We start from the raw sequence: 53601 nt of genomic DNA on the forward strand, positions 1-53601 counted from the left end.
TCAGCCAACCGGCGGGCGGTTACTTCTTGTGGCTGGAATTACCGCCGCAGATGGATTCGTTGAAGTTGTTTCAGATGGCGCTGGCACAAGGCATCAGCATTGCGCCGGGGCCGATTTTCTCGCCGACGCAGCGGTTCAGGAATTGTATTCGTCTGAACTATGGCAGCCCTTGGACTGAGGATTCGGAGAAGGCCATGGAGACGTTGGGGCGGATTGTGCGGTCGTTCTGACAATCCTGTGTTGTCTGGGCTATTGCCTTCGCGAGCAGACCTGGCAGCGAAACTCTCTGGACTTAACGCCCACCCCCCAAATCAACAAACGTCCCGGTCGCATACGACGCCTTGTCCGACAACAACCAGACAATCGCCTCCGCCACTTCATCCGGCCGACCGCCACGGGCCATCGGAATCGCCGACTCGAGCTTGCTGACCCGGTCCGGATCGCCGCTCAAGGCATGGAAATCGGTATAGATGTAACCCGGACGCACCGCGTTGACCCGAATCCCTTCGCCCGCCACTTCCTTGGACAGACCGATGGTGAAGGTGTCGAGCGCGCCTTTGGAGGCGGCGTAATCGACGTATTCGTTCGGCGAGCCGAGGCGCGCAGCCACTGACGACACGTTGACGATACTGCCGCCCTGCCCGCCGTGCTTGGGCGACATGCGCAGGATCGCGTGCTTGGCGCAGAGGATCGGCGCCAGGACATTGGTTTTCATGATTTTCAGAATGCGGAATTCGGACATTTCGTCGACTCGCGACTTTTGTCCGACGGTGCCAGCATTGTTCACCAGAGCGGTGACACGGCCCAGTTCGCTGTCGACGCGCTGGAACAGCGCAATCACTTCGTCTTCGATGCTGACGTCGGCACGTACGGCGATGGCTTGTGCGCCCAATGCGCGGACTTGCTCCAGCACGCTTTGCGCAGCCTGTTCATCCGACTGATAGTTGATGCAGATCCGATAGCCTTGCGCGGCAGCCAACAAAGCCGTAGCGGCGCCAATTCCGCGCCCGCCACCGGTGATCACAATGACTTTATCCATGCTGGCCTTTCCCCCAAATGCACACGTAACAGTCGGGGGGAAGAATAACCGCCATTGGCGGCTTTTGCATGGAGTCTGTGGTGTCTGGGCAGACGCCTTCGCGAGCAGGCTCGCTGCCACACTGTATTTGTGCTCCACGCCGCCCCTGTGGGAGGGAGCCTGCTCGCGAAGAACGGTAACGCGGTCGATCAGACCACCGCTAACTGCTCGCCCCGCGCAATATCCTGCATGAATTTTTCCGCCGGCATCGGATGCCCGAGCAGATAACCCTGCAGCGAATCACAACCCAATTGAGTCAAGAACTCCTGCTGCACGCCGGTTTCCACGCCTTCAGCGACAATGCGCAAACCAAGCGCCTGCCCCAACGCGACAATCGCCGAGACAATCGCCGCATCGTCACTGTCATGCTCCAGATCGCGGACAAACCCACGGTCGATCTTCAGTTCATTGGCCGGCAACCGCTTGAGGTACATCAGGCTGGAATAACCGGTGCCGAAGTCATCGATCGACAGGTCGACGCCCATGTCCGACAACTCCTGCAACACCGTCATGCTCGCATCGGCATCGCTCATGGCCGTAGTCTCGGTGATTTCCAGGGTCAGGCTGTTGGCCGGCAAATGGTGAGTGGCCAGCGCCCTGGCCACGCTGCGCACCAGTCCCGTGTGGCAGAACTGCAACGCCGACAGATTCACCGCGATACGCCAGTCGGTATAACCGAGCACGTACCACTCGCGCATCTGCCGGCAGGCTTCGTTGAGCACCCATTCACCAATCGGAATGATCAGTCCGGATTTCTCCGCCAGTTCGATGAACTTGTCCGGCATCAGCATGCCGTGGACCGGATGCTGCCAGCGCAGCAACGCTTCAGCGCCGACGGGACGGCCATTGGCGGCGTCGAACTTCGGCTGGTAATGCAAGCTGAACTGACTGTGCTCCAGCGCCGCACGCAGGTCCTGCAACAACTGCAACTGCTTGCGGGCGTTGTTGTTCATCGACGCGTCGAAGAAGCTGTAACCGTTTTTGCCGCCGCCCTTGGCGTGGTACATCGCGGCGTCGGCGTTCATCAGCAGTTCCTGCGCGTTCTGGCCGTTCCCCGGGTACAGGGCGATGCCGACACTGGCGGAGATCTGCAAGTCATGCTCGGCGACACGGAACGATTGCGCGATCAGGCCGACCTGGCGTGCCGCCAGACCTAACGCGTCGTTGGGTTCGGCCAGACGCACCAGCAGCACGAATTCATCGCCACCGATCCGCGCCAGGGTATCCGGGCCGCGCAAATCTTCGCGCAGACGCAACCCCACTTCGCGCAACAACTGGTCGCCCATGTGGTGACCGAACGCATCGTTGACCGGTTTGAAGCCGTCCAGATCGATGAACATCAAGGCAAAACAGCCACCCTGCTCATGAACCTTTTTCATTGCCTGATTAATGCGGTCGTCCAGCAGCATGCGGTTCGGCAGCCCGGTCAAGGTGTCGTGCAGGGCCAGTTGCGTGAGTTCGCGGTTGGCCACGGTCAGCGAGTGCGCCAGATCCGCCGTGCGCGCTTCGAGACGCGCGTCGAGAATCGAGGTCAGCAAGGCAATCGACAGCACCGCCAACGTGGTGATCAACACCAGGCTGTCGAGGCCGTTGCCCTTCAAGCCGTTGACCGTGGCACCACAGAAACTGCCATCAGGAAATTGCGCGGCAGCCATGCCGGTGTAATGCATGCCGACAATGGCGATGCCCATGATGATCGCTGCGCCGCCGCGAATCAGCCGCACATAGGGAGAATGCTGACGCAAGCGGAAGGCGATCCACAACGCCGCCGCCGACGCACCGACGGCAATCAGCAACGAAGCGCCAAACAGCGTCGGGTCGTAGTCGATGCCCGGCGTCATGCGCATCGCCGCCATGCCGGTGTAATGCATGGCACTGATTCCGCTGCCCATGATCAGCGCACCGAATGCCAGTTGCAGCATTGGCAGTTTCGGCTGGCTGACCAACCACAAGGCGAACCCGCAGGACAGTACCGCGATCAGCAGCGACAGCGCGGTCAGGCTGATGTCATAGCCCAGATCGATCGGCAGTTTGAAGGCGAGCATGCCAATGAAATGCATCGACCAGACGCCGATGCCCATGGCGAACGCACCACCGGCGGTCCAGAAATGCACCGCGCGGCCTTTGGCCGTGGCGATGCGACCGGTAAGGTCGAGCGCGGTGTACGAAGCGAGAATCGCCACGCACAACGAAATGAAAACCAGGGTGGAGGAATAACTACCGATGAGCATGGGATTTCTCGTGGCCACCCAACGCGGACTGCGTCCATTCTCGGTCAGGCAAAGGCGGCGATTGTACTGATTGCACAGAAGAACGCACTGACAAAGTAATCAAATGGCCATCAAGCCGATGAAACGCTCGTTTGATCGGCCGACGAGGCTCTGGCGCGGCGTTCACGGCTTTACCCGATCGTTCCCACGCTCTGCGTGGGAATGCCTCAGCGGACGCTCTGCGTTTTGATCGTTCCCACGCTCCGCGTGGGAATGTAGCCAGGGACGCTCCGCGTCCCCTCCAGAGCCGAACGCGGAGCGTCCGTTGAGGCATTCCCACGCGGAGCGTGGGAACGATCAGTGAAGCCAACCTTCAGCGGGTGTTATCGCTGACATCCAATTGTCCGTCCCAACCGCCGCCCAGCGCAGCAATCAATTGCACGCTGGCGATCAAGCGGCTTTGCAGAATGTTCAGCACATTGCGCTCGTTGCTCAACGCTGTCGCTTGCACCACCACCACATCGATGTAGGCAATCAATCCGGCCTTGTACTGGTTTTCCGTCAGGCGCAGGGAATCGCGGGCAGCATCCAGCGCTTCCTGGCGCACTGCTGCTTCGTCCTCGTAAACCTTGAGCTGCACCAGATAGTTTTCCACCTCACGGAAACCATCGAGCACAGTCTGGCGATACTTGGCCACGGTCTGATCGTAGACCGCTTCAGTGCGGTCGACTTCGGCCGAACGGATGCCGCCATCGAAAATTGGCAACGACAGTTTCGGCCCGACCGACCAGAAACGGTTCGGCAGGCTGATCAGGTTCTGCGACGTACTGCTGCTGTAGCCGCCACTCAAGCTCAACGACAGGTCCGGGTAATACGCCGCTTTCGCCACGCCGATGTTGGCGTTGGCCGCAATCACCGAACGCTCCGCCGAGGCGATATCCGGGCGCCGCTCCAGCAACTGCGACGGCAGGCTCAATGGCACCTGCGGCAGCTTCGGAATGGTCTGCACTTCGGCAATGTTGAAATCCGCCGGCGCTTGCCCGGTCAGCACGGCAATCGCATTTTCGAACTGCGCACGTTGCCAGATCAGATCGACCAGATCGGCCTGGGTACTTTTCAGCTGCGTCTGTGCCTGCGCGACCGCATCCCGCCCGGAAACACCCGCGCGGTATTGGTTTTGGGTCATTTTCAGCGACCGCTCATACGCCGCCACCGTCGCTTCGAGCAGGCGCTTCTGCTGATCGATCACGCGCAGTTGCAGGTAGTTTTGTACCAGCTCCGATTGCTGGCTCAGGCGCATGGCCGCCAAGTCGGCAAAACTGGCCTGGGCGCTGGCCTCATCGGCTTCCAGTCCACGGCGCAGCTTGCCCCACACGTCCGCTTCCCAACTGACACCCAGCTCGGCGTTGTAGGTGTCACGTATCCCACTGGAGGAACTGCTCAGACTCGAACTGCTGCTGCCGGTGCCTTGGCTTGAGCGGGTTTTACCCAAGCTCAGATCGACACTCGGATAAAACGCCCCGCGCGCACTGCGTACCAAAGCCTGGGCCTGACGGTACTGGGCTTCCGACTGCGCGACTGTCTGGTTGGAACTGTTGAGTTTCTCGATCAGCCCGTTGAGCTGCTGATCGCCGTACAACTCCCACCAGGCACCCCGGGCCAGCGAATCGCTCGGGTTGGCCTGGGTCCAGCCCTCGGCTTCCTTGTACTGGGCAATTTCAGCGGTCTGCGGACGCTGGTAGTCCGGGCCGACGGCGCAGGCACTGAGCATCGCCACGCACAGCGACAGGCTCAGCAGACGCGAGCCGCGAACAGTGGCCAGATTGAAAAGCGAACGGTCAGTCATAGCGGAGTTTCCAGAGCGGCATCAGTACGCACGCCACGCCATTTGTTGAAACGATGGCGCAGCTTGTCGAGATAGAGGTAAACCACAGGGGTGGTGTAAAGCGTCAGCACCTGGCTGAAAATCAGCCCGCCGATGATGGTCAAGCCCAACGGCTGGCGCATTTCCGCGCCTTCGGCTCGGCTGAGCAGCAACGGCAAGGCACCGAGAATCGCCGCCAACGTCGTCATCAGAATCGGCCGCAGACGCTGTAGACAGGCACTGCGAATTGACTCCAGCGGCGACAGGCCCTGATGACGTTCCAGTTGCAATGCGAGGTCGATCATCAGAATGGCGTTTTTCTTCACCACGCCAATCAGCAGGAACAATCCGAGCAACGAGATCAGACTGAATTCGCCGCCCAGCACATAGATCGACAGCAGCGCACCGACCCCGGCCGAAGGCAGGGTCGACAGGATCGTCAGCGGATGGATGTAGCTTTCATACAGCACGCCCAATACCAGATACACCGCCAGCAGCGCGCCGAGAATCATGAACGGTTGGCTCTTCTGCGTCGCGGCAAAAGCGTCGGCGGTGCCGGCCATTTTCGCGATGACATCTTCCGGCAGGCCGAGCTTGGCAATCGCCCGCTCGATGGCCGCACTGCCCTGCTCCACCGTCACGCCTTCAGCCATGTCGAAGGAAATGTCCTCGGAGGCAAACTGGCCTTCGTGGCTGACGCGGTCGTCTTCCAGGCTGTTTTCGTAATGGGCAAAGGTCGACAACGGCACCCGCGCGCCATCGGCGGTAATCACCTGCACTTGCTTGAGCGTCACCGGATCCTGGGCGTATTTCGGATTGACCTCCATCACCACCTGATACTGGTTGAGGCTGTCGTAGATCGTCGAAATCTGCCGCTGGCTGTAGGCGTTGTTCAGCACGGCGGTGACCATGTTCATGTCGACACCGAGGCGTTTGGCCTGATCGCGGTCGACAATCAGTGTCACTTGCTGCGCACCGCGCCCTTCGCGGGCATCAATCGCGGTCAGTTCAGGCAACGCCCGCAGCGCGGCGACCACTTTCGGATACCACTGACGCAGGGAACCGAGGTCCGCACTTTGCAGGATGTAACTGTACTGCGACGTGGTTTGCTCGCGTCCGCCGCCAAACTGCAGATCCTGATCCGCCATCAGCATCAGTTGCGCACCGGGGACCTTGGGCATTTCCTTGCGCAGGCGTTCGATGACTTTCTGCGCATTGAGCTGACGCTCCTTGATCGGTTTCAGACGTACCAGCATGAAAGCGTTGTTGGTGCCGTTGGTGCCACCGATGAAACCGGCGACGCTTTCCACCGCTTCGTCCTTGAGCACGGCACGGCGGAAGATTTCCATTTTCGGCTGCATCACGCTGAACGACAGGCCGTCGTCACCGCGCACAAAACCGATCAACTGGCCGGTGTCCTGCTGCGGCATGAAGGTTTTCGGCACCACCACGTACAGCGCGACGTTGACGCCGACGGTGATCAGCAGACTGAGCAATGTCAGCCGACGGTGGCGCAGCACCCAGTCGAGGCTGGTCGCGTATTTGCCGACCATCCAGTCGTTGGTGCGGCGGCTCCAGCGTTGCAGGCGGTTTTCCTGCCCCGGCGTGTGCGGCTTTAGCCAACGGGCGCAGAGCATCGGCGTCAGCGTCAGCGAAACCACCAGCGAGACAACAATGGCCGCCGCCAGGGTGATGGAAAACTCGCGAAACAGGCTTTCGACAATCCCTCCCATAAACAGGATCGACAAGAATACCGCCACCAGCGAAACGTTCATCGACAGCAAGGTAAAACCGACTTCCTTGGCCCCGAGGTACGCGGCCTGCATCGGTTTGACGCCTTCGTCGATGTGCCGGGAAATGTTCTCCAGCACCACGATGGCATCGTCCACGACCAGCCCGGTGGCGAGGATCAACGCCATCAGCGACAGGTTGTTCAGCGAGAAGCCGTAGAGGTACATCACCGCAAAGGTGCCGACCAGCGACACCGGCACGGCCAGTGTCGGAATCAGCGAGGCGCGGAAATTGCCGAGGAACAGGAACACCACCAGGATCACCAGTGCCACGGCAATCAGCAGGGTCATCTCGGCTTCGTGCAACGTTGCCTTGATCACCGGCGAACGGTCCATGGCCAGATTCAGCTTCACGCTGGCCGGCAACACCGCTTGCAGTGCCGGCAGTTGCGCCTTGATCTCGTTGACCGTCTCGATGATGTTGGCGCCGGCCTGGCGGTTGATCACCAACAGCACCGCCGCGTCATCGTTGAAGAAGCCGCTGTTGTAGCGGTCCTCGACGCCGTCGCTGACCTTGGCCACGTCCTTGAGGCGCAGTGCGGCGCCGTCGGCATAGTGGATGATCAGTGACTCGTAATCCTTGGCTTTCTCCAGCTGGTCATTGGCCTGGATCTGCCACAACCGTTGACCGTCCTCAACCGAGCCTTTCGGCCGGCGAACGTTGGCATCGGCGATGGTCTTGCGCACATCGTCGAGCGCCACGCCGTACTGGTTGAGCGCCTGCGGTTCGAGCTCGATGCGCACCGCCGGCAGGGAACTGCCGCCGATCTGCACTTCACCGACGCCCTGCACCTGGGAGAGGCTCTGGGACAGAATGGTCGAAGCCAAATCGTAGAGCTGGCCTTTTTCCAGCACATCGGAGGTCAGCGACAGCACCATGATCGGCGCCTGCGACGGGTTGACCTTCTTGTAGGTCGGCATGCTGCGCATTCCGCTCGGCAACAGGTTGCGCGAGGCGTTGATCGCGGCCTGCACTTCCCGCGCGGCACCGTTGATGTCGCGGTCGAGGTCAAATTGCAGAATGACCCGGGTCGAACCCTGACTGGAACGACTGCTCATGGTATTGACGCCAGCGATAGCGCCGAATGAGCGCTCCAGCGGTGTGGCCACAGTGGACGCCATAACTTCCGGGCTGGCACCGGGCAGACTCGCCTGCACGACGATCACCGGGAAGTCCATTTGCGGCAGCGGTGCCACCGGCAACAGGCCGAAGCTGACACCGCCAAGAAGCATGATCGCCAGGCTCAGCAGCATCGTTGCGACCGGGCGCTTGATGAAAGGACCGGAGAGGTTCATTGACCGCGATCTCCGCCTTCACCGCAGATCCCTGTGGGAGCGAGCCTGCTCGCGAATGCGATCTTACATTCAACAAGGATGTTGCCTGATAGGCCGCTTTCGCGAGCAGGCTCGCTCCCACCTTGAATGTGCGATGCTCGCAAAGTCATACCGACACCTCTTCAGTGTCAGCATTGGTCTTGCCAAAGCGCCGACCGAGGCGGTCGAAATACAGGTAGATCACCGGCGTGGTGAACAGCGTCAGCACCTGACTCACCAACAGACCGCCAACCATCACCAGACCCAGCGGCTGACGCAGTTCAGCCCCGGAACCGGTGGCGAGCATCAACGGCACCGCACCAAACAGCGCCGCCAGGGTGGTCATCAGAATCGGCCGGAAGCGCAGCAGCGCGGCCTGATAGATCGCCTCCTGCGGCGCCATCCCCTGATTGCGCTCAGCATCGAGGGCGAAGTCGATCATCATGATCGCGTTCTTCTTGACGATACCGATCAGCAGGATGATGCCGATGATGGCGATCATGCCCAGGTCATTACCACTGAGCAGCAACGCCAGCAACGCACCGACCGCCGCCGACGGCAAGGTCGAGAGAATGGTGATCGGGTGAATGTAGCTCTCGTACAGCACGCCGAGCACGATGTACATGGTCACCACGGCCGCCAGAATTAGCAGCAAGGTACTCGACAGTGACGCCTGGAACGCTTCGGCCGCACCCTGGAACTGGGTTTGTACGCCGACCGGCATGCCGATATCTTTCTGTACCTGCTCGATGACGTCGACCGCATGCCCCAGCGCCACGCCGGGCGCGAGGTTGAACGACATCATCACTGCCGGAAACTGGCCGATATGGGTAATCGCCAGTTGCGCCTGACGTTCTTCCACATGGGCCAGACTCGACAGGCGTACCTGTGCGCCGTCGGTGGTCTTGACATGAATCTGGTCCAGCGCCTGCGGGCCGATCTTTTCCCCGGCCTGAGCTTGCAGCACCACGCGGTACTGGCTGGCCTGGGTGTAGATCGTCGAGATCTGCCGCTGGCCGAAAGCGTCGTACAGTGCATCGGTGATGTTCGCCACCGAAACGCCAAGGCGGGAAGCGGCATCGCGGTCGATCACCAGATAGACCTGCAAACCCTTGTCCTGCAAATCACTGGCGACGTCGGTCAGTTCCGGACGCTGCGCCAGCGCTTCGACCAGACGGCTGCTCCACTGGCTGAGCAGTTCGGAGTCCGGCGAGGACATGCTGAACTGGTATTGCGTGCGGCTGACGCGGTCCTCGATGGTCAGATCCTGCACCGGCTGCATGAACAGGCGGATGCCGACCAGTTTGTCCAGTTGTGGTTGCAGGCGCGCAATCACTTCAGTAGCGGTCAGATCACGATCGCCATGGGGTTTGAGGTTGATCAGCAAGCGCCCGCTATTGAGCGTGGCGTTGTCGCCGTCGACACCGATGTAGGAAGACAGGCTCTGCACCGCCGGATCTTCGAGAATGATTTTCGCCAGTTCCTGTTGACGCTCACCCATCGCAGCGAAGGAAATCGACTGCGGCGCCTCGGAAATGCCCTGAATCACCCCGGTATCCTGCACCGGGAAGAAGCCTTTCGGCACGACCATATAGAGGAATACGGTCAACGCCAGTGTGCCGATCGCCACCAGCAAGGTCAGTGGCTGGTGCTTGAGTACCCAGCGCAGCATCCGACCGTATTCGGCAATCATCCAGTCAATCACCGCACCACTGGCGCGGTAGAAACGGCCCTGCTCATGTTCCTCGGGTTCACGTTTGAGCAAACGTGCGCACATCATCGGCGTCAGGGTCAGTGAGACCACCAGCGAAATCAGGATCGCCACGGCCAGGGTGATGGCGAATTCGCGGAACAATCGCCCGACCACGTCGGCCATGAACAGCAACGGAATCAGTACCGCGATCAGCGACAGGGTCAGGGAAATCAGGGTGAAACCGATCTGCTTGGCGCCCTTGAGCGCGGCCTGCATCGGGCTGTCGCCCTCTTCGATGAAGCGCGCGATGTTCTCGAGCATGACGATGGCATCGTCAACCACGAAACCGGTGGCAATGGTCAGCGCCATCAGGGTCAGGTTATTGACCGAGAAACCGGCCAGGTACATCACGCCGAAGGTGCCGATCAGCGACAGCGGCACGGCCACCGACGGAATGATCGTCGCACTGGCGCGGCGCAGGAACAGGAACGTCACCATCACCACCAGGGCGATGGCGATGAGCAATTCGTGTTGCACGTCGGTGACCGAGGCGCGGATGGTTTGCGTGCGGTCGGTCAGCACGGTGACATCGAGGCCGGCCGGCAGGTTGTCGGTGATGCTCGGCAGCAGCGCCTTGATGCGGTCAACCACCTCGATCACGTTGGCACCCGGCTGACGCTGGATGTTGAGCAATACCGCCTGATTCTGGTTGGCCCACGCGGCGAGGCGTTCGTTCTCGGCGCCATCGACGATTTCCGCAACGTCCTTGAGCCGCAGGGGCGCGCCGTTTTTGTAGGCGAGAATGAGGTTGGCGTAATCCTTGGGCGATGTCAGTTGGTCGTTGGCGTCGAGCATCGACACCCGGGTCGGGCCGTCGAAGTTACCTTTCGGCTGGTTGACGTTGGAGGCGCTGATCAAGGTGCGCACGTCCGACAGGTTCAGGCTGTTGGCGGCCAGCGCTTCCGGGTTGACCTTGATGCGCACGGCCTGACGCTGACCGCCGGCAATGCTGACCATGCCGACGCCGCTGATCTGGGCGATTTTCTGCGCCATGCGCGTATCGACCAGGTCATTGAGTTTGGGCAGCAGCATGGTTTTCGAGGTGATCGCCAGGGTCAGCACCGGGGTGTCTGCCGGGTTGACCTTGTTGTACACCGGCGGCGCCGGCAAATCGGTCGGCAGCAGATTGGTCGCAGCGTTGATCGCGGCTTGCACCTGTTGCTCGGCAACGTCCATGTTGATGTCGAGGCTGAAACGCAGGGTCAGCACCGACGCGCCGCCGGAACTGGTCGAGGCCATTTGCGTCAGGCCGGGCATCTGCCCGAACTGGCGTTCAAGCGGCGCGGTCACGGCACTGGTCATCACATCCGGGCTGGCGCCGGGATACAGGGTCATGACGCGGATGGTCGGGTAATCGACTTGTGGCAACGCCGATACCGGCAACAAGCGATAAGCGATCAGGCCGGCCAGAACAATGGCCAGCATGCTCAGGGTAGTGGCTACCGGTCGGAGGATGAACAGCCGCGAAATGTTCATGCGCCCTTCTTGGCCTTGTCAGTCACGGCTGCGTCCGAAGGGTTGGCAGCGGATTTGCCTTGCAAGTGTTCGGTCGGCGTGGTCGGCACTTGATTGCTGTCATTGACCACCTCCACTTCACTGCCTTCTTTCAGGCGGTCTGTGCCTTCCAGTACCACGCGGTCGCCAGCGGCGAGGCCTTCGGTAATGACGGTGTTTTCGCCATCGCTGGCGCCGATCTTCAACTGGCGAATGGTGACTTTCTTGTCGCCGTCCAGTGCGTAGACGAAGGTGCCGTTGGTGCCGAACTGGATGGCCGCCGACGGTGCCAGCACCACGCCTTTCAGCGTATCAGCCAACAGGTGAACGTTGACGAACTGGTTGGGGAACAGCGCCTGATCGCGGTTTTCGTAGCGGGCCTTGAACTTCAGGGTGCCGGTGGCGACGTCGATCTGGTTGTCGAGGCTTTGCAAAACACCGGTGGCTTGCAGTTTGGTGTCGCCGCGATCCCAGGCTTCGGCCGGCAGCTTGGCGCCGCTGCGATAGCGGGTGAGCACGGTTTCCAGACTGTTTTCCGGCAGGGTGAAAGCCACGCTGATTGGTTGGGTCTGGGTGATTACGGCAAGGAACGTGGTGTCGTTGGCGGTGACGAGGTTACCGACGTCAACCTGACGCAGACCGACACGGCCGGCAATCGGCGCGCGGATCCTGGTGAATTCGAGATTGAGCTTGGCATCGTTGACCGCCGCCTGATTGGTCTTGACCGTGCCCAGATACTGACCGACCAGCGCTTCGGCGGTGTCCAGCGTCTGTTTGGCGATGCTGTCTTCTTTGAACAGACCGCGATAACGCTCGACATCGACCTGAGCGTTTTTCAGTTGTGCCTGATTCTGCAGCAAGGTGCCTTCGGCCTGCAGCAAGGCGTTCTGGTACGGGCGCGGATCGATCTCGGCCAGCAGGTCACCAGCCTTGACCATCTGCCCTTCTTCGAAATTGATCTTGACCAGTTCGCCGCCCACCCGGCTGCGCACATTGATGGTGTTGAGCGCGGTCACCGTACCCAGCGCCTTGTAATACAGCGGGAAGTCGCCGGTGACTGCTGGCGCTACGCGTACCGGAATCGGCCCGGTGCCGCCACCGAAGCCCGGCCGCATCATCCCCGAACGCCCGGTGTGCCCGGCCGCCGCCTTGTCAGCGCCCTCTTTGTGGGCTGAACCGGCGGGCCAGAACTTCCAGCACAGGACGGCGATAACCAACAGGACCAGCAGGCTGATCAGCCAGCGACGGGAGTTACGAGGGGACGATTGCATGGAGTCATTAACCATTGGGCGCGTGGGCTTCTTTTACGGGAGGCTGAACGATAAGCACTGGTGGGGAAATAGCAAAGCAGCTTTACCGGCAATTTACCTTCAACTTACGTTTCAAGGTGTGAGGCAAAACACTGATACACAAATGAAAACGGCCTGGACAGGGCCAGGCCGTTAACAATTGTAAAAGCGCTTACTTGAGAACGGACAGTGCCGCTTCGTAGTCAGGCTCTTCAGCGATTTCCTTGACCAGTTCGCTGTGCAGGACGTTGTCGTTTTCGTCCAGAACCACGACGGCGCGAGCGGTCAGGCCTTTAAGTGGGCCGTCAGCAATGGCCACGCCGTAGTTCTCGATGAACTCGGCACCGCGCAGGGTCGACAGGTTCTGCACGTTTTCCAGACCTTCAGCGCCGCAGAAACGCGCTTGGGCGAATGGCAGGTCAGCCGAGATGCACAGCACCACGGTGTTAGCGGTGTCGTTGGCCTGCGCGTTGAACTTGCGCACGGAAGTCGCGCAGGTCGGGGTGTCGACGCTTGGGAAGATGTTGAGGATTTTGCGTTTGCCGGCAAAGTCTTTCAGGGTGACGTCGGACAGATTGCCGGCAACCAGAGAAAAGGCTGGCGCCTTGGAACCGGCTTGTGGCAACTGGCCGTTGACTTGAACCGGATTGCCTTTAAGGGTGACTTGAGCCATGACTTGAGTCCTTCTGATGTTTTGATTGGAAAGCATGCAAGAGGCCGAAGTTAACCACGAAATTGTCCGACGACCTATGCCCTGTTTTGAAATTGTTAGGTGCCTGCGTGAAAAATTGTATACAAAACCAGCACAATTCCCATGTGGGAGCGAGCCTGCTCGCGAAGGCGCCGGATCAGTCAGCATAAATGTTGAATGTGACGACCTCTTCGCGAGCAGGCTCGCTCCCACATTGGATTCTGCGGTGTTATTGGTCTTTTATTTAGAGCCCCTGTCGATTCAGCGCTAACCCGTTCGACTAAGCAATGAATCCCACCAAACTCACGGAGTCACCGCCATGCGATTCATGATCCTTGTCAAAGCCAGCGCCGATTCGGAAGCCGGCATCATGCCCAGCGAAGAGCTGATCACCGCCATGGGCAACTTCAACGAAGAACTGGTCAAGGCCGGCATCCTGATCGATTGCGATGGCCTGCATCCGAGCAGCAAAGGCGCCCGCGTACGTTTCTCCGGGGACAAGCGCACGGTGATCGACGGGCCGTTCATCGAGACCAAAGAGCTGGTGGCGGGCTACTGGATCTGGGAGGTGAAATCGAAGGAAGAAGCCATCGAATGGGTCAAGCGCTGCCCCAATCCGATGCCGGGCGATTCTGAAATTGAAATCCGCCAGATATTCTCTGCCGAAGACTTCGGCGCCGAATTCACCCCGGAAGCACGGGAGCAGGAAGAGCGCGTTCGCGAACAGGCCAAGAAAAACGGCTGAACCGGATATCACATGTAAGAGCTGCCGAAGGTTCGGGCCGCGATCGGACGATCTTTTGATCTTGATCTTCAAAACAAGATCAAAAGATCGCAGCCAAATCGATCAGTCGGGCATCGAGCGGATGATGTCGGCCAGATCATCTTTGGTTATTTCATTGGCCTTGATAGCTGCGGCGACATCTGCTTTGGAAAGCGGAAAACGTTTGAAAATTTCTTTCAAGGTTTCCTCATTAACATTGGCCAGGCAGAGCGGATCGATAAATGAGCCGCCATACTCAGGCTTCATCGGTACTTCTTCGTGTGCAATTGCACCTTTATGGTTGAGATACACGACATAACGGTCGTGCCCTTCAGGAAAGCTTTTATCGTGATAAAGCGTGGTACCCAAAGGCAGGACATAGTAGTTCTCGTCGCCATTTGGGCCTTCAATCAGTAATGGTTCTTTGGTTTTGATCATTTTCCTGTCGTGCCCTTTCCCGATATCACCAAAAATCAGAAAAGCCAAAAAAACCGCATTGACGGATAAAGCTGCCATTAGCCACAGGCTAATCCGCCTGTTTGTAACCATTTTCCTTATCAAGCCTTTGCTCCTGCAATTGTCACGGTTATGCCCAACCGTCTTTCAAGGGACGCTCCGCGTTCCAGCTTGTGAATTTGACGCAGAGCGTCAAGGGCTGCATTCCCACGCAGAGCGTGGGAACGATCATTCACCAGAGATCAGTTCTTGAGTTCGACGTGATCCAGGGCTTGATTCACCGCGAGTTCTCCCAACATGACGACCTGTGCAATACCCAATGCAGTCTTGCGCTGAGAGGTTTCCAGCGAGGCGGCGAAGTTGATCAGCATTTCGCTGGCCGAGCCGAGGGTTTCGCTGGCGTTGGCGAGCAGGGATTCGGTGTTGTACCTGGGATTGGCGAGGTACATGGGTTCCGGCTCATTGGCACTGGACATGATGCGGGTGGCTGGATTGAGGTAGTAGTCGAGGGCGCGGTCGGCGGCTTCGTGGAGCTTTTTACTGTCGACTGAGGCGTAGGGTGATGTGGTGTCGGCGTCTGATTCTGGGGGATTGGGTGTTGGCTTTTTCATAGTGTTTTCTCTATCCGAACGGTGGAGCTGGCCCATTCGGCTTCCGGTCGAATGGGTGGCAGCTGTACGCAGGCTGGAAACCCGGGGGACAGAGAAACCCGGACGACCCGAAGGTCCCCCACGCACAGCCGCCATAACTAAGTACGTACCAAAAAAGGTGCGCAAGCATACGTCATGAACGGTGCTGTTGCGTTCAGTTTTCCCCCGGGGTTTCCAGTCCCGGTCGCTGATTTGGCAGCGACGAACACAGGCTAGAGACCCGACGTCCGACGGACAACCTGAAAACCTTGTGGGAACGTTCCGCAAATTCCAAACAACGTTTAAACATCCCGAATTGAAATACGCATAGGTAGGAGCTACCGAAGGCTGCGATCTTTTGATCTTGAACTTACAAACAAGATCAAAAGATCGCAGCCTTCGGCAGCTCCTACACGGGCACCAGCCTTTTAGTACACAACATCACCGTGATCCTGCTCACAAAACCAAAGAATTAATCCATTCGGCTGGCTAACTCCCGATTAGCTGCTAGCGTCAACCAGACGTGTCCTACAGGCTTGATAAAGAAAGGGATTACGCCATAACGGCCGAGAAGAGTGCCGAGTTATCCATAAGCCACCAGGGAATCGGGGATGAAGTTCAATCGAGTGGGGAAGACTCTCTTTCTGGCGAGTTCGCTGGCGGCTGCCTGTTGCGCGCTAGCGGATAACGCCGAGGATTCGAACAAAAGCAACAATCCGCTGAACGTCGCACCGGGCGCCAGCCTGCAGGACTACTACACCCCCAGACTCTACGACAGCAATCTGCACACCAATGACGTGTTGCTGCGCGGCACCCTGCCGATCGCGCCGAACGATTTCATCGGCGTGCCACAACTGGTTCGCACCACCCTGCCGATCAGCACCCGCCCCGATCCGCACAACGGTTACAGCACCGGCATCGGCGATCTGAACCTGTTCGACATCTTCATTGTGAAAACCGAAGGCGTGCAGTTGGGCGTCGGCCCGTTGATCACCGCGCCGACGGCCGAACAGGACGAACTCGGCACCGGTAAATGGCAAGGGGGTCTGGCGGCGGTGGCTATCGACGCCTCGCCGCGCGGTCTGCTCGGCGCGCTGGTGCAGTACCAGAGTTCGTTTGCCGGCGACAACGATCGCCCGCACGTCGAGAGCGCAACGATGCAGCCGTTCATCATCCATAACCTGGAAAAAGGCTGGTACCTGCGCTCGACCGGCACCTGGACCTTCGACCTGAAAAACGACACCCATTACATCCCGATCGGCCTCGGTGTCGGCAAAGCCTGGAGGTCCGGCAGCAACATCCTCAACGCCTTCGTCGAACCGCAGTGGACGGTCGACCGCAAGGGCGACGGCCTGCCGCAATTCACCCTCTATGCCGGCCTCAACGTAACGTTCGGCAAATAAGGAACACGCCATGCAAGGAACCCTCAAAGCCGCCGGTTACAGCCTGATGACGATGTTCGTCAGTTGTGGCGTCGGTGCCCAGGATTTCACCGCCAGCCCGGAAGAGGCCCGAGGGATTGCCAAAGAGGCCTACCTCTACGGGTTCCCGGTGGTGGAGATGTACAAAACCCTCTACACCCAGGCTATTGACAGCAAAAGCTCGAACTACAAGGCACCGTTCAACCAGATCGGCAATACGGCCAAGGCCTTCACCCCCAAGGACACCGCATTTGTCACGCCTAACGCCGACACGCCTTATTCGTTCGTCTGGATGGACCTGCGCCGCGAGCCGCTGATCCTGACCCTGCCGCCGATTGAGGAACACCGCTATTACTCGGTGCAACTGATCGACGCCTACACGCAGAACTTCGCCTATCTCGGCACCCGCAGCACCGGCAACAATGGCGGCCACTTCATGGTGGCCGGGCCTGACTGGCAAGGACAGCAACCGGTCAATATCGACCGTTTGGTGCGCAGCGAAAGCAACATCACCTATGCGCTGTATCGCACGCAGTTGTTCGATGAAAAAGACCTGAACAAGGTCAAGCAGATCCAGAAAGGCTACAAGGTCGAGCCCCTCAGCCATTACCTCAATCAGAAAGCCCCGGCTGCCGCGCCGAAAATCAGTTGGCCAAAACCAACGCCAACCATGAGCGAGACGCCGGACCTGTTCCGTTACCTGAACTTCATGCTCGCCTTCACGCCGCCGCAGGATGTCGAGAAGGACCTGCTCGCGCGTTTCGCCAAAATCGGCATCGGTGCTGGCCAGCCGTTCCATTTGCAACAGCTCACTGCCGAGCAACGCAAAGCCCTTGAAGACGGAATCGCCGATGGCAAAGCCGAATTCGCGCAACTCAAGAAAGACAAGATCGACACCCATGAAGTGAGCAGCGGCGACTTTTTCGGCACCCGCGATCACTTGAAAGGCAATTATCTATACCGCTACGTCGGCGCCAACATGGGCATTTTCGGCAACTCCGCGGAAGAGGCGAACTACATCGGCTACTTCGTCGACAAGGATGGCCAACCGGTAGACGCCTCGAAACACGATTACACCCTGCATTTCGACAAAGGCGCCCTGCCTCCGGCCGAGGCGTTCTGGTCGCTGACGATGTATGACGGCAAGAACAAACTGCTGGTGGCCAACCCGCTCAATCGCTACCTGATCAACTCGCGAATGCTACCGGACCTTGCGCTCGACGCCGACGGTGGCTTGACCCTCTATGTCCAGCACAACAACCCCGGCAAGGACAAACAGGCCAACTGGCTGCCTGCGCCCAACGGGCCGTTCTACGGGATTCTGCGTCTTTATCTGCCAAAACCGGAAGTGGCCAGCGGCGAATGGAAAATACCGCCCCTCACACCGGTCAACACAAAACAATAAGCGGAGTCATTGATTGATGGTCAAGCCCAACGTAGTGCGCCCGTTGCTGGCGCTGTGCATGATCGGCAGTCCTCTGCTTTATGCAGCAGAGGGTGGCGTTGGCCGACCGATCACCGGCCAGCAGGTGTTTTCCAACGCCGGGGTCGTCCCGCCGGAACCGGGCTGGATCATGTCGCTGACCAGCATCTGGTACGACGGCTCGCTCAAGGGCAGTTCCGGCGCGCCGATTTCCGGTGCGGTCAGTGGCGGGATCGACATGAAAGTCTCCTACACCATGGGCAACTTCACGCATGTCTGGGACACCGGCAAAGGTCGCTGGAACTATGCTTCGGCGATCGGCGTGCCGGTGCAGTACACCGACATCAAGGCGAGCATCACCGGCCCGCGCGGCCGCACCTTGGGTGACAGCGACTCCGGCACGCAATTCGCCGACGCCTTGATCACGCCGATTGCCGCCGGTTACCACTTCGATGAGCTGAACCACATCTCGTTTTCGCTGCCGATCTACGTGCCGACCGGCGCCTACAACAAGGACCGCCTGGCCAACCCCGGACAGAACAACTACACGTTCATGCCGACGGTGGCGTTCACGCATCTGGATGGCAAGGGTGGCGAATTCAGCCTGATGAGCGCCTTCGAACGCTACACCGAAAACGACATTACCGATTACCGCAACGGCAACATCTTCCGCCTCGATGCCCTGTGGACCCACGGTTTTGGCAATGGCTGGAACGCCGGTGTCGCCGCCGGCTACATCCAGCAATTGACCGACGACAAAGGCCAGACCGCCGACACCTTCAACGGTTATCGCGGACGCGCGGTGGGCGCCGGCCCGGTGATCGGCTGGGCCGGCAAATTCGCCGACGCCCAAGCCAACATCAGTGCGCGCTGGGTACCGGAGTTCGACACCAAAAACCGCCCCGAAGGCAACGGCTTCAGCGTCAACCTGACCCTGGCCTTTTTCTAGATCGGCTACAAAGGACTGTCCCATGACTGCGCTTACTGACCTCAACGCGCTGCAAGCCAGCATCGCCGAAGCGGTGCTCGGCCAGGATCAGGTGATCCGCCAGATCCTCCTAGGCCTGTTGGCCAACGGCCATTTGCTCCTGGAAAGTCTGCCGGGGCTGGCCAAGACCCGCACGGTCAAGGCGCTGGCCAAACACCTCGACGCGAAGATGAGCCGCATCCAGTTCACCCCGGATCTGCTGCCCTCGGACATCACCGGGGCCGAGGTGCTGCATCAGGTCGAAGGCAAGAATGAAATCCGCTTCCAGCCGGGGCCGCTGTTCGGCAATTTGATTCTCGCCGACGAGATCAACCGCGCACCGGCGAAAGTCCAGGCCGCTTTGCTTGAAGCCATGGAAGAACGGCAGATCACCGTGGCCGGCAACAGTCATGCCTTGCCTGATTTGTTCATCGTCGTGGCCACGCAAAACCCGATCGAACAGGAAGGCACCTACCCGCTGCCGGAAGCGCAGATGGATCGCTTTCTGATGAAAGTCCTGCTCGATTACCCAAGCGCGGAAAACGAAAGCCAAGTGCTGCGCCTGCTGCGTAATGAAGAGTTTGCCCAGGGTGCGAGCACCACGCCAGCCAAGGGTTTCAGCCTGCCGCAGGACGTCATATTTGCCGCGCGCAAGGAAGTCAGCGCCGTGCACGTATCGCCGGCCATCGACAATTATTTGATCGACCTGATCAACGCCACCCGCCACCCCGCCGATTACGACGAAGACCTCGCGCGCTGGATTGCCATCGGCGCCAGCCCGCGTGGCGGCATCGGTCTGGACCGGTGCGCGCGTGCCGATGCGTGGTTGCAGGGTCAGGACTTTGTCTCGCCAGACAACGTGCGCGCGGTGGTGCATCCGGTGCTGCGCCATCGCCTGCAATTGAGCTACGACGCGGTGGCCGATGGTGTCAGTGCCGATCAGGTGCTTGACCGGATTCTCGATAAAGTGGCGATTCCGGCGTGAACGATGAAGGACGGGTCTACGTCTCTCTCGCGCAATTGATGGCGCTGGAGTTCAAGGCCCGTGACCTGAGTTTTCTCGCCCGTCAGCCTCGGGGCAGCATCCTCGCCGGCAACCATGCTTCACGCCTGCGCGGACGCGGCTTGAATTTCGATGAGTTGCGCCGCTATCAGCCCGGCGACGACCTGCGCCACCTCGACTGGCGCGCCTCGCTGCGCACTGGAAAACCGGTGGTGCGCACCTTCACCGAAGAGCGCGACCGCCCGGCGTTGATCGTCGTCGATCAGCGTATGTCGATGTTCTTCGGCTCGCAACGCAGCTTCAAATCCGCCGTCGGCGCTGAACTCGCAGCACTGGCGGCGTGGATGGTATTCAACGCCGGCGATCGGGTCGGCGGGCTGGTGTTCAACGATCAGCGCATCGACAGCGTGGCGCCGCTGCGCAGCCGCAAACGCGTGGAGGCCTTGCTCAGCCGCATCGCCGAACAGAATCAGGCACTCAGCGCGGCCAACCCCGACGCTGAAGACGAAGACCAACTGGACAAGGTCCTGCAACGCTGCCTCGCCCTGGCCGGGCATGATCATTTGATCTGCATCGTCAGCGACTTCGCCGGGGCCGGCGAGCGCACCTTGCAACTGATGCGGCAATTGTCGGCGCACAACGATGTGATTGCGTTGCAAGTCTACGACCCGTTGGCGATGAAGCTACCGAACAACGGTCGGCTGCTGGTGACCCAGGGCGAATTGCAGGTGGAACTGGCCATCGAGAAACGCAACGTCCACCAGCCGCTGGGGGATTTCCTCAGCGGACGGCTCAAGGACGTCGCCACCCTGCTGCGCCGCAGTCAGGTACCGCTGATGATGTTCAGCACCGCAGAAGAGGCTCATGCGCAACTGCGTGCCGAGCTGGGCAAAAGCGCCGGGGCACGGCGGTGAATCCGAATGTGCCGAGCATTGAACAGCTGCAAGAGCTGGGCCTGCCGGCACCGGTCAGTTATGCGCCGCAGACGTGGGGTTGGTGGGTGTTGCTCGCTGTGTTGGTTTTGGCCGCGTTGCTGATTGGCATTCGGCGTTATGTGCAATGGCGCAGGGACGCTTATCGGCGTGAGGGTCTGGCGCGTCTGGCGCAATTGCGGGGTCGCAGCGATGACCTCAATGCCTTGCGCGAATTGCCGGAACTGCTCAAACGCGTGGCCCTGTCGATGCCGACACAATCCTCGAACTGGAACCCGATCCCTGTGGGAGCGAGCCTGCTCGCGAAGAGGCCGGCACAATCAACATTTTTGGCGCCTGACACACCGCTTTCGCGAGCAGGCTCGCTCCCACAGGGGGTTGGGGCGCTTAGGCGAGACGATTGGCAAGTCTTCCTGCAACGGCACTGCAAAAAACCGTTGCCGGCCGACTTCAGCGAACAACTGGCGCAACTCGCCTACGCCCCCGACGACACACTGCGCGCCCTCCCCGCGCCGCAACGTCAGGCACTGTTCGAGACCTGCCAATACTGGATGGAGCATCACCATGTGGCAGCTTGACTACCCGTGGCTGTTACTGCTGCTGCCATTACCTTGGTTGGCTTACCGCTATCTACCCGCCTACAACGAAGCGCGCAGCGCCGTGCGTGTGCCGTTTTTTGCGGCGATGAGCCGCGCGGTCGGTGAGGCGCCGGGCATCGTCGGCAGCCGGCGTAATCTCTGGCAATTGCTGCTGAACGTGATTGTCTGGGCGCTGATTCTGCTGGCCGCCGCGCGCCCGGTGTTCGTCGAAAAACCCATTGAACGGCAACAACCGGTACGCGACCTGATGCTCGCCATCGACCTGTCGCAGTCGATGGAAACCGAAGATTTCAGCAACGCCAACGGCGAAAAAATCAATCGCCTCGCCGCCGTCAAACAAGTCGTGCAAGGCTTCATCGACAAGCGCAAGGACGACCGTCTTGGCCTGATCGTGTTCGGCAGCGGCGCCTATCCGCAGGCACCGCTGACCCTCGATCATGCCAGTCTGTCGCTGTTGCTGGCCGACACCGGCATCGGCATGGCCGGCCCGAACACCGCGATCGGCGATGCCATCGGCTTGAGCCTGAAGCTGCTGGATAAAGCCCACGAGCAGGAAAAAGTGCTGATCCTGCTCACCGACGGCAACGACACCAGCAGCGCGATCACTCCCGATCACGCCGCCGAAATGGCCGCCAACAAAGGCGTGATCATTCACACCATCGGCATCGGCGACCCGAGCGCATCCGGCGAAGCCAAGGTCAACCTGTCGGCGCTGGAGCAGATCGCCAAAACCACCGGCGGCCAGTTCTTCCGCGCCGAAGACCGCAACGCGCTGGATCAGGTCTACAGCACCCTCGATCGGCTGACCCCGCATCAAGTGAAAACCTTCAGCCATCAACCGCAACGCGAGTTGTTCTACTGGCCACTGGGCGCGGCGATTGCCCTGCTGGCGCTGTATCACCTCGGCGCGCGGCTGCGTGTGCGCCTGGCGTTTGCCCGTCAGCGGCAGGAGGCCTGAGATGGAGATCAATCTCAGCGACTTCCATTTCCTCCGCCCCCTATGGCTGCTGCTCGCACTGTTCGGTGCCGTGCTGCCGCTGCTCTGGCGGCGCGGCCGCGACCTGCAACGACGCCTGCGCGGCAATATCGCCGAGCACCTGTTGCCGCATTTACTCATCACCCCTCAAGACCATCAGCGCCTGCGCCCGGTGCACCTGCTGTGCGCGCTGTTGATCCTCGGCGCAGTTGCCGTTGCCGGGCCGACCTGGGAGCAGGATCGACCGGACTTTCTCGAAAACCGTGCGCCGTTGATTATTGCCGTCGACCTGTCGCCATCGATGGACGCCAGCGATGTGCAGCCGACTCGCCTGGAAGCGGCGAAACACAAACTGCACGACCTGATTCAGCGCCGCGCCGGCGCGCGCACCGCACTGATCGCCTACGCCGGCAGCGCACATCTGGTGTTGCCGCCCACCGACGATCCGGCGCTGCTCGATACGTTTATTCAAGCCTTGGGCAGCGGATTGATCGACAAACCGGGCAAAGACGTCGGCGCGGTGATCGATCAGGCGAAACGCTTGCTCAGCGCCGAAAAAACACCCGGCAGTTTGCTGTTGATCACCGACGGCGCCGACACTGCGCAACTCGACGGTCTCGACAAACGTCTGAGCGACAGTCAGTTGCAGGTGCTGGTGCTCGCGGTCGGCAGTGAGGACGGCGGCATCATTCACGACGCTAACGGCCAGCCGCGCACCGATGCCAACGGGCGCCCGGCGCTGGGCAGTTTTGATCAGGCGGCAATCAAACAATTGGCCTCTGCCCTCGATGCGCCGCTGGGCAGCCTGACCCTGAATGACGACGACCTGGACTGGATCGAACTGCACGCCCAGCAGCATTTTCAGAGTGCCAGCGCCGAACAGCGTGAATTGCACTGGAAAGACGCTGGTTACTGGCTGTGCTGGCCGCTGTTGCTGTTGGCGCTGTGCAATGTGCGCAAGGGCTGGAGCGTCAACTGGATGCCCGCGCTGGCATTGGCGATTGGCCTCGGTTGGCCAGCGGCACCGGCGCAGGCCAATGCGCTGACCGATGCGTTTTTCACCCGCGACCAGCAAGGCCGCTGGGCGTTCGAGCATGAGCACCTGCCGCAAGCGGCGGCGCTGTTTGTCGACCCGTATTGGAAAGGTGTCGCGGCGTATCACGCGGCCGATTACGACCTGGCGCTGGCGACATTCGCCCGGCTCGACACGCCGCAGGCCTATTTCTATCTGGGCAATATTTACGTGCGCCGCTTCAAGTTCGATGAAGCCATCGCTGCGTATACCCAGGCCTTGAAGCTGCAACCGCAGTTCCCCGAAGCGACGGCGAATCTGGCCTTGGCGCAGGCGTTGCTCAAGGACACCGAAAGCGCGGAGAAAAACGCCCCGCAAACCAAACCCGATGAGGTGAAATTCGACAAGGCACCGGGCAAGGGCCAGAGCAAAGCCGTAGAGACTGAGCAGGCCGCGTCCGATGCCCTGTGGTTGCAGAACCTGACCACCTCGCCGGCGAAGTTTCTCAAGCAGAAGTTCAGCTTGCAGGATCAGCAGGAGGCCAGGCCATGAACCGAGTTGCGGCCTTCGCGAGCAGGCTCGCTCCCACAGGGGATTCGCGCCGTACACAACACCCATGTGGGAGCGAGCCTGCTCGCGAAGAGGCCCATTCAGTCGCCACAACCGTCGGCACCTTACTGCTGTTGAGCCTGTTCAGCCTCAATGCTTTTGCCACCGAGCCCCAACTCAAAGTCCAGGCCCACCTGCAGCCCGCCGAAGGCGCCATGGTCGGTGGTCTGGTCGAACTGCAAATCGACGTCCTCACCGACACCTGGTTCACCAGCGCCGCCACCCTGCCCGAGCTGAAACTCGACGGTGCCCTGGTCATGCCACCGGGCGGTCAGGCGCAGCACCTCAATCAATCCATCGATGGCCAGGCCTTCAGCGGTTTGCGCTACAGCTATCTGATAACCCCGAACGTCGCCCGCACATTCGAAATCCCGGCGCTGACCGTGCGCGCCACGCCCGGCCAAGCCACGACAGAAATCACTGCGCAAAGCCAACCGGTGCAGTTCAGCGCCGCACAACCGCCCGGTTTCAAACCCGGGGAAACACCGTTAGTGACTACCGGTTTGCGCTTCACTCAAACCCTCGTCAACTCAGCCACGCCGTTAAAGGTCGGCGACAGCCTCACCCGCCAACTGACCCTGCAAGCAGACGGCGCACTGGCGATGGCCCTGCCGATTCCGGCATTCAGTGATGTCCCCGGCCTGAGCCGTTATACGAAAACCCCGCAAGTCACCTCGCTGGATGACGGTCGCGGTGACATCCTCGGCGGTCAGCGCATCGACAGCGTCACCTACCGCGTCGACAAGGCCGGGTCGTACACGCTGCCAGCCATTGCAGTGAAATGGTGGGACACCAGCACTCGGCAAACACGTACCGCGCAAGTCCCGGCAGTCACGTTCGAAGCAGCCGCTGGCACACCTTACAAGCCGGTATTTTCGATCAGCGAAGACCTTAGACAATTGGGCCAGAATCAGCTGCGCTTCTCCATGCGTTGGCTGTTGTGGCTGATGCTGATCGCCGCAGTCGTTGCCGCCGTTTATCTGCTGCGTCCCACGTTTATCCGTGCCAGACAACAGTGGCAAGCACGCCGACAAGCGCAGCAACGGGCATGGCAGCAATCCCCCGACTTCGCCTGGCAACAAATCAACGCACAGCTACAAGCCAGGCCGGCGCAGCTGAGCGCGCTGTACCTGTGGCTGCGGCGCAGTCGCCTGGGGCTGAAACTGGTCAATGCCGGCCCACGCCTGCAAGGCCTGTTACGCGGGCTTTACGGTCGCCAGCCAAGTCCCGAGCAAACACTCGTTCAACTGCGCGAATCATTGACTACGCTTCACAGTCAGGCCGAACAGCAGCAAGCAAAACCGGCCTCGGCCCTGCGCCCGCTCAACCCCGTTCACGAGAAGGATTTCCCATGACGCCTGCGCTGCTGCACCGCCAACGTTTCGCACTGGCCCTGCTGTTTGGCCTCGCCCTGCCGCTGCTGGCCCAGGCCAGCGAGCCGCTGCCGTCGTGGAATGACGGCCCGGCGAAGAAGAGCATCATCGAATTCGTGCAGGCTGTGACCGACCAGACCAGCAAGGACTTCGTCAAATCCGGCGACCGTATCGCCGTGTTCGACAACGACGGCACGTTGTGGAGTGAACAACCGGCCTATTTCGAATTGCTCTTTGCCTTCGACGAAGTCAAGCGCACCGCCGCACAGCACCCGGAATGGAAGACCACTCAGCCATTCAAGGCTGTGCTGGAAAACGATCACAAGGCCTTGGCGGCTTCCGGCATGGAGGGCTTGCTGAAAATCGTCGGGGCCACTCATACCGGCATGACCACCGAAGCCTTCGACGACTACGCCAGAACCTGGCTCAGCCAGGCGCGCCATCCGAAAACCGGCAAGCCGTACACCGAGATGATCTTCCAGCCGATGCTGGAAATGCTCGACTACCTGCGCAGCCAGGACTTCAAGACCTACATCGTCTCCGGCGGCGATACCGCGTTCATGCGCGCCTTCGCCGAGAAGGTCTACGGCATCCCGCCAGAACAAGTGATCGGCACCACTTTCATCACTGCATTCCAATACAAGGACGGCAAGGCCTCGATCGTGCGTACGCCGAAACTGGCGCACAACGACGACGGCCCCGGCAAACCGGAAAGCATCGACGCAGTGATCGGCAAACGGCCGATCCTCGCCTTCGGCAACTCCGACGGCGACCTGCAGATGCTGCAGTGGACAGCCGCCGGGGCCGGCAAGCGCTTCATGGGTCTGGTGCATCACACCGACGCCAAACGCGAATGGGCCTATGACCGCAAATCCGATATCGGCCGGCTCGACAAGGCCCTCGATGAAGCGAATTCCCGTGGTTGGACCGTGGTCGACATGGCGTCGGAGTGGCGCCGGATCTATCCGTTCGAGTCACCGGCAACCGGGCAGGTGCAATAAAAAAGCGTGATGCAGGACTGCAATAAACGTTAGTCGCAATAAACGACCCCCGCGAAAAGGAGCAAGTCAGATGACTCGCATACGCAAGTGGCTACCGAAACTCGCCTTAGTGGCGACTTCGGTCATGGCGCTGTCGGCAACGGCTACAGCAGCTGAAAAACCCAACATTCTGGTGATCTTCGGCGATGACATCGGCCAGACCAATATCAGTGCCTATTCGATGGGGGTGGTTGGCTACAAGACCCCGAACATCGACCGCATCGCCAAAGAAGGCATGATGTTCACCGATTACTATGCGGAGAACAGCTGCACGGCTGGACGATCGTCGTTCATCACCGGCCAGACGCCGTTGCGTACCGGCTTGTCGAAAGTCGGTATTCCCGGGGCACCGGTGGGCCTGCAAAAACGCGACATCACCATTGCTCAGGCGCTCAAGTCGCAGGGTTATGCGACCGGCCAGTTCGGCAAGAACCACTTGGGCGACAAGGACGAATACCTGCCGACCAACCACGGTTTCGACGAGTTCTTCGGCAACCTGTATCACCTCAATGCCGAAGAAGAGCCGGAGCGTCCGTACTGGCCAAAAGATGACGCCGAGTTCGTCAAGGCTGTTTCCCCGCGTGGCGTGATCCACAGCTTCGCAGACGGCAAGATCGAAGACACCGGCGCGCTGACCACCAAGCGCATGGAAACCATCGACGACGAAACCACGGCAGCGGCACAGGCGTTCATCGAGAAACAGGCCAAGGCGGACAAACCGTTCTTCGTGTGGATGAACACCACGCGCATGCACATGTACACCCACGTACGTGATTCGATGAAGGGTCAGAGTGGCATGCCCGGCAACGAATACGCGGACGGCATGCTCGAGCACGATGGCGACGTCGGCAAACTGCTGAAAACCCTCGATGACCTGAAAATCACCGACAACACCATCGTCGTCTACACCACCGATAACGGCCCGAACCAGTTCTCCTGGCCGGACGCGGCAACCACGCCGTTCCGTAACGAGAAGAACTCCAACTGGGAAGGCGCATACCGGGTGCCGGCACTAGTGCGCTGGCCGGGCAAGATCAAACCGGGAGAAGTTTCCAACGAACTTTTTTCCGGGCTTGACTGGTTCCCGACACTGCTTGCCGCTGCTGGTGATACGGGTGTGAAAGACAAGTTGCTAAAAGGCTGGGCGCCGGTTGCCGGCGGCACCAACTTCAAGGTGCACCTGGACGGTTACAACCAACTGCCGTACCTGACCGGTCAGCAGCCGAAGAGTGAACGCAACGAGTTCTATTACTTCAACGATGACGGCGTACTGGTGTCGATGCGCTACGGCAACTGGAAAGCGGTGTTCTGCGAACAACGTGCACCGGGTGGTTTCAAGGTCTGGAGCGAACCGTTCGTGTGTCTGCGCGTACCGAAAATATTCAACCTGCGCATGGACCCGTATGAACGTGCTGACATCGTTTCCGATCAGTACTACGACTGGACCACCAAAAACGTTTATCTGACCGAAATGGCGGTGATGAAGTCGGCGGCGTTCCTGCAGACCTTCATCGAGTACCCACCTAGCCAGAAACCGGCCAGCTTCAGCATCGACCAGATCCGTGCTGCGGTAGACGCGAAAGTCGCTGAAAAAATGAAAGCTGCACAGTAAGACCGCTGGACTGCCGTTCGCCCTCACCGGCGGACGGCCCTGTTTTTTTGACTTGGGACCGTGTCGGCTTCTTCGCGAGCAGGCTCGCTCCCACAGGGGATTGTGGCGTACACAAGTCCAATGTGGGAGCGAGCCTGCTCGCGAAGGGGCCAGTACCGTCACAGTGACTCTTGAATTAAGGCCTTCGCATGTCCTCACGTATCGCCAGCAAGCCATCGGCCATACCCGCTTCGCACACCACCTCCCCGGCCCTGCTCATCCCCGCCCTGCTGCTGTGCATTTCCGGTGCCGCGGCGTTGGTCTATCAAGTGCTGTGGATCAAGCAGCTGTCGCTGGTGGTCGGCGTCGAGGTCTACGCGATCACCACCGGTATCAGCGCGTTTTTCGCAGGCCTGGCGATCGGTGGCTGGCTGTTCGGGCGTTGGGCAGACCGTGTGCAGCAGCCGGTTCTGCTGTATGCCGGGCTGGAAGTGCTGGTGGCGATTCTCGGCGTCGGCGCGACCGTGGCCATGAGCCTGGCGGCCAGTCCGTTTGCCTGGCTGCAAGAGCATGTCGGCCTGCTCGCGTGGATATTGCCGTTCGCATTGGTCGGCCTGCCGGCGGTGTTGATGGGCGGCACCCTGCCGGTGCTGGTGCGTTCGCTTGCCGCCGATCCGGGCAAGGCTGGCGGTCAGTTGTATGCGGCCAATACCTTGGGGGCGATTGTCGGCACCCTGCTCGCCGCGTTTGTGTTGATCGCCAGCCTCGGCGTCCGTGGCAGCGCGTTGTTCGCGGCGATGCTCAATCTGCTGGCCGCCATCGGTGCGTTATGGCTGGCCCGACAGCATCCGGCGCCAGTGGCAACCGTCACTAAACATCACGCTGAAAAAGCTCCGGATCGCAGCGCGCTATGGCTGTATTCCATCGCCGGTGGCGTGGCACTCGGTTATGAGGTGGTCTGGTCGCAATCGATCGTGCAGTTCATGAGCACGCGCACCTACGCGTTTGCCGTGGTGCTGGCGACGTATCTGACCGGGCTGTTTATCGGCAGCGCCCTGCTCGCCCGGCGGGTCGAACGGATCCGCGATCCGTGGGGCGTGTTCGGCTTGCTGATTGCCGGCGCCGGGTTGATCGCGCTGCTGGAAATCGCCGTGCTCGGGCGCTGGCTGGTGATCGCGCAAAGTCAGGCGGAAATGTGGCTGTTGAGTCTGGGCGCCAGTGAACTGGCCGGCATGAGCGCACGCTTCGCGGTGGCAGCGTTGAGCATTGTGTTTGTGCCGACGCTGCTGCTCGGCGCGGCGTTTCCGCTGGCCTTGCGCTTGAGTGTTGGCCATGAGCGCGTCGGCCGGGATGTCGGCGCCGTGGTGGCGTTCAACACGCTCGGCGGGATTGTCGGGGTGATGCTGTGCGGCTTTCTGCTGATCCCGCTATTGGGGCTGGTGCGCACCTTGGGCCTGCTGGCGATTATCGCCGCCGGCATCGGCTATTTCGCCGTGCGCAAAGGTCATCACGTCAAGAAAGGCCGGCGTCAGGCCGTGGTCGCCCTCGGTCTGGTCTCGATTGCTTTTGCCGTGTTCACCCCGGTCGACAAACTCGCCAGCCTGCTGCCCGGTGCGCGCAACGGCAGCCTGGTGTTCTATGAAGAAGGCCGGGGCGGCACGGTCGCCGTGGTTGCTCAAGGTCGCGGCGAAAACACCTTCCACCGCTTGTATATTCAAGGCGTGTCGAACACCGGTGATGCCATGCCCTCACTGCGCTACATGCGCGTGCAAGCCTTGCTGCCGCTGCTGATCCACAACGGCGAGCCACGCTCGACGCTGGTGATCGGTTTCGGCACGGGCATCACCGCCGGCGCCATGCTGCGGTATCCCGGACTGGAACATCGAGTGGTCGCCGAGCTGCTGCCGTCGGTGGTCAAAGCCGCGCCACTGTTCAAGGGCAACTTCAACGCCGCTAGCGATCCCGGCGTCGATGTGCGTTTGCGTGACGGCCGTCAGGAACTGCTGCGCAGCGCGCAAACCTACGACCTGATCACCCTCGAACCGCCGCCGCCCTCGGCTGCCGGTGTGGTCAATCTGTATTCACGGGACTTCTACCAGTTGGCGGCGAGTCGCCTGGAGGACCAAGGCATCATCGCCCAGTGGCTGCCGTTGCCGACGCAGAACATCGATGACTCGCGATCGCTGGTGCGCAGTTTCCTTGACGTGTTCCCGTACGCCTCGCTGTGGACCAGCGAGTTCCACGAGATGTTGCTGGTCGGTTCGCTGCAGCCGATGGAGCTGGACGCGGCAAAAATCACCGCACGATTCCAGCAGGACAGCGTACGCAGCACCTTGCAGGATGTCGGCATCGGTTCCGCCGCCGCCCTGCTCGCGACCTGGGTCACCGATCGCGCCGGGCTTGAGCGCTTTGCCGCCGATGCACCTGCGGTGACCGACGATCAACCGCGTATCGAATATGCGCCGTGGGTGCGCAGCAAGGAAATCACGCGGGTGTTGCCGGCACTGTTGGACCTGTATCAGGCGCCGCCATTGGTCAATGCCGATGCCGGCTTCAACGAGCGCATGGACAGCCATCGCCAGCGCCTGATGCAGTTCTATCGCGCCAGCCTGCATGCCTATGACGGCGACCGCGATGCCTGGGCGCGGGACATCGGCGAAGTGATGCGCGGCGATGGCGGCAACCCGTATTTCCGCTGGTTCGTCGGCAAATGAACTGCGGCTGAGGACTTTTCGACGCGAAACAGGTAGGGTGCGCAAAATCAAAGTGCCATCACTGGACCGCGTCGCAGGTTTTCATGGAGTTGTACACGCAATGAGTTGCTGGACCGTCCTTGGCCTTACGGCCGACGCCGATACGCGCAGTATCAAACGCCAATACGCTGCCCTGCTCAAACAGACCCGTCCGGACGAAGACGCCGAGGGCTTCCAGCGCCTGCGTGACGCTTATGAGCAAGCCCTGAATTACAAGGAATGGGCGCAGGCCAACGAAGACACAGATAGCAAAGACGACAGCTGGGATTTGACCGGCCTGACGGTAGTCGAGGTCGATGCCTTGCAACAGGCGACGCGCTCGCTGCACGGCACCTGCCTTGCGCAGTTACAGCAGCGCCATGCCCTCGCCGTTGAACAGGGTTGCGCGCATATCCTCGAAGAAACCCTGCTGCAGCATTGCATCGAGCACCCGGAAACATCGGCGCCGATGGTCGATTGGGCGGTGCAGACCTATCACTGGTTCAGTGCCTGGCAACGGCTTGAACTGGATGAAGAGTCGATCGAGTTGTTGCTCGATCAGCAGCGCGAACGCATTACTCGATCGCTGCGTGAAGCACTCAAATGTAAGGACAGTGCAGCCTTTTTGCAGGCCTACGCGCAGTGCGGCCAATGCCTGTGGCTTGACGCTGAAGTCCATCGGCAGTGGTTCAATCAGTTGCTGAGTCGATTGCTGCTGGACAGCGAATATTGGTCCTCTACTGTTTTCGAGCAGGTTTGTGCGGGCCAGGGTTGGCAATCCGGCCCGGCCAACCGCTGCCCGAAAGATGAATGGAAGCGTCTGGTTGCGCGCCATGAAGCCCCGCTGTTTATCGCGCATCAGCGTCAGCTCGCTCAAGAGCCGCCCGCCACTGCCGAACATCGCGCCGCACACCTGTTACTCGGCACTGGCCCGTTCAGTCAGCGCCGAGCCATGGCCCGGCGCTTGCGCGAGAAGGATTGGGCGCAATGCCGGCAGTTGAGTTCAGCGCTGTATGCCAATCATCCAAAGGTCTGCGCAGAGATGCCCGGTGGCACTGCGTTTTTCTGGCGCGACTGGGAGCTGAGCCGTGGCGAATGGCCGACGTACGTTGGCGTGGTGCTGGCCTGTCTGATCGGTGCGTTTACTCATTTCATCCCGTTGGGGCTGCGCGTCACCGGGCTTATCAATATCGTCATGACCTCAACGATCGTGTTTGGCGTGATCGCTGCGGGCATTAATTGGCTGACACACGAACTGGCGCACACCCATTGGCTGCTGGATGACCGCTTCAGCGCGCGGCTGTGGCCGGGTTTCGCCAAGGAAGCTGCGCCGTTCGGCGTACTGCGCGATCTGATTCCGTGCGCATTGATGGTGGCCGGGCTCAGCTGGTTTTTCGGCCCCATCGCCGGCGTCGTCTATGCGGCCACGCTGGCCAGCGTGGGTTTGATTCGTCGCCGTCAGGTCAAGCCACACACGTCCTGGGAAAAGACCAACCTGCCAGTGAAAATCGGCCTGGCGCTACTCGGGGTAGTCACCCTGGTGCTGGTACTGGGCGTGTTCAAAGTGACCGCCGGCCAAGGCACGGTCAATCGCAATCAAGGCCTGCAACCCTGGGCCGAGCGTTTTTGTAGCCGGTTGCCGGCGAGTTCTTTCGATTGCGGCGCTCCGCCCACCCCAGAACAATGGTATCCGGCGGAGGCACGGCCATGACGTCGAGATTCGTGTTTGTCAGCGGCTTGGTAGTCGTTCTGGTGGTGCTCGGTTTGTCGAGCGCAACCCGCCCGTTTGTGAAACTCGACCTGTGGCTTGATCAGCGCGAAGCACCGGTGACGGCCCAAGCCAACGCGCTGAGCCCAATCATCGCCTGCGTCAACCGCGTTGATGTGCATTGGCTCAACGCCTACGACGTAGACGAACATTCGCGACCAATGACTGATGCGTTCGGAAGACGTTTTTCAGAGCCACGGGATTTCGATAACAGTGATGCATTCACTGTGCGTGACATCCAGGAGGATACCTGCCTGCGGGATATCAACGAAAAGCTCGAGCTGCTGGCCTACCAGCCAGCGCTGTCGCAGAAAGTCCGCGACTACGCGCAAGCACTGAAGTGGGCATCGGTGATTTCGCCACCGACTCGACTCGATAAAAGTGCGAGTTTCTTTGTTATACCGTTCAACCAGACACCGCGACTTCTGGCGCAAATTCAGACCGCCAGGAATGCCTACATCAACGCATCGACAGCCTTGCGAGAGGAACTGCTGCCATTGGATGTGGCGCAGCGACCCGAGCAACTCAAATTACTCGAAGCGCGGGTGGGTAAGGATATCCACTGGTCCCTGCTGACCTACATGATTCAGGCCCGCGAGACGCTGGATCTGCTCGAAGACGGGATGAAACACCGCACCCTGACGCCACAAGCCGTAGCCGAGACCACCGCCGACCTGCAACAGGCGTGGGATCGCCGCGAGCCTTTCATCGGCCCGCGCGAGCCTGGATTCCGGAACAAGGACGATGACGCGCGTGACCTGTGGCGACATATCAACGAGCCCGCGCAAAAATATCTCGACGCGCTGAACACCCTGCACAAGGACTGGCAGAACCACGCCGAACCGCAACGCTTGAGCGACGACTACTACGCCGTCACTCGCGGTTACGACGCCCTGCTCAGCCACTACAACCGCCGGGCGCGCGCCGATTTCTGAAGGGGCACGCAGGCCGGACAATCCTGCTGGATCATCCGGCCGGGTGCGCTTATTTGCCGGCCTTGAGCTTCAGATACATCTGATGCATGTCGTCCGCCCAGCCATCGATGACTTTTTTCACGTCATCGGCCTTCATCACCTGCGAGTCATTTTCCAGCGGCTTGCCGGTGCCTTTGCGCACCACCTGAGCCACCACCTTGTTACTGGCGCCATCGATGAATACCGCTTCGGTCGCCAGCGTGGTTTCCTGATCGCGGATACCGCTGGCAGTGCTGACGGCGGCAGCGACCAGCGCAATCGGGATCACTTCATAGGCGTGCAGGCCCTCGGTCTTGCTGCTCACGGCGGTGATCGCCGGGCGCACCACAATCACGCCAGGGCCTGGGCCTGTAGCCAGTGGCAACGACTTGCCGATTTCGCGCTTGAGCGCCTGATCGTAGTAGCTGGTGATGCCATTGAGGGTCTGTTGCGGGATCTTTGCGGTCGGTTGCGGCTTGGGATAGAGCTGGCTCGGTTCGATGTAGACGCTAGTGAATTTGTTGATGTCGAATTTCGGGTCCATCCAGCGCATCACCTCGGCACCGGACGGCGATTTGGCCTCCTTGAGCTGGCTGTAGTCTTTGAGGAAGCCGGAGTACTCTTTCGGGTCGACGGTTTTGCTGGAACAACCCACCATCGCCACGGTGGCAATGCACAGCGTGCCCATCATCACTGCTAGCTTCATGCTGTAACTCCTGTCAGAAGGCCAAAAACTTTGCCGGGGGAGTTACAGGTATAGCTAAAACCTCAGTAATTGCGATTGCACAGCACAATATTCACGCAAGGCTGCGTGGCGGATCACAACCGTCATTTGACAGACGCCGGTCATCCGGCAAAGCTGCATCGAGCTTGAACGCACGCCAGACGGCAAATGCACCTGGACTACGGAAGTCGCAATGCCCAAGCATAAAAATAAAACCGCACAGCCTGACCCTGATTCGACTCAATCGTCACCCTCAAAATATCTGTTCCCGATCACCATTGGCGTGCTGCTGGCCGCCGTGGCGGGGATCGGCTGGTTTCTGTTCAGCCCTGCTGCGGTGCCGGTGAAACCTGCGCCGGTCAGCGCCCCCGTTACCGCCCCTGCCAAGCCGCAAGCCGTGCTCGCAAGCAAACCGGCGACGATGGTCGATGAACAGCAATGCCAAGGCTGCCACACCGAACAGGTCAAGGACTGGCAAGGCTCGCATCACCAATTGGCGATGCAACCGGCGAACGCTGAAACGATGCTCGGCGATTTCAACAACATCACCTTCAAAGCCGAAAACGAGACCACACGCTTCTCGCGCAAGGGCGATGAGTTCTGGGTCAATACGCCCGGCATCGTTGGCAAGAATGCTGATTTCAAAGTCGCCTACACCTTCGGCATCGCACCGCTGCAGCAGTATCTGATCGAGGTTGGCGAAGGCCGGTTGCAAGCGCTCGGCGTGGCGTGGGATACCGAGAAACATCGCTGGTTTCACCTTTACCCCGGTCAGGGCGTGAACTTCAAGAATCCGCTGCACTGGAGCAAGCCGAGCCAGAACGCCAACTTCATGTGCGTCGAGTGCCACACCACCGGGTTCAAGCGCAACTTCGATGCGGCGAGCAACACCTTCAACAGTCACTGGAACAGCCTCGGTGTCGGCTGCCAGGCGTGCCACGGTCCGGCCTCGAATCACGTGGAGTGGACGCAGAAAAAAACCGATCTGATCCATCAGGGTTTCGACGTCGATCTCAAGGACAAGAACGCTACCGTCGAGATCGAAACCTGCGCCCGTTGCCACGCGCGGCGTGCGCCGCTGGGCGATGGCTACACCGTCGGCAAGCGCTTGATGGACGATTACCTGCCAAGCCCCCTCACCCGCGAACTCTATGCGCTGGACGGCAAGATCAAGGATGAGGTGTTCGAACACGGCTCGTTCCTGCAGAGCAAAATGTTCGACAAGGGCGTGCGGTGCAGCAACTGCCACAACCCGCACAGCACCGAACTGAAGGCACCGGGCAACGCGGTGTGCCTGCAATGCCACAACACTGCTGGCAAGACGTCGGTTGAAGGTGTCGACGGTCAAGGCTTGCAAGCGAAGAACTACGATTCCGTCGAGCACACGCGCCACACCATGGGCCAGCCCGGTTCGCAGTGCGTCGATTGTCACATGCCCGGCAAGTTCTACATGGGCAACGATTTCCGGCATGACCACAGCTTCAGCATTCCCAACCCCGAACGGGCGCAGAAGCTCGGCACGCCGGATGCGTGCCTGACCTGCCATCAGGGCAAGGCTGGCGACAAGGTCACCGCGCAGTTCAAGTTGTGGAGCGCGTCCACCGCGGCGCAGGCACCGCGTTATGACGAAAGTCTGTGGCTGATCCGCAACGGCCAGCCGGGCGCCGCTGATGCACTGTATGAGCAGTTGCAGCGCAGCAATCTGCCGGCGATTCAACGCGCGACATTGCTCGCGGAACTGCCGCTGTATCCGAGCGAACAGGCGTTGAAACTGGCGACACAGGATCTGAAGAATCCGGCGCCGCAAGTGCGTGAAAGTGCCGTGCGGGCGATCAGCGCATTCCTGCCGCCAGCGGAGCGTGCGCCGTTGTTGGCGCCGTTGCTGGGCGACCCGGTGAAAGCCGTGCGCATCGTTGCCGCACGGGATCTGCTGAGTGTTGCGCGCAATGGCGGTCTCGGTTCTGCGCAAGCCAACTGGGAAGCCGCGATTGCCGAGTACGAAGCGGTGCAGAAGAGCCTGCTGGAACGTGCCGAGGCCAATCTGAATCTGGCGATGCTGTATCAGGCCAGTGGCCGTGGCGCGGAAGTTGAAGGTCTGTTGCGTTCAGCACTCAAGCGCGACCCGGATTTTTATCCGGCGCTGGTGACGCTGGTGCAATGGCTGGAAGCCAATGGCCGTGGTCAGGAAGCGCAGACGCTGTTGGATGACAGCCTCAAGCAGCATCCGGACGCGGCGCTGTTGCAGCACACCCGGGGCCTGTCGCTGATCCGTGCCGGCAAGGCCGCCGACGCCATGTCACCGCTGAAGAAAGCCGCGCAACTGGAGCCGCAGAACGCGCAATACGGTTATGTACTGGCGGTGGCACTGCATGAAAGCGGCAAGGTCGATGAGGCCTGCGCGGTGCTGGAAGGTTTGCTCAAGTCTCAACCGGCGAACCGTAATGCGCGGTTGTCGCTGATTCAGTGGTATCTCGACAGCGGGCAGGAGCCCAAGGCGCAGGTGCTGTTGCAGGGGTGGAAGAAGATGAATATGGGGGATCCGGCGCTTAAGTGATTGGCTGGAGATCGTTGGCCCTCACCCTAGCCCTCTCCCAGAGGTAGAGGGGACCGACCGAGTTGCCTGGCGAGATACATCGACCTGAAAAATAGAGCCGAATATGGATTCAAAGCCAATCGTTCAGGTCGGTTTATCTCTCAAATATCCCCCATTCAGTCCCCTCTCCCTCCGGGAGAGGGTTAGGGTGAGGGGCTTCTAAGCGTTCACCCAATTACCAGGACGAAGTCTCGCCACTGCGCAACGCCATCTCCCGCCGGCTGTTGATGTGCATCGCCTTGATCAACGACACCGTGCCCACCAGCAAAATCGCCGCGCCCAACAGGAAGTCGATGTTGTACAGCTGGAAATCCTGCACCGGCCCGATCAGCAGCACCCGCACAATCGCGGCGCCCAACAGCGTGGCAAGGAAGTCGATCCCCGGTTCATTACGGTAAAACACCAGCAGCAACGGCAGGCACAGCACCAACAGCAGCAACAACACCACAACCTTGAACGAGCCTTTACGCTCGACGCTGAACGCACATTCGTGCGGGCCGTAAGCCTTGTAGTCCTCGTCGCGGATCATCGAGTTGTTCTCGTTGATGTAGTCAACGCGGTTGTACTTCTGGATCGGTGTGAAGGTGTTGGACATCTCCATCAGCGTGGTGATGTTCTTGAAACGCAGGTCGATGCGCTCGCTGCCCTTGAGGTAATAGAGCACCGGTTTGTAGCCGTAGCGGTAGGTGTCGAAAGGGAATTCAGTGACCTGACCCTGCACGCCGATCGGCCGTGGTTCAAGTTCGGCGTAGGCGCTTTTGTTGGTGGCCGAGAGGTTGCGGCTCAGCGGTTGCACCTTGACCTGTTCAAGGAAGATCGGCGTGACGCCGTAGGACCACTGCAATGGTTCCAGACGCAAACGCAGTTCGTTGCGACCGAGGTCATAGCGGTTGAAAGTGCGTTCCGAAACCACCAATGAGCCACTGAGCATGAACTCGCCGCGCAGGTTGTTGGTGACGCGCAAGGTCAGTTGGTCCTTGCCCAGCAACGCCGCTTCCGTGGACGGTGGCGTGCCGCACCACGCGGTGCTTTCGCCGACACCGCCGAGCTGGCCGCTGCGGTTTTCCTTGAATACGTAAAAGTAACTGGCCCACAGCGTCACCATCAAAAGCAACGCTGTGAGACCGAGGATTTTTTTGCCCGGACTCACTGATCAGACTCCCTTCTTCGGTTCCATCGTCCAGCCGAAAACCCGCTGGCGACGGCGACTCTACCAAAAGGCCACCATCGACCCAAGGGAAAATGCCCGATTCATCAGGTTTCTAGGGGTTTCCCCTGCCCGGGCAAAGGGTTAGCGCCGACGGAACAACGGGCGTGGCTCGATCACCGAACGCCCATACAACACGCTCATCCCGGCCAATCCTTTCAACGCATCCTCGGCAGATTTGTCCTCACGTACCGCAAAACTGTCGAACCCGCACTGGCGCATATGGCTGAGCTGATCACGCAATACATCGCCAATCGCACGCAACTCACCTGCCCAGCCGAACCGACTGCGCAGCAGATAAGCCTGGCTATATGCACGGCCGTCGCGAAAACTCGGAAAATCCAGCGCAATCAGCGGCAACGAGCTCAGCCACGGCACCAGACTTTCGACCTCATCATCCGGGCCGAGCCACACGGCATGAGTCGACGGCGATTGCAGCCAATGCGCCAGCGGCAGCATCAACAACCCGTCAGGCCTCGGCGTCGAAGGCTCACGCAGCAGCGTCCATGGGTCATCCGCGACTATCCGCGCCACGCCCTGCTCCAGCCGCAACAGATTGTTCATGCCGTGGCCTCCAGGGTCTTCGGATAGACCCGTTCCCTGAACGGCTCCAGGCCAATGCGCGCCACGGTGTCGACGAACAATTCCTCGTGCTCGCGATAGCGCACGAAGGTGCCGATGATCCGCTCGATCACCTGCGGCACTTCAGCGGCGCTGAACGACGGGCCGATGACTTTGCCCAGCGCGCTGTGTTTGCCTTGGGCGCCGCCGAGGGTGATCTGATACCACTCGCTGCCGTTCTTATCGACGCCCAGAATGCCGATATTGCCGATGTGGTGATGGCCGCAAGCGTTCATGCAGCCGGAGATATTCAGGCTGATATCGCCCAGATCATGCAGGTAATCGAGGTTGTCGAAGCGCGCCTGAATCGCCTGGGCGATCGGGATCGATTTGGCGTTGGCCAACGCGCAGAAATCGCCACCCGGGCAGGCAATGATGTCAGTGAGCAAGCCAACGTTGGCGCTGCCCAGATCGTGTTTGCACGCCAGTTGCCACAGCGCGTAAAGGTCGTTTTTCGCCACGTCGGGCAGGACGATGTTCTGCTCATGGGCGATACGAATCTCGCCAAACCCGAAACGCTGCGACCAGTCGGCCACCGCCAGCATCTGCACACCGGTCACATCTCCCGGCGGCGAAGCCATGCCCGGTTTGGTCGACAGCACCACGCTGGTGTAACCCGGCACCTTGTGCGGCTGCACGTTGCGCGCAACCCAACGGGCGAACGCCGGGCTTTCCGCCAGACGCGTGCCGAAGTCCAGATCGGTGTCGGCCAAGGTGTGATAAACCGGCGGCACGAAGGCACTGGCGACCCGCTGAAATTCGGCCTCGGTCAGTTGCGCCGGGCCGTCCTTGAGGTGCTGCCATTCCTCTTCGACTTCCTTGGCAAACGCCTCGATACCCAGTGCCTTGACCAGAATCTTGATCCGCGCCTTGTACTTGTTATCGCGCCGGCCGTGCCGGTTGTACACGCGCAAAACCGCTTCGACGTAGGACAGCAAATGTTGCCACGGCAAGCCTTCACGGATCTGCAAACCGAGAATCGGCGTGCGCCCCAGACCACCGCCGACGATCACTCGCAGGAGCATCTGCCCGTCGCGACCGGGATAAAGATACAGGCCGATGTCATGCATCATGATCGCCGCGCGATCCTGCTTCGCCGAGCAGATGGCGATCTTGAATTTGCGCGGTAGGAAGAGGAATTCCGGGTTGATCGTCGACCACTGCCGCAGGATTTCGGCCAACGGGCGCGGGTCGATCAGTTCGTCCGCCGCGACCCCGGCGAACGCCTCGGTGGTGATGTTGCGCACGCAGTTGCCGGAGGTCTGGATCGCATGCATGTTGACCTGCGCCAGACGTTCGAGGATGTCCGGCACGTCGCTCAGTTCGATCCAGTTGAACTGCATGTTCTGTCGCGTGGTGAAGTGGCCATAACCGCGATCGTAGTCGCTGGCGATGCTCGCCAGCGTGCGCATCTGCTCGGCGCTCAGCGTGCCGTAGGGAATCGCCACGCGCAGCATGTAGGCGTGCTTTTGCATGTACAGGCCGTTTTGCAGACGCAGCGGCAGAAATTCCTCTTCGCTCAGTTCCCCGGCCATGAAGCGCTCGACCTGATCGCGAAACTGCGCGACGCGCTCGAACACCAGCGCCCGGTCGTAATCATCGTATTGATACATGCCACTGCCACCTCATCAGGACGCACACAATTCCTGTAGGAGTGAGCCTGCTCGCGATAGCGGTGTGTCAGGCAACTGAGATGTTGACTGACACACCGCTATCGCGAGCAGGCTCACTCCTACAGTTTTCTTCAGAGCACTATGACGATGCAGCGCAGCACGTTACAGATTCACCTGAGGCGATAAAAACCGTATCAGGGCGCGGCAGAACGCCGCAGTCAGCACCTCCATCTGATCCGCACAAATGATCAATTCCTGAGCCTGTTTTGTTTCTGACGGGGTTTCTACAGTGCAGCTCATGCCAGACCGGGTGGCCTGGCAAGACTTTGCAACCGTGGATGAACTGACCATGAGTACAGCAACAATCGGACAGGCTTATAACTACAAGGTCGTCCGCCAATTCGTCATTGCGACCATTTTCTGGGGTGTGGTGGGCATGGCGATGGGCGTGTTGATCGCCTCGCAACTGGTCTGGCCAGAGATGAACCTCGACCTGCCGTGGACCACCTTCGGCCGCTTGCGCCCGCTGCACACCAGCCTGGTGATTTTCGGTTTCGCCGGCAGCGCGCAATTTGCCGCCAGTTATTACGCGGTGCAGCGGACCTGCCAGGTGCGGCTGTATTCAGACAAACTCGCGGCGTTCACTTTCTGGGGCTGGCAATCGGTGATCGTGATCATGCTGATCACCCTGCCGATGGGCTACACCACCACCAAGGAATACGCCGAAATCGAATTCTCCGGCGCGGTGTGGATGGCCGTCGTTTGGGTGGCCTACGCCGTGGTGTTCTTCACCACCGTGGTGCAACGCAAGACCAAGCACATCTACGTCGGCAACTGGTTTTTCGGCGCGTTCATTCTGGTGATCGCCATGTTGCACGTGGTCAATCACCTGTCGATTCCGGTGGACTGGTTCAAATCCTATCCGGTGTACTCCGGCGCCACCGACGCGATGGTGCAGTGGTGGTATGGGCACAACGCGGTGGGCTTCTTCCTGACCACCGGGTTCCTCGGGATGATGTATTACTTCGTGCCGAAACAGGTCAATCGCCCGGTGTATTCGTATCGCCTGTCGATCGTGCATTTCTGGGCGCTGATCACCCTGTACATCTGGGCCGGCCCGCACCATTTGCACTACACCGCGCTGCCGGACTGGGCGCAGTCACTGGGCATGGCCATGTCGTTGATCCTGCTGGCGCCGAGCTGGGGCGGGATGATCAACGGCATGATGACCTTGTCCGGCGCCTGGCATAAGTTGCGCACCGACCCGATTCTGCGCTTTCTCGTGCTGTCGCTGGCGTTCTACGGCATGTCGACCTTTGAGGGGCCGATGATGGCGATCAAAACGGTCAATGCCCTCTCCCACTACACCGACTGGACCATCGGCCATGTACACGCCGGGGCGTTGGGCTGGGTGGCGATGATCACCTTCGGCGCGACCTATCACATGGTGCCGAAAGTGTTTGGCCGCGAGCAGATGTACAGCACGCCGCTGATCAACCTGCACTTCTGGCTGGCCACGATTGGCACGGTGTTGTACATCGCCTCGATGTGGGTCAACGGCATCACCCAGGGCCTGATGTGGCGGGCGATCAACGAGGACGGCACGCTGACCTATTCGTTTGTCGAAGCGCTGCAGGCCAGTCACCCGGGGTTCATCGTACGTTTTGCCGGCGGGGTGTTCTTTCTTACCGGCATGTTGCTGATGGCTTACAACGTGTGGCGTACGGTTCGAGTGGCGGACGTGGCAATGGCCCACCGTGAAGCGCAGATCGCCTGAGGCAGGGAGCCGAACGTGATGGATATTTTCTTCAATGTGCTGGGGGTGGTGTTTCTGTGGCTGGCGGTGGAGTACTGCTTGCGGCGGGAGACAGCAGAGAGTCTGGATGAGGCAAGCATGGTGCCGTTTGCCGATGACCCCGAGGTGGCGCGACGGGTTGAGCTGGCCACTGGTAAAACCGTGAACGCGGTGGCGCCGGAGGTGGCGAAGCCGGGGTGGGTCAATCTGGAGATGTGAGGGGTGTCAGGTGGGTTGCCCTCACCCTAGCCCTCTCCCAGAGGGAGAGGGAACTGACCGAGTTGATTGTTCGAGTTACGTCGACCTGAAATATCCAAGGTGAATGCAATCTCAAAACCAATGGAGATCGGCTCCCTTTCCCCCTCGCCCGCGGAGGGAGAGGGAATTGATCGAGTCGTTTGTTCGGGTTACGTCGACCTGAAATATCAAGATGAACTCAGGTTTTGAACAGCACTCGGTCTGCTCCCTTTCCCCCCTCGCCCCCTTGGGAGAGAGCGAACTGACCAAGGTATGTTTTCGGGTACACCGACCTGAAATATTCAGTCGAACTCAGGTTTTGGCCATCCCCCAATCGGCTCCCTTTCCCCTCGCCCCCTTGGGGGAGAGGGCTGGGGTGAGGGGGTTAGCCTTTGATCTTAACCGCGCTCGCGCGGGATCAAACTCTGCAACTGCTGGGCGAGGAAGTTGGCGTCGAAGACAAACGTATCCGGATCCTTCAGTCCATTGGTCTTGCGCCACTGCCACTCGCCATTTGGCAGGCCAACCAACGAAATGCTGCCATAGCGCGCCGCCGTCAGCCCCATAACCGCAAGCGAGATCTGCCCCGCGCTGCCCATCACATCCGGCACGAACTCCACCGGTTTGCCGGCAATCACAATGCTCAGCTTTTCTGTTTTGAAGGTCGAAGTTTCCACCGGCGTGCTCGGCCCGAACGCAACATAAGCCTCACGACTCACCTCCAGCAGACTCGGTGCCTGCACCGGTTCCAGCCATTGCTGAATATCGCCGAACAGCGCGGTAATCCGTGTGGCCCATGTCGCCGACTGCGTCTCGAACAGTTGTTTCTTGTGCGCTTCACTCTCGGCGTAGTGACGAAGCATTTCGCCCAGTTGCTGTATGTCGTTCATGAGCAAGCTCCTCGATTGGCCTATGAGTACGGATAGTGGCAGATCGACCGGCCTACGTACGTTTAAGTCATCATCCCGTCCTCCTTTATCGAGCCCTTTAACCGACAGACGGTTAAAATAAGCGAAAATACCTGTCAGTTCTGACAGTGCGCCGGCCTGCTAAGTTAGCGTTTAATTCATCAGCGAGGTGAAGTGCAGCAGAGACGACAAACGGCCGAAACGCAGGGAGCAGCAAAATGAAAATTTTATTTCTTTCAGTTTCAATCGCATTGCTGCTTGGCTGTGCTCACACGACTACACCGCCACAGAACCAGCCAGTTACCAGCAGTAATGCAAATAGCGCCCTGACCGGACCGCAAGTCGTCGAGTGGTTGAATACCCTTTATAACTCGAAATTTCAGAACTGCCATGAATCAGCCAACCAGCCCGCCTTCCTGTGTTCGGGGATAATTCTTCGAGTCACTGATAAACAGCCAGGCGAGACTCATCACGTCTGGAACCCCAGCCCGACGTCCGTCAAGAATGGTGGAGTCTACTTCTCTTACCTGAGAGCAGACTCCAAATACGGTCGACTGGCCTGGGGCCATGGCAACGGATTCATGCTGTACCCGATTTTCGGCGCCCCGCAAGACAAGGTCGATCTCGATGTGTTGTGTTCATTTCCAATCGATGGCTGGACCTGGAACCGCACCACACCTTGCGGTCATCACGCCTCATACCCTACCACCAGCCAGCGTTGCCAGAGTTCAGGAGTGTCCACCGCCGAACAGTGGAAAAACGTCTGGGACAACTCCCCCAACAGCCACCACATTCGCCAATGCGGCTTCGATGTTTCAGAGGCGACCGGCAAGCCGGCCGCAGTGCCGTTCTACCAGTCGGTAAGAGCGCGTGGAATGTTGAGTCAGAACCCCACGCATTTCACTGAACAGAATGAAGTCGTGGTCAAGACATGGCCACAAAATCTGCAAGACACCCTACCGCTCATGGCGTTCTTCTTTATCGCCGGTGGCAGCAATGCCGGCCTGCCGGAAGCCCAAGGCAACCAGCAGGATTTCTACAATTCCACCACCCGAAGAATCTGGGTGCCGGTCATCCGTTTGTTTCCTCCCTCGACCCCCACCAGCGAGGCCACGTTCCAGTACGTCGAGTCCGATCAACTGGTCAAGCCTTGAATCCCGGTCAAAGCGAACAGTTACCGCCGACGCGCAGTTCATCTACACCGCGGCCGACCAGGTCAAATAACTCAGGCAGCAGGTTTTAGATATAGACGTCTGTTGCAAGCCATGGGACGTACATAATGCACACTCGAACCGATATTGCTCACACGCTGGATATTGACCCGGTACAGATTCCGGGCTGGGTTTCACCCGTGGACCACGCAGAAAGTCCCCACGGTGGAATACCACTCTCACTGGTCAGCAATGGACACATCCAGTTGCTCATAGACCCATGGTTGAATCAGAGTCCCTTTGACGCGGCCCATGTATTGCTTAACGACTCGGAAACCTCGGTCGTTCACAAGATCATTCAGCCAGGCGAAGAGAACAAACGGTTCACACTGGATTTGCCCGCAGCATATCTTCCCGACGGCATCAATTTACTGCGTCTTCAAGTAATCCGGATCGGTCAACCCCTTCCCGCAACATCGGAGCCGCTGAAAGTCCTCTACAACACCCCACGCCCTGGTGGAGACGTCGCGGGCAATGGGGACAACCCGAATCTGATGATGACGCTGCCGGCCGACGTCATTGCCGACGGGGTAAATGCCGAACGAGCAGCCAAAGGTGTATTGGTCACGCTGAACTACGTTTTCATGCGGGAAAAGGACGTCATCACAGTCTCTCGTGACGGTCGTGATAGAGCGCATACGGTAACCGCCGCACAAGCATCTGCGGGCCGTGTGGTGATGACATTGGTCGCCAGCGATTTCTGGCAAGACAACCCGAAATTTGCCCTGCGTTTCAGAGTCACCGACCAACTCGGTAACGCAGCGGGTCCACAGGCTTTCTGGTCAAAGGTCACCCCGGTTGATGTGCATATACGCGAAGAACCGGAGCCGGAACTGGATCTGCTCAAACCGAAAGTACTCGAGGCCAGGGAAGCCGGCGGCACGGTGCTGAATTTCGAAAAGGATTTTTACACCGCCGAGTTTGCCACGGTTGAAGTCAACTACATCGGTTCACAACCACGTCAGACGGTTAGAGTTAAATGGTTGGGCCGTAACTTCACCTATTTCCCTGAGATCCAGACCGTCACAACAGCCGGGCAAACGTTGCGCTTCCGGATTCCACGCCTGGAGGTCATCGACATCATCGGCGGCAGTCGTGGCGAGGTGAGTTATACCGTCAGAAAACCCGACACAACTGTAGACATTCCCTCTCGTGATCTGGATCTGACGGTCACCCAGCAAAAATACGTGCTAGGCCAGCCCACCATCAATAAGGACATGAACAATCTGAGGGTTTACTACCCGGACCAAGGCATTGTTGGGCTCTACACGGTACGCATGGCGTTGCATGGCGTCTTTGTTCGCTATGGCGACGAGATCAATATCGTCGAACCGTCATATACCAATATCCCCATCCCATCCGCCTGGATCGCCGAAAACCGCGGACGCTCCGTAATCTTCAATTACACGTTGAACCGCACCGGGGCCAGTGAGCCACTGATCTTTTCGTGGTGCTTGAGGCTGACGCTTTAAGCGATCTCGAAATCAACGCAAGCCTCACTATCAAAAGCAGCTCCACCAAGTTGTCTTTAACAAAGACACGGAGACAGTCATGCATAAAATAATCGGATTACTGCTTGTTGCACTTCTGTTCGGCTGTTCACACACCCCGTCTCCACCGCCCGCTGCCATAAACATCAACGGAACTCTGGCGTTAGACGGTCCCGCAACGGCTTCTTATCTCACTGAGCTTTACGCTCGCAAGTTTCCCAACTGCAACAAAGTGGACTCTCAGCCTTCGTTCCTGTGCTCGGGGGTGATGATCCGAGTCACGGTCAAAGACCCGAACAATACTTACAAAGTCTGGGAACCCAGTCCCATTTCCGTAACAAGTGGCGGTATTTCGTTTTCCTATCTCCGGGCCGATACCAACTTCGGCCGACTGGCTTGGGGTTACGGCAATGGCTACATCCTTTACCCCGTCCTGGAACGACCCGCCAATACCGATCAACTGCAAGTACTGTGCTCTTACCCAATGGACTCATGGGGCTGGCATCGCGGTAAAAATGGCGTGTGCATTCCCACCCCTGCACACCCTGAAAGCGGCTACTGCCACAACGCGAATGTACTCACTGCGGAGCAATTCAAAGCAGCCTGGGACAGGGCAACCGTGAACAAAAACCTCCAGCAATGCGGCTTTGACGTACGAGACGAACGCAATACCCTGGCCGCGCCCGCGTTCTATCAGTCGTTGCGCGCCAAAGCGATGTTGGGAGCTACAGGTTTCAACGAACACAACGAAGTCATCATCAAAACCTGGCCTGCAGGCAAGGCCAACACCTTTCCGATTCTGGCGTTTTTCTACGTTTCCGGAGGAACTGACCCCAAGCCACTGGCCGATGCCAAGTACAACCAGCGAGACTTTTACAACTCGACCAACCCGAAAAGAATGGTGCCAATCATTCGAATGGTACCGGCCAACAGTGCGACAGGAACGGCGACGTTCACCTACGTGGCCGCTGACCAGGAGGTTACTCGATGAAACTGCTAAGGACCGCCTCTCTGTTACAGGCATTGGCGCTGACCGGGTGGGGACTCGCAACGCCTGTTGTTCAAGCTGTCGATGCACCCACTGCGGTTGACGGTGAAAGCGTCATCGTGATTGTCGAGCGCTGTAACAAATACATAGAAAGCGCGTACTGGATATATCGGGACTATCAATGGGTGCTCTCCATTACCCCGACGAAGTGTGCGAGAAGAACTCAGGAGTCAGGCACACCGTTCATCTGGGATGAACTTTCGCGCGACTACTCGAACGGTCGCTACTGGGGAAACACCCACGGCATGCGCCATCAGTTGATTTGCCATATGGCAATTGCACGGGACAAACCGCAGTGGAACCTCGAACCCTGGCGTCCGGACGTGGGGTATGCCAAGACACTGGAGGCTGGCTGCAATCACGTCGTACCGTTGCCTGAAAAGGCACCGTGACACTTGCGTGAAAGATGAGCGATACAGTTCATTGGGCACTGGCGTCTGGCCGAGAACCACAGGAAACTTCGGGCATGTCAGGATCTATTGATCCGGCCCCTGCCCGAGGAACTTCAATGCGCACCATCGGCCTGATCGGCGGCATGAGCTGGGAATCCAGCGCCGAATACTATCGACTCATCAATCAGCAAGTCCGTGATCGTCTCGGCCCGTTGCGCTCGGCGCAATTGCTGATGTTCAGCGTCGACTTCGGCCCTGTCGAACAGGCCCAGCACGCCGGGCGCTGGGACGATGCGGCAGCGATTCTGGTGGACGCCGCGCGCAGGCTCGAAGCCGGCGGCGCGGAATGCGTGGTGCTGTGTACCAACACCATGCACAAGGTTGCCGAGCAGATTCAGGCAGCGATCAGCATTCCGTTCCTGCACATCGCCGAACCGGCCGCACACGCTGCGCTGGCAATCGACGCACGCACAGTGGGGTTGCTCGGCACGGCATTCACGATGGAACAGGACTTTCTCAAGCAACGCCTGGTCGCCAAGGGTTTGACCGTGTTGGTGCCAGACGAAGCCGAGCGCAAGGACGTGCACCGGATCATCTACGACGAACTCTGCGTCGGCGTGATCAGCGAGGCATCGCGGCAAATCTATCAACGGGTGATCGAATCCCTCACCGCACGGGGCGCACAGGCGATCATTCTCGGTTGCACCGAAATCGGCATGTTGATCAAACCCGAACACAGCACCCTGCCCCTGCTCGACACCACCGAACTGCATGCACAGTCGGCGGTGGCGTTCGCGCTGGGCGATTGAGTCAGGTTTTCCGCCGATTGCGCAGACGGGCCATGCTCAGGGTGTCGACCCACTGCCCGTCACGCACTGCGTAATCGCGAAACAGGCCTTCGTCCTCGAAACCGAACTTGCGGTAGAGGCCGATGGCCGCTTCGTTATCGGCATAGACCGTGAGTTCGACACGGTGCAAATTCATCCAGTTGTCGGCGACGTCCAACGCCGCCGCCAACAGCTGCGAACCCACGCCTTTGCCCTGCCACGCGACCGCAACGCCCATGCCGAAACTGCCAGCGTGCGCCCGACGCATCCGCGAATACGCCTCCAGCCCCAGATTGCCAATCACCACGCCTTGATGCAGCGCCACCAGTTTCACCGCGCGTTCGTTGTCCGCCAGCAGGCGCTGGCGCCAGACTTCCACGGACTGAAACGGCATCTGCAACACCTGCCGCGCCACGGCCGGATCGTTGTACAGCGCGGTGATGCCTTCGAGGTGGGATTCGTTGAAGCGTTCGAGGTGGATGGCGGGGTTGGGGTCTGGCATGGGATCGATCCGTGATCAGGGTTGGCTGATCACTCTAAACCGACCGTGATCCGCCTGGCCAGCGCAAATACTGTGAAAGCAAGCCCGAGCGACCGCTCATCGGAAAACCGCTTGCACCTGTCAGATCTGACAGGTGCGCATTTTCCAGATAAGCGCTCTGATAGTTCCTGCCGCCTAACAGCAGGAAACCTGACCATGAACTCCAGTAGAAACACCGTTCTGCAGCTTTCCCCCCCCAAAATAGATCTACAGACCAAAGACATCGTCGGTGCGCAAATCGGTGTACCGCTGCATGCGGTGATTATCTATCCGCCCGAACTGGTTTTCAAAAGAGCTCGGGTTTCGATTGATCCACCGCTGGCCGGGACGGTGGAAGAACACGACGACGTGAGGCTATGGGCAACGCTTGATCCTGCGCTTGTTGGTGCGGTCACAGAGCCGGACTTGTCCGATTCGACCAGAGCGCCATTGCTTTTGGACGCCACGACGATCAAAGCCGATGTCAATGCGACGATCGAGCTGCACATTAAGGAAAGTCAGTTCCTGACTGACGTGGTGGTTTATCTGTTCTATACGATTGAGCGTAACAGCGAAAATCTCGGTACTTCTCTCCCGCTCAGTTATATCTACAACCGCATCCGCCCCGGCATAAAGGATGATTTGACCGTACCTGGCGGCCACTCGAAACTAAAATTATTGCTGCCCGATGAAATAAAAAACGGTGTCGGCCCTGGCTTTACCACCGCACGCGTGGCTGTGCAATATCCTTATGCCCGAGCGTATGACCGCATCAGTTTCATGTGCAACGGCAAGATCCTGGAAGTGTCTGTAGGTCCCACTGAAGCGCCTGAACCGCCCGATCACGGGTCCGAAACCCCGACCACCCTTTACTTCGACGTAGACCGGGCCTTTCTGGAACTTGCCAAGCAACAAGACCACCGGATGGCGTTTCTGTTTACCGTCTACGACCAACTGAACAACTCGGCTGATCCCGATGCTCAGTGGTCCAAGCCGCAATTCGTCGATGAGGATCTGGACGGCACCCGCCTTGCAAAACCCGTCCTGCGCGAACAACTGAATGACCCGGGCGATACACCGGAGATCGACCTTGGCAAACTGAAGGACAAACCTCTGCTGATCGTCGTTGCCACGATGGACCCTCGCTTCGTGACCGGCTACAAGGTCACCACGTTCTACACGGCTACCCACCCTGATCATCCCGATGTGTTTGATGAACAAAGCAGCACGGTGACGGAAGACGAATTCGAGCAAAAACAGCTCGTCGTTATCGAAGTACCGAACCACAAGGTCAGCGTCCCGGGCAGCACGGTCAATGTTTTCTATGAACTGAGAAAGCCCGACAACGCGGACGGTTCCCCCGGTGCTCTGGTGGGTATATCCAACACCGCGAGCGCACTGGTCGTCGGTGCTGCCCTCGAACTCAAACCACCCAGCGTGCTGCAGGCCAACGGAGCGACATTGGCGCCACTAGACGCCCTGACCCAACTCACCATCGTCGTGCCGCCAGGTTCCACGCGGCCCACTGACCTGCTCAGTGTGAGCTGGACCGCCAAACCGGGCACGCACGAGGAAGGTTCGATCACCACCCCGCCTCGGCCGATCAGCGAAATCGGTCTGAACATCCCGATTGCACCCGCGCTGATGGCGTATTGTCTGGGCGACCAAATAACGGTCAGCTACAGCATCACCCGCGATGGCATTCCTTTACCGTCCGAGACGCTGACCCTCAACGTGCAAAACCTGCCGCAGTCCGTTCTCCCCGCCCCTCGTTTGAAGCAAGCCGCCGATGCTGGCGAAGGCGCGGAACTGAGACTGAGCGACCTGACGCCCGAAGGCAAAATGTGGTTCTCGGGGTTTCCCTTAAACATCGCGGGGCAGTTTGTCTGGCTGTTGTTCAAAGGCACCAATGCCGATGGCTCGGCCTATGAAAAGTACATTTGGGCGGCGCCATTTGCCTTTGTTAATGATGACTGGGTGAAGAATGGCTACTTCGAAGCGACCGCGCCTTATGTGGATTTGAAAGGGTTGAAGGATGGGACGCCATTGACCATGGAGATGTGGGTGGCGTTTGGTAAAAGCGAAGATCTGGGGTTGGCTAAGCAGTTCGTGGTGCGCACCTATACCGTCAGTGCGGTGCAGGTTGTGGTGCCCGCGATTACATCGGTCAAAGGCACCTCCAGCAATGAAGAAATCCTCCACGGCGGCCTGACGGTAGAAACAGACATCACGCTAACGGGGACGGCCACGCCAAGCACAAAGATCGATCTGGTCAATGGCAGCGAGACGATTTCCGATGATGAAATCCCAGTCGACTCACGAGGTATTTGGACAGCTCAGCTAAGCGGACTGGTTGCCGGGAACACTTACAACCTTGCCGCTAAACGCAAGGATGGCGCGATCTCTGATCGACATGATGTTGTGGTGGTCGAACTCATGAATCCGACACTGACCAATGTATTGGATCATAAGGGTATAGAGGTGCCTGATGATGAAACGACCTTTAGCACCACACTGAAACTTAAAGGTACCGCCAGCCAAGGCCAGCAGGTCGAAGTATTTGATGGAAGAGAGCCGAACGCGGAGTCTATGGGTATCGCGACGGCACATAGCATGAGAGAGACATGGGACCTTGATATCGAAGTCAAGGAAGGTGCACATCGGCTGTACGCAAAATCTCTGTATCACAGTACTCCTGTGCATTCGAATGTGCGCAACTTAACTACCCTACTTGCTCCCACCGGGGAAAACTTTGATGCGCAGCCAAATTCAACGATTTTACCAGGAAGATCAAAAGACATCGGCAGTATGATTATTACTAATGTTTCTGATACAAACTGGATCCAAATCGGCCCACCAAATTTCTCATACCCAGGAAAAATAGAAAAGCAAACTCTGATTTCGAACGGCAAACTCCGAACAATTGAAATAACCTTAAGAACCAATTATTCCAGCATTGAGTTCTGGTACGTAGATGTTAACTATGGAAACTCTGCAGAAGTTATATTTTACTCATCATCTTTAGAACTAGGTAAAAAACCACTATTACCATCATCGGAAAACCAAGAACCACTAAAAATGTTTTTTGAATCCAAGGAAATAAACAGGATAGTCATCAATAGCGTTACTGATGATGTTATTTATTTTGATACCTTCACTTTTAGATTATGAGCAGCCTATGATTTCAATGGCGCCACTATGAGCACTAATGGGGCCGACTACGTTTTTCTGTCGTAGCGGATCTGAGGGAGTTTACCGACGCGCCTTGTCCGGCCGAAAGGTTGAAAAAACAGCGTTTGCGTCCCAGGCGAACGGTTGCAGCACGCTGGCTGGTGGAACATCAATTGGTGACGCCTCATGATTTTGTCGCCGTGGACGCTGCGATATTCGGCATCATTGGAAACTCATCAATCGTCATCGCGAGTAGCCTTCCTCCTACAAGAAATCCCGGCAAACTCCGGAAGAATACGGCGGTTGACTGACTTGCCCTCACTCCCTATCCTCGCGCCCTGTCACGACTCATTCGTGATCGGGTTTGACGGCCTGGACTCCTCATTACGCGCATAGCCTTTCTCTGCTCGTGCACTTTTGTGCCCGGTCATTGCATATGGTGACTGTGCGTGGGGCATCTTCGGATGCGCCGGGTTTGTGAGGACCGGTCCGTCAACCTGCGCACAGTTGCCACCCATTCGTTTGACGGCGATCAAGTGGCAGCTCTCTTTAACTCTGAAAGAGACACCTCACTTATGAAGCACACAACCACAACCTCGACTCCCTGCGACCAAGTCGCTCACCACCCTTTCAACGTCCGCCCCGACATCTCCCTCCTCGACGCCCTCGAACACGCGGCCGTCTACCTCAACTGCGCCGAAACCCTCGCCCACCAAGCCCCTAGCGTCGCTCGCCCGGAACACAGCAGCTCGATGCGCTGGGCCAGCCAGCAAATGCTTGCCAATGCCCGCGCACTGATGCTGGCCGCCATCGCTCGTGTGCACGCCGCGCAGGCCCGGGGTGACGTATGAACTCGCAGATTTCGATGACGCACAACGAGGACAGCATTCCGGTTCTACTCGTTTCCACTGAAGCGCCGCTAGACGTATTGCACAGCAGCGCCGCCAGCCGCTTTCTCGCGGTAACGCAAATGATGGAAAGCCTCGCCAGCCTGGATATTTCCTCGGCCAAAGGCGCCGACGTGCAGCAACTAGCGCACGTGGCGGCGATGTTGCTGCGTGATGGTTGTGATGTGATGGATGTGTTGGGGCGGCAGATTCGTTTACGCGTCTGATAGCCGCAAGATCAAAAGATCGCAGCCTTCGGCAGTTCCTACCCGATCCTTGTAGGAGTTGCCGAAGGCTGCGATCTTTTGCTTTTCAATCCCGAGTTTTCTACCACTCGTCGCCACCTGTCAGATCTGACAGGTGCGCTTTCCCGTCAATCGCGCTTTCATCGTTCCTGTCGCTACGACCCATGCAGGAGCACCCAAAATGTCCACATCCACCACCGCCGACAACACCGTCCTCACGCTCTATCCACCCAAGGTGCAGGGCCAGACCAACTCCATCATCGGTGCGATGGCGGGAGTGCCAAAGGTGGCCATTGATCTGGTCAGCGATGGCGAAGGGGCCATGGTTTTGATTGATCCTCCATTGGCGGGCACTTGGGCGCCATTGGATGTTGTCAAACTA

Annotated in this window: 43 protein-coding genes (1 of these 43 only partly in view); 28 read left to right on the forward strand and 15 right to left on the reverse strand. The window is 59.2% G+C overall.

The window, feature by feature from the left end:
• Positions 1-230, forward strand: partial view of a GntR family transcriptional regulator MpaR gene (mapR, locus tag L8H52_RS18050; RefSeq protein WP_007919188.1) — the 3' end only. The gene continues 1180 nt to the left of window position 1, outside the view; only the last 230 of its 1410 coding nucleotides appear in the window; its start codon lies beyond the left edge, outside the window; the stop codon is at positions 228-230.
• Between the two features lie 62 nt (positions 231-292).
• On the opposite strand, the gene L8H52_RS18055 is transcribed toward mapR, so the two are convergent.
• From L8H52_RS18055 to tpx, 7 genes are all read right to left on the reverse strand, one after another.
• Positions 293-1039 carry an SDR family oxidoreductase gene (locus L8H52_RS18055; protein WP_242208009.1) on the reverse strand — a complete coding sequence of 249 codons (747 nt, stop codon included), beginning with the start codon at positions 1037-1039 and terminating at the stop codon, positions 293-295.
• Between the two features lie 188 nt (positions 1040-1227).
• Positions 1228-3309 carry an EAL domain-containing protein gene (locus tag L8H52_RS18060; protein ID WP_242208008.1) on the reverse strand — a complete coding sequence of 694 codons (2082 nt, stop codon included), beginning with the start codon at positions 3307-3309 and terminating at the stop codon, positions 1228-1230.
• A gap of 352 nt (positions 3310-3661) precedes the next feature.
• The gene (locus L8H52_RS18065; RefSeq protein ID WP_242208007.1) at positions 3662-5134 is read right to left on the reverse strand and encodes an efflux transporter outer membrane subunit; all 1473 of its coding nucleotides are present in this window, start codon (positions 5132-5134) and stop codon (positions 3662-3664) included.
• Positions 5131-8238 (reverse strand): efflux RND transporter permease subunit, encoded by a 3108-nt coding sequence (locus L8H52_RS18070; RefSeq protein ID WP_242208006.1) that lies wholly within the window; start codon positions 8236-8238, stop codon positions 5131-5133. Before L8H52_RS18070 ends, L8H52_RS18065 begins: the two co-directional genes overlap by 4 nt.
• Before the next feature lie 145 nt (positions 8239-8383).
• A complete protein-coding gene (locus L8H52_RS18075; protein WP_242208005.1) occupies positions 8384-11485 on the reverse strand; it encodes an MdtB/MuxB family multidrug efflux RND transporter permease subunit in 3102 nt (1033 codons plus the stop codon).
• Complete coding sequence (locus tag L8H52_RS18080) at positions 11482-12789, reverse strand: MdtA/MuxA family multidrug efflux RND transporter periplasmic adaptor subunit (RefSeq protein WP_242208004.1); 1308 nt, start codon at positions 12787-12789, stop codon at positions 11482-11484. The genes L8H52_RS18075 and L8H52_RS18080 overlap by 4 nt, the downstream gene beginning before the upstream one ends.
• A 175-nt stretch (positions 12790-12964) precedes the next feature.
• On the reverse strand, positions 12965-13465 hold the full coding sequence (gene tpx / locus L8H52_RS18085) for a thiol peroxidase (protein WP_242208003.1): 501 nt from the start codon (positions 13463-13465) through the stop codon (positions 12965-12967).
• A 337-nt stretch (positions 13466-13802) separates the two neighbouring features.
• On the opposite strand from tpx, the gene L8H52_RS18090 reads away from it, so the two are divergent.
• Positions 13803-14228, forward strand: coding sequence for a YciI family protein (locus tag L8H52_RS18090; protein ID WP_242208002.1), 426 nt, complete (start codon positions 13803-13805; stop codon positions 14226-14228).
• 102 nt (positions 14229-14330) lie between these two features.
• Here L8H52_RS18090 and L8H52_RS18095 read toward each other — a convergent pair whose 3' ends face one another.
• Both L8H52_RS18095 and L8H52_RS18100 read right to left on the reverse strand, forming a co-directional pair.
• Positions 14331-14762 carry a hypothetical protein gene (locus L8H52_RS18095; RefSeq protein WP_242208001.1) on the reverse strand — a complete coding sequence of 144 codons (432 nt, stop codon included), beginning with the start codon at positions 14760-14762 and terminating at the stop codon, positions 14331-14333.
• A 182-nt stretch (positions 14763-14944) separates the two neighbouring features.
• A complete protein-coding gene (locus L8H52_RS18100; protein ID WP_242208000.1) occupies positions 14945-15313 on the reverse strand; it encodes a DUF6124 family protein in 369 nt (122 codons plus the stop codon).
• Between the two features lie 629 nt (positions 15314-15942).
• Here L8H52_RS18100 and L8H52_RS18105 point away from each other — a divergent pair.
• The 14 genes from L8H52_RS18105 to L8H52_RS18170 all read left to right on the forward strand — a co-directional run bounded on the left by L8H52_RS18105 (position 15943) and on the right by L8H52_RS18170 (position 33712).
• Positions 15943-16734 carry a hypothetical protein gene (locus tag L8H52_RS18105; RefSeq protein ID WP_242207999.1) on the forward strand — a complete coding sequence of 264 codons (792 nt, stop codon included), beginning with the start codon at positions 15943-15945 and terminating at the stop codon, positions 16732-16734.
• A 10-nt stretch (positions 16735-16744) separates the two neighbouring features.
• Positions 16745-18157, forward strand: coding sequence for a DUF1254 domain-containing protein (locus L8H52_RS18110; RefSeq protein WP_242207998.1), 1413 nt, complete (start codon positions 16745-16747; stop codon positions 18155-18157).
• Between the two features lie 16 nt (positions 18158-18173).
• Positions 18174-19124, forward strand: a complete 951-nt coding sequence (locus L8H52_RS18115) for a transporter (RefSeq protein WP_242207997.1) — start codon at positions 18174-18176, stop codon at positions 19122-19124.
• Positions 19125-19146: 22 nt separating this feature from the next.
• Positions 19147-20127 (forward strand): MoxR family ATPase, encoded by a 981-nt coding sequence (locus L8H52_RS18120; RefSeq protein WP_242207996.1) that lies wholly within the window; start codon positions 19147-19149, stop codon positions 20125-20127.
• Entirely contained in the window at positions 20124-21059 is a 936-nt protein-coding gene (locus tag L8H52_RS18125; protein ID WP_242207995.1) for a DUF58 domain-containing protein, read from the forward strand. The genes L8H52_RS18120 and L8H52_RS18125 overlap by 4 nt, the downstream gene beginning before the upstream one ends.
• Entirely contained in the window at positions 21056-21655 is a 600-nt protein-coding gene (locus tag L8H52_RS18130; RefSeq protein ID WP_242207994.1) for a DUF4381 domain-containing protein, read from the forward strand. Before L8H52_RS18125 ends, L8H52_RS18130 begins: the two co-directional genes overlap by 4 nt.
• The gene (locus tag L8H52_RS18135) at positions 21642-22634 is read left to right on the forward strand and encodes a VWA domain-containing protein (RefSeq protein ID WP_242207993.1); all 993 of its coding nucleotides are present in this window, start codon (positions 21642-21644) and stop codon (positions 22632-22634) included. Before L8H52_RS18130 ends, L8H52_RS18135 begins: the two co-directional genes overlap by 14 nt.
• A 1-nt stretch (position 22635) precedes the next feature.
• Positions 22636-24216, forward strand: a complete 1581-nt coding sequence (locus tag L8H52_RS18140; protein WP_242207992.1) for a VWA domain-containing protein — start codon at positions 22636-22638, stop codon at positions 24214-24216.
• Positions 24213-25628, forward strand: coding sequence for a BatD family protein (locus L8H52_RS18145; RefSeq protein ID WP_242207991.1), 1416 nt, complete (start codon positions 24213-24215; stop codon positions 25626-25628). The genes L8H52_RS18140 and L8H52_RS18145 overlap by 4 nt, the downstream gene beginning before the upstream one ends.
• The gene (locus tag L8H52_RS18150) at positions 25625-26647 is read left to right on the forward strand and encodes an HAD family hydrolase (RefSeq protein ID WP_242207990.1); all 1023 of its coding nucleotides are present in this window, start codon (positions 25625-25627) and stop codon (positions 26645-26647) included. Before L8H52_RS18145 ends, L8H52_RS18150 begins: the two co-directional genes overlap by 4 nt.
• A 70-nt stretch (positions 26648-26717) precedes the next feature.
• Positions 26718-28298, forward strand: coding sequence for an arylsulfatase (locus L8H52_RS18155; RefSeq protein ID WP_242207989.1), 1581 nt, complete (start codon positions 26718-26720; stop codon positions 28296-28298).
• Between the two features lie 188 nt (positions 28299-28486).
• Positions 28487-30991: a fused MFS/spermidine synthase gene (locus L8H52_RS18160; RefSeq protein ID WP_242207988.1), complete on the forward strand. Its 2505-nt coding sequence runs from the start codon at positions 28487-28489 to the stop codon at positions 30989-30991.
• A gap of 100 nt (positions 30992-31091) precedes the next feature.
• Positions 31092-32720, forward strand: a complete 1629-nt coding sequence (locus tag L8H52_RS18165; RefSeq protein ID WP_242207987.1) for a J domain-containing protein — start codon at positions 31092-31094, stop codon at positions 32718-32720.
• Positions 32717-33712 carry a DUF3829 domain-containing protein gene (locus tag L8H52_RS18170; protein ID WP_242207986.1) on the forward strand — a complete coding sequence of 332 codons (996 nt, stop codon included), beginning with the start codon at positions 32717-32719 and terminating at the stop codon, positions 33710-33712. The genes L8H52_RS18165 and L8H52_RS18170 overlap by 4 nt, the downstream gene beginning before the upstream one ends.
• Positions 33713-33761: 49 nt before the next feature.
• Here the strand turns inward: L8H52_RS18170 and L8H52_RS18175 are convergent, their stop codons facing one another.
• The gene (locus L8H52_RS18175) at positions 33762-34436 is read right to left on the reverse strand and encodes a DUF3313 domain-containing protein (RefSeq protein WP_242207985.1); all 675 of its coding nucleotides are present in this window, start codon (positions 34434-34436) and stop codon (positions 33762-33764) included.
• A gap of 211 nt (positions 34437-34647) precedes the next feature.
• Here L8H52_RS18175 and L8H52_RS18180 point away from each other — a divergent pair, with 211 nt between their 5' ends.
• The gene (locus L8H52_RS18180; protein WP_242207984.1) at positions 34648-37008 is read left to right on the forward strand and encodes a tetratricopeptide repeat protein; all 2361 of its coding nucleotides are present in this window, start codon (positions 34648-34650) and stop codon (positions 37006-37008) included.
• A 214-nt stretch (positions 37009-37222) separates the two neighbouring features.
• On the opposite strand, the gene L8H52_RS18185 is transcribed toward L8H52_RS18180, so the two are convergent.
• From L8H52_RS18185 to L8H52_RS18195, 3 genes are all read right to left on the reverse strand, one after another.
• Positions 37223-38197 carry a hypothetical protein gene (locus tag L8H52_RS18185; protein ID WP_242207983.1) on the reverse strand — a complete coding sequence of 325 codons (975 nt, stop codon included), beginning with the start codon at positions 38195-38197 and terminating at the stop codon, positions 37223-37225.
• Between the two features lie 141 nt (positions 38198-38338).
• Positions 38339-38818, reverse strand: coding sequence for a DUF934 domain-containing protein (locus tag L8H52_RS18190; RefSeq protein ID WP_242207982.1), 480 nt, complete (start codon positions 38816-38818; stop codon positions 38339-38341).
• Positions 38815-40488, reverse strand: a complete 1674-nt coding sequence (locus L8H52_RS18195; RefSeq protein WP_242207981.1) for a nitrite/sulfite reductase — start codon at positions 40486-40488, stop codon at positions 38815-38817. The genes L8H52_RS18190 and L8H52_RS18195 overlap by 4 nt, the downstream gene beginning before the upstream one ends.
• A gap of 349 nt (positions 40489-40837) precedes the next feature.
• Between L8H52_RS18195 and ccoN the strand changes: the two genes are divergently transcribed.
• The gene (gene ccoN / locus L8H52_RS18200) at positions 40838-42265 is read left to right on the forward strand and encodes a cytochrome-c oxidase, cbb3-type subunit I (protein WP_242207980.1); all 1428 of its coding nucleotides are present in this window, start codon (positions 40838-40840) and stop codon (positions 42263-42265) included.
• A gap of 18 nt (positions 42266-42283) precedes the next feature.
• Positions 42284-42502 carry a cbb3-type cytochrome c oxidase subunit 3 gene (locus tag L8H52_RS18205; protein WP_242207979.1) on the forward strand — a complete coding sequence of 73 codons (219 nt, stop codon included), beginning with the start codon at positions 42284-42286 and terminating at the stop codon, positions 42500-42502.
• Between the two features lie 416 nt (positions 42503-42918).
• On the opposite strand, the gene L8H52_RS18210 is transcribed toward L8H52_RS18205, so the two are convergent.
• Positions 42919-43410: a hypothetical protein gene (locus L8H52_RS18210; protein WP_242207978.1), complete on the reverse strand. Its 492-nt coding sequence runs from the start codon at positions 43408-43410 to the stop codon at positions 42919-42921.
• Positions 43411-43646: 236 nt separating this feature from the next.
• On the opposite strand from L8H52_RS18210, the gene L8H52_RS18215 reads away from it, so the two are divergent.
• The 5 genes from L8H52_RS18215 to L8H52_RS18235 all read left to right on the forward strand — a co-directional run bounded on the left by L8H52_RS18215 (position 43647) and on the right by L8H52_RS18235 (position 48378).
• Positions 43647-44582 carry a halovibrin HvnC gene (locus L8H52_RS18215; RefSeq protein WP_242207977.1) on the forward strand — a complete coding sequence of 312 codons (936 nt, stop codon included), beginning with the start codon at positions 43647-43649 and terminating at the stop codon, positions 44580-44582.
• 125 nt (positions 44583-44707) lie between these two features.
• On the forward strand, positions 44708-46111 hold the full coding sequence (locus tag L8H52_RS18220; protein WP_242207976.1) for a hypothetical protein: 1404 nt from the start codon (positions 44708-44710) through the stop codon (positions 46109-46111).
• Positions 46112-46190: 79 nt separating this feature from the next.
• On the forward strand, positions 46191-47120 hold the full coding sequence (locus tag L8H52_RS18225) for a halovibrin HvnC (protein WP_242207975.1): 930 nt from the start codon (positions 46191-46193) through the stop codon (positions 47118-47120).
• Positions 47117-47569 carry a DUF2599 domain-containing protein gene (locus L8H52_RS18230; protein ID WP_242207974.1) on the forward strand — a complete coding sequence of 151 codons (453 nt, stop codon included), beginning with the start codon at positions 47117-47119 and terminating at the stop codon, positions 47567-47569. Before L8H52_RS18225 ends, L8H52_RS18230 begins: the two co-directional genes overlap by 4 nt.
• A gap of 116 nt (positions 47570-47685) precedes the next feature.
• Positions 47686-48378, forward strand: a complete 693-nt coding sequence (locus L8H52_RS18235; protein WP_242207973.1) for an aspartate/glutamate racemase family protein — start codon at positions 47686-47688, stop codon at positions 48376-48378.
• Between the two features lies 1 nt (position 48379).
• Here L8H52_RS18235 and L8H52_RS18240 read toward each other — a convergent pair whose 3' ends face one another.
• Positions 48380-48898, reverse strand: coding sequence for a GNAT family N-acetyltransferase (locus L8H52_RS18240; protein ID WP_242207972.1), 519 nt, complete (start codon positions 48896-48898; stop codon positions 48380-48382).
• 195 nt (positions 48899-49093) lie between these two features.
• Here L8H52_RS18240 and L8H52_RS18245 point away from each other — a divergent pair, with 195 nt between their 5' ends.
• From L8H52_RS18245 to L8H52_RS18260, 4 genes are all read left to right on the forward strand, one after another.
• Positions 49094-52087 (forward strand): hypothetical protein, encoded by a 2994-nt coding sequence (locus tag L8H52_RS18245; protein WP_242207971.1) that lies wholly within the window; start codon positions 49094-49096, stop codon positions 52085-52087.
• A gap of 575 nt (positions 52088-52662) precedes the next feature.
• Positions 52663-52938, forward strand: a complete 276-nt coding sequence (locus L8H52_RS18250) for a DUF3077 domain-containing protein (protein WP_242207970.1) — start codon at positions 52663-52665, stop codon at positions 52936-52938.
• A complete protein-coding gene (locus L8H52_RS18255; RefSeq protein WP_242207969.1) occupies positions 52935-53201 on the forward strand; it encodes a short-chain dehydrogenase in 267 nt (88 codons plus the stop codon). Before L8H52_RS18250 ends, L8H52_RS18255 begins: the two co-directional genes overlap by 4 nt.
• A gap of 199 nt (positions 53202-53400) precedes the next feature.
• A partial coding sequence (locus tag L8H52_RS18260) for a hypothetical protein (RefSeq protein WP_242207968.1) occupies positions 53401-53601 on the forward strand: 201 nt, incomplete at its 3' end.

The organism is Pseudomonas sp. CROZ-RG-20F-R04-15 (assembly GCF_022662375.1).
GTDB lineage: Bacteria > Pseudomonadota > Gammaproteobacteria > Pseudomonadales > Pseudomonadaceae > Aquipseudomonas.

Excerpts from the sequence above, each read along its gene's own strand:
- L8H52_RS18055 (WP_242208009.1), bottom strand. The coding sequence starts at position 1,039 with ATGGATAAAGTCATTGTGATCACCGGTGGCGGGCGCGGAATTGGCGCC.
- L8H52_RS18230 (WP_242207974.1), top strand. The coding sequence starts at position 47,117 with ATGAAACTGCTAAGGACCGCCTCTCTGTTACAGGCATTGGCGCTGACC.
- L8H52_RS18090 (WP_242208002.1), top strand. The coding sequence starts at position 13,803 with ATGCGATTCATGATCCTTGTCAAAGCCAGCGCCGATTCGGAAGCCGGC.
- L8H52_RS18070 (WP_242208006.1), bottom strand. The coding sequence starts at position 8,238 with ATGAACCTCTCCGGTCCTTTCATCAAGCGCCCGGTCGCAACGATGCTG.
- L8H52_RS18115 (WP_242207997.1), top strand. The coding sequence starts at position 18,174 with ATGGTCAAGCCCAACGTAGTGCGCCCGTTGCTGGCGCTGTGCATGATC.
- L8H52_RS18250 (WP_242207970.1), top strand. The coding sequence starts at position 52,663 with ATGAAGCACACAACCACAACCTCGACTCCCTGCGACCAAGTCGCTCAC.
- L8H52_RS18065 (WP_242208007.1), bottom strand. The coding sequence starts at position 5,134 with ATGACTGACCGTTCGCTTTTCAATCTGGCCACTGTTCGCGGCTCGCGT.
- L8H52_RS18225 (WP_242207975.1), top strand. The coding sequence starts at position 46,191 with ATGCATAAAATAATCGGATTACTGCTTGTTGCACTTCTGTTCGGCTGT.
- L8H52_RS18220 (WP_242207976.1), top strand. The coding sequence starts at position 44,708 with ATGCACACTCGAACCGATATTGCTCACACGCTGGATATTGACCCGGTA.
- L8H52_RS18175 (WP_242207985.1), bottom strand. The coding sequence starts at position 34,436 with ATGAAGCTAGCAGTGATGATGGGCACGCTGTGCATTGCCACCGTGGCG.
- L8H52_RS18190 (WP_242207982.1), bottom strand. The coding sequence starts at position 38,818 with ATGAACAATCTGTTGCGGCTGGAGCAGGGCGTGGCGCGGATAGTCGCG.
- L8H52_RS18255 (WP_242207969.1), top strand. The coding sequence starts at position 52,935 with ATGAACTCGCAGATTTCGATGACGCACAACGAGGACAGCATTCCGGTT.
- L8H52_RS18150 (WP_242207990.1), top strand. The coding sequence starts at position 25,625 with ATGACGCCTGCGCTGCTGCACCGCCAACGTTTCGCACTGGCCCTGCTG.
- L8H52_RS18235 (WP_242207973.1), top strand. The coding sequence starts at position 47,686 with ATGCGCACCATCGGCCTGATCGGCGGCATGAGCTGGGAATCCAGCGCC.
- L8H52_RS18155 (WP_242207989.1), top strand. The coding sequence starts at position 26,718 with ATGACTCGCATACGCAAGTGGCTACCGAAACTCGCCTTAGTGGCGACT.
- L8H52_RS18215 (WP_242207977.1), top strand. The coding sequence starts at position 43,647 with ATGAAAATTTTATTTCTTTCAGTTTCAATCGCATTGCTGCTTGGCTGT.
- L8H52_RS18075 (WP_242208005.1), bottom strand. The coding sequence starts at position 11,485 with ATGAACATTTCGCGGCTGTTCATCCTCCGACCGGTAGCCACTACCCTG.
- L8H52_RS18240 (WP_242207972.1), bottom strand. The coding sequence starts at position 48,898 with ATGCCAGACCCCAACCCCGCCATCCACCTCGAACGCTTCAACGAATCC.
- L8H52_RS18135 (WP_242207993.1), top strand. The coding sequence starts at position 21,642 with ATGTGGCAGCTTGACTACCCGTGGCTGTTACTGCTGCTGCCATTACCT.
- L8H52_RS18170 (WP_242207986.1), top strand. The coding sequence starts at position 32,717 with ATGACGTCGAGATTCGTGTTTGTCAGCGGCTTGGTAGTCGTTCTGGTG.
- L8H52_RS18180 (WP_242207984.1), top strand. The coding sequence starts at position 34,648 with ATGCCCAAGCATAAAAATAAAACCGCACAGCCTGACCCTGATTCGACT.
- L8H52_RS18140 (WP_242207992.1), top strand. The coding sequence starts at position 22,636 with ATGGAGATCAATCTCAGCGACTTCCATTTCCTCCGCCCCCTATGGCTG.
- L8H52_RS18095 (WP_242208001.1), bottom strand. The coding sequence starts at position 14,762 with ATGGCAGCTTTATCCGTCAATGCGGTTTTTTTGGCTTTTCTGATTTTT.
- L8H52_RS18060 (WP_242208008.1), bottom strand. The coding sequence starts at position 3,309 with ATGCTCATCGGTAGTTATTCCTCCACCCTGGTTTTCATTTCGTTGTGC.
- L8H52_RS18110 (WP_242207998.1), top strand. The coding sequence starts at position 16,745 with ATGCAAGGAACCCTCAAAGCCGCCGGTTACAGCCTGATGACGATGTTC.
- L8H52_RS18205 (WP_242207979.1), top strand. The coding sequence starts at position 42,284 with ATGGATATTTTCTTCAATGTGCTGGGGGTGGTGTTTCTGTGGCTGGCG.
- L8H52_RS18160 (WP_242207988.1), top strand. The coding sequence starts at position 28,487 with ATGTCCTCACGTATCGCCAGCAAGCCATCGGCCATACCCGCTTCGCAC.
- L8H52_RS18195 (WP_242207981.1), bottom strand. The coding sequence starts at position 40,488 with ATGTATCAATACGATGATTACGACCGGGCGCTGGTGTTCGAGCGCGTC.
- L8H52_RS18165 (WP_242207987.1), top strand. The coding sequence starts at position 31,092 with ATGAGTTGCTGGACCGTCCTTGGCCTTACGGCCGACGCCGATACGCGC.
- L8H52_RS18210 (WP_242207978.1), bottom strand. The coding sequence starts at position 43,410 with ATGAACGACATACAGCAACTGGGCGAAATGCTTCGTCACTACGCCGAG.
- L8H52_RS18100 (WP_242208000.1), bottom strand. The coding sequence starts at position 15,313 with ATGAAAAAGCCAACACCCAATCCCCCAGAATCAGACGCCGACACCACA.
- tpx (WP_242208003.1), bottom strand. The coding sequence starts at position 13,465 with ATGGCTCAAGTCACCCTTAAAGGCAATCCGGTTCAAGTCAACGGCCAG.
- L8H52_RS18105 (WP_242207999.1), top strand. The coding sequence starts at position 15,943 with ATGAAGTTCAATCGAGTGGGGAAGACTCTCTTTCTGGCGAGTTCGCTG.
- ccoN (WP_242207980.1), top strand. The coding sequence starts at position 40,838 with ATGAGTACAGCAACAATCGGACAGGCTTATAACTACAAGGTCGTCCGC.
- L8H52_RS18145 (WP_242207991.1), top strand. The coding sequence starts at position 24,213 with ATGAACCGAGTTGCGGCCTTCGCGAGCAGGCTCGCTCCCACAGGGGAT.
- L8H52_RS18245 (WP_242207971.1), top strand. The coding sequence starts at position 49,094 with ATGAACTCCAGTAGAAACACCGTTCTGCAGCTTTCCCCCCCCAAAATA.
- L8H52_RS18080 (WP_242208004.1), bottom strand. The coding sequence starts at position 12,789 with ATGGTTAATGACTCCATGCAATCGTCCCCTCGTAACTCCCGTCGCTGG.
- L8H52_RS18120 (WP_242207996.1), top strand. The coding sequence starts at position 19,147 with ATGACTGCGCTTACTGACCTCAACGCGCTGCAAGCCAGCATCGCCGAA.